Raw genomic sequence first — 57671 nt, 5'->3', positions numbered from 1 at the left:
CCGGGCGCGCGGCATCCTCTCGGCAGGGGCCGAAGAGCCGAACGCGCTGATCGACGTCGCCCGCAACAAGGCGCGCAAGCAGCCGAACGTGCGCGCCACGGTGCAGGAAATCTTCGACGGCATGATCGTCCAGTCGCAGAACCGCTGGCCCTCGCTGGCCTACGATGTCGGTGCGGTCAACAATCTGATGTCGCCGTTCTTCGCTGCCGGCTTCTACTACAAGACCTTCATGTGGCCGCGCGCGGCCTGGAAACACGTCTACGAGCCGTTCATTCGCCGCGCTGCCGGTCTCGGCGTCGCGCCGACGGAGGAGGATCCGGACCATTATGCCAGCCGCTACGCCCATTGCGACGTGCTGGTGGTCGGCGCCGGTGTTGCCGGGCTTTCGGCGGCGCTGGCCGCGGCCGAGACCGGAGCGAAGGTGATCCTTTGCGACGAGCAGGCGGAAGCCGGCGGTGCGCTGCGCTACGATGCCGGCGTCAGGATCGACGGACAGGATGGTTACGCCTGGGCGCAGAAAACCGTGGCGCGGCTGAAGGCAATGGACAATGTCGAGGTGCTCATCCGCACGACCGCCTTCGGCTACTACAACCATAATTTCGTCGGCCTCGCCGAACGCGTCACCGATCATATCGCCAAACCATCGAGCGATCTGCCGCGCGAGCGGCTGTGGCAGGTCCGGGCCAAGCGGGTGATCCTCGCCACCGGCGCGATCGAGCGGCATATGGTATTTCCGAACAACGACCGGCCCGGCATCATGCTGGCGTCGGCGGGGCGGATGTATCTCAATCATTACGGCGTTGCCGTCGGAAGCAATGTCGGCATCTACACGGCGCATGACTCCGCCTATGAGGCGGCTTTCGATCTGAAACGGGCCGGCGTTTCGATCGCCGCAATCGTCGATTGCAGGCAGGCGCCGGGAGCGGCGGTGCTGGCAGAGGCGCGTTCGCTCGGCATCGATGTTCTCACAGGCCAGTCGGTCGTCAACACGGCAGGGCGGCTGCGCATCTCATCGATGACGGTGGCACGCAACGGCGGCGGTTCGGCGCGCAAGATCGCGGTCGATGCGCTTCTGGTTTCGGCCGGCTGGACGCCATCCGTGCACCTGTTCTCGCAGTCGCGCGGCAAGGTGGCCTTCGAAGCGGAAAGTCAGCGCTTCCTGCCCGGCACCTATGCGCAGGATTGCCTGTCGGTCGGCGCCTGCAACGGCACCGACGACTTGCAGCGGACGGTCGAGGAATCGCTTGCTGCCGGCGAACTGATGGCGCAGGCCGCCGGCAAGAGCGGCGGCGGGAAAATCACGATCTCGGCCGAGCAGCCCTATGACTGGACGGGCGGGATGATCGGCGCCGCCGAAGGCGCTGGGCCGAAGACGAACGCCAAGGCCTTCATCGATTTCCAGCACGATGTCTGCGCCAAGGATATCCGCCTTGCCGTGCGCGAAGGCATGCACTCGATCGAGCATATCAAGCGGTTCACGACCAATGGCATGGCCTCGGACCAGGGCAAGCTTTCCAACATGCATGGCCTGGCGATTGCTGCGGAAATGCTCGGCAAGGAAATCCCGCGGGTCGGTCTCACCACCTTCCGCGCGCCCTACACGCCGGTGACCTATGGTACGCTGATCGGCCATTCGCGCGGAAAGCTGTTCGATCCGACGCGCAAGACGCCGCTGCACAGCTGGGAAGAAGCCCATGGCGCTGTTTTCGAAGATGTCGGCAACTGGAAGCGCGCCTGGTTCTATCCGCGCTCGGGCGAGACCATGCATCAGGCGGTTGCGCGCGAGTGCCGGACGGCCCGCGAGTCGGCAGGCATCTTCGACGCCTCGACGCTCGGCAAGATCGAGGTGGTAGGCCCGGATGCGGCGAAATTCCTCAATCTTATCTACACCAATGCCTGGGACACGCTGAAGCCCGGCAAGGCGCGCTACGGCATCATGACGCGTGAGGACGGCTTCGTTTATGACGACGGCGTCGTCGGCCGCCTGGCGGAGGACCGTTTCCATGTGACGACGACGACAGGCGGAGCGCCGCGTGTTCTCCATCACATGGAAGATTACCTGCAGACGGAATTCCCGGATCTGAAGGTGTGGCTGACCTCGGTGACCGAACAATGGGCTGTCATCGCCGTACAGGGACCGAAGGCGCGTGAGATCGTCGAGCCTCTCGTCGAAGGGGTCGATCTTTCGAACGAGGCCTTCCCGCATATGAGCGTTGCCGAGTGCACGGTCTGCGGCGTACCCGCGCGGCTCTTCCGCGTTTCCTTCACCGGTGAAATCGGTTTCGAAATCAACGTGCCGGCCGATTACGGCCAGTCGGTGCTCGAGGCGGTCTGGGCCAATGCCGAACCGCTCGGCGCCTGCGTCTACGGTACGGAGACGATGCACGTTCTTCGCGCCGAGAAGGGCTATATCATCGTCGGCCAGGATACCGACGGGACCGTGACCCCCGATGACGCGGGCGTCGCCTGGGCCGTTTCGAAGAAGAAGAAGGACTTCGTCGGTATTCGCGGGCTGCAGCGGCCGGACCTCGTCAAGGAGGGGCGCAAGCAGCTCGTCGGCCTCGTCACCAAGGATCCGAAGCTGGTGCTCGAAGAAGGCGCGCAGGTGGTCGCGAGCCCGAACGAGCCGAAGCCGATGACGATGCTCGGCCACGTCACATCGGCCTATTGGTCGGAAAATTGCGGCAGGTCGATCGCCTTCGCGCTGGTCGCCGGCGGCCGGGCGCGAATGGGCGAGACGCTTTATGTGCCGATGCCGGACCGCACGATCGCCGTCGAAGTGACGGATCTGGTGTTCTTTGACAAGGAAGGAGGCCGCATCCATGGCTGATGTCGCAATTCGCAAGCCGGCGCTGGCCGGCCGTCTCGGCGGCTCCGCCACAGTGCGCCTGGCCGTCGCACCGCCCGCGAGCCGCGTGGCGCTGCGCGCGCCGGCAGGGTCGCTCAAAGCACTTTCTTTGGCTCTCGGCCTGTCTGTGCCGACCGCTCCGAAAACGTCCGGTCGCGCCGGTGCGCGCTCGGCGCTCTGGATCGGGCCGGACGAGTGGTTGTTGATCGACGAAGCGGGCGGCGATCTGATGGCGGCATGTTCCAGCGCCGGCGCGCTGCATTCCGCGACAGACGTCTCCCACCGCAACGTGGCGGTCATCGTTTCCGGGCCGGGTGCGGAGGCCACGCTTGCGGCCGGCTGCCCGCAGGATCTGTCGCTGTCGTCCTTTCCGGTCGGCGCCGCCTCGCGCACGGTCTTCGGCAAGGCGGAGATCATACTTTTCCGCACGGAAGAAGACACGTTTCGGGTGGAGTGCTGGCGGTCGTTTTCCGATTACGTCTTCGGCCTCTTGGCCGAGGCGGCGGAAGATGTCGGGCATTGAGGCTTTGAAGGCCGGTTGCTTAAAGATCAGATGAAATTTCAGGGCCGCAACTGACCGTTGCGGCCCATTTCGTACCAATGTGGGATCCGTGATGGATGCGGGGAAGCCGTCATCAATCCGAGCGGGTAGGAAAGCTGCTCTTGCCTACGCGTCTTCCGGGCGGTCCTTCGGATCAAACTGGATGATGGTGATCCATCTTGCCGTCAGCGCCGGCTTCTTCTCGTTTTCGATTTCGATCGTCACGTCGTAGGTGGTCATCAGCATGCCGCCGCCGCGGAAGCGGGCGTCGCAGAGCAGGAAGCGGCCGCGCACGCGGGCGCCGCTCTTGACCGGCGTCATGAAGCGGACGCGGTCGAAGCCGTAGTTGATGCCCATGGTCTGCTCGCGCACTTTCGGCAGGCAATTGTAGTTCATCGCCGACAGCAGGGACAGCGTCAGGAAACCATGGGCAATTGTGCCGCCGAAGGGGCTTTCGGCTGCCGCGCGCTCGGGATCGACATGAATGAACTGATGGTCGTCGGTCGCCCCCGCAAAGGCGTCGATCATTGTCTGGTCGACGGTGATCCAATCCGAAAGACCCGTTTCCATGCCGATCAATCCCCGCACGTCGGAGAGTGAAATTTCCGTGACCATGAATTCCTCGTGAGAAAAGCCGCCGGGCAAAGCCTTATCGTGCATTTATGACGATTGCGACAAGGATTTGCGTGAGTGGGGGAAGGCGGTCATTTTTCTACGAAAAAGGCGACCGAGCGTGGCTCGACGGTCACGCGGGCGTCGGCCTTCTTCGCTCCCTCCGGCGTTAGCTGGCGCCAGCCCGGCTCGTTTTCCGACGGAAGCGTAAAGAGCTGGCGACTCTCCGAGCGATTGAAAAGCACGGCAAGCCGGGTTTTTCTGCCGCGCGAGGAGCGGTCGCCGGTGGCGAGCAGCATGCCGAGGGTCGAGAGCGATGGCGTCTCCCATTCGGCAACGGTCATCGGTTCGCCGGAGAGCGAGATCCATTCGACATCGCCATTGCCGGAGAGGAAGTCGGTTTCGGAAAAAATCGTAAAGCGGCGGCGCAGCCCCGCGACGAACGCGGTATGGGCGATAAGATCCTCGTTCAGCGCCTTCCAATCCAGCCAGGTGATCTCATTGTCCTGGCAATAGGCGTTGTTGTTGCCGTGCTGGCTGCGGCCGCCCTCGTCACCCGCCGTCAGCATGACGCTGCCACGGGTGGCAAAGAGCGTTGATATCAGCGCCATCACGTCATTGATCCGGCGCTTGCGAATGGTGGGATAGAGGGTCTCGCCTTCGACGCCATTGTTCCAGGAATGGTTCTCGTTGTGGCCGTCCCGGTTATGCTCGCCATTGGCGTCATTGTGCTTGCCGGCATAGGAGACGAGGTCGATCAGCGTGAAGCCGTCATGGGCGGCGAGGAAATTGACGCTGCGCGTCCCTTTGCCGTCATTGCGGGAGAAGATGTCGGAGGAACCGGCAAGCGCCGTTGCGAGCGAGCCGGTCTTCCATTGGTCGCCACGCCAGTAACAGCGCAGATCGTCGCGAACCCTGTCGTTCCATTCGAGAAAGGGGCTGGGGAAATTGCCGAGCTGGTAACCACCCGGGCCGATATCCCACGGTTCGGCGATCATGATGCGGTCGGCAAGCACGCTGTCCGCCAAGATCGCGGCGAGCGTTCCCCCATCGCGCTCGAAGCCGCTCGCGGTGCGGCCCAGCACCGGGGCGAGATCGAAGCGGAAACCGTCGACGCCGGCTTTGAGTACGAAATGGCGCAGGCTGTCGATGACGAGGCGCCTGACCTCGGGATGATCGCAGGCGATCGTGTTGCCGGTGCCGGTATCATTGATGAGTTCGCCGGGGCTGTTCGGGGCGTGGCGATAATAATGCAGGTTGTCGAGGCCGCGCAGCGACAGCGTCGCGCCATAACGATCGCTCTCGCCGGTATGGTTGAAGACGAGATCGAGGATGACGGCGATGCCTTCGGCATGGAGGGCGGCAATGGTCTTGCGCAGCTCGGCCATGCCGCCGGGGACAATTCGCGGATCGAGCGCCATCAAACCGACGGGGTTGTAGCCCCAGCCGTTGGTGAGACCGAGCGGCGGCAAGTGGCGCTCATCGATCCAGGCGGTGATCGGCATCAGTTCGACGGCATCGACCCCGATCCGCTTCAGATGCGCGATCACCGATGGATGGGCAAGGGCTGCGACGGTACCGCGCTCGGCCTCCGGCACATCGGGGTGAAGAATGGTGAAGGGCCGCACCGCCACTTCATAGATAAAACCGCCCGGTTTGAAGAGCGGCTTGCCGATTGCGGCTGGGGTATCGGTGGTGACGATCGCCTTCGGCATCAGATCCTGGCTGTCCTCGCCGTAGAGGCCGAGGCGGGGATCGTAGCGGAACGGCCGGTCGATTTCCCTGGCGTAGGGATCGATCAGCAGTTTGGACGGGTCGAACCAGAGGCCGTTGTCGGGCGCATAGATGCCGTCGGCGCGATAGCCGTAGCGGGCGCCCTGCCCGAGGCCGTCGACGAACAGGCGATGGGTATGGTTGCCATCGCGGGCCATCGGCAGGCGCGCGAATTCCCTGTTGCCGTCATTTTCGAAGAGGCAGAGTTCGATCTGCGCGGCATGATGCGACCACACGGCAAATTCGACGCCGGTCTCGAAGACGATCGCGCCCCGCGCCGAATTGCTGTCCCGCATGTCCCCCCCGGATCAGGTGATCACGGTTGGCTCATCGCGTCCCGTGCGCTCACGAATGCTGGCAATGCTTTCGGCGGCCGCGATTAGATCGGCAAGCGCTTCCTGCGTTTCGATGTTGTGACGAGTCGAATCCGGCTCGTAGCGCTCGATATAGACGCGCAAGGTTGCGCCAGACGTGCCGGTGCCCGACAGGCGGAAGACGACGCGGGAGCCGCCTTCGAAGAGCACACGGATGCCCTGATGCTCGCTGACCGATTTGTCGATCGGATCATGATAGGCGAAATCATCGGCCTTCTCGACCTTCAAGCTGCCGAAGCTCTTGCCGGGCAGGGTGGAGAGCTGGCTGCGGAGATTGTCCATCAGGTCGTTCGCCGCGCCGGTGTCCAGGCCTTCATAGTCGTGGCGCGAGTAATAGTTGCGGCCGTAGGTCTGCCAGTGCTGAGTGACGATGTCGGCGACGCTCTCGCCGCGCACGGCAAGGATGTTCAGCCACAGCAGCACGGCCCAGAGGCCATCCTTCTCACGGACATGATTGGAGCCGGTGCCGGAGCTTTCTTCACCGCAGATCGTCGCCATGCCGGCATCGAGCAGGTTGCCGAAGAACTTCCAGCCGGTCGGCGTCTCATACATGCCGATGCCGCGTTTTTCGGCAACGCGGTCGGCCGCGCCCGATGTCGGCATCGACCGGGCGATGCCGGCGAGGCCGCCGGAATAGCCGGGGGCGAGATTGGCGTTGGCGGCAAGGATCGCCAGACTATCGGAGGGGGTGACGAAGATGCCGCGGCCGATAATGAGGTTGCGGTCGCCGTCACCGTCGGACGCGGCGCCGAAATCGGGCGCGTCCTCTCCCATCATCTCATCGAAGAGTTCCTTGCAGTGAACCGGGTTCGGATCGGGATGATGACCGCCGAAATCCGGCAGCGGCATGAAGTTGCGAACCGAACCCAAGGGAGCGCCGAGACGATTTTCGAAGATTTCCTTGGCGTAGGGGCCGGTGACGGCGCTCATGCCATCGAAAGCGATGCGGAAACCGAGGCTGATCAGATTGCGGATGGCGCCGAAATCGAACAGTTCTTCCATCAGCGCGGCATAGTCCTCGACCGGGTCGATGACCGAGAGGATCATGCCGCCGGTAAGCTCGTCCTTGCCTATGCGGTCGAGATTGACGTCGGCGAAATCGGCGATCTTGTAGCTGTCGATCGTCTTGGAGCGCGCATAGATCGCGTCGGTGATCTTCTCCGGCGCCGGGCCGCCATTGTTAATGTTGTATTTGATGCCGAAATCTTCGGTCGGCCCGCCGGGATTGTGGCTGGCCGACAGAATGATGCCGCCGAAGGCCTTGTACTTGCGGATGATGTGGGACGCGGCCGGCGTCGACAGAATGCCGCCCTTGCCGACCATGACCTTGCCGAAGCCGTTGGCGGCGGCCATCTTGATCGCCTTCTGGATGACTTCGCGATTGTAGTAACGTCCGTCGCCGCCGATGACGAGGCACTTGCCCTGATAGCCTTCCAGCGAATCGAAGATCGACTGGATGAAATTCTCCGCATAGTTCGGCTGCTGGAAGACCGGAACCTTCTTGCGCAGACCCGACGTGCCGGGTTTCTGGTCCAGATAGGGCGTGGTGGGTACGGACTTGATCATTTTAGGTCACATGCCTTTCGAGACGAGGCTTGAATAGAGGGCAGCGTAGCGTTCGGCGCTCTTCTCCCAGGAGACATCCGATTTCATGCCTTGCTTTTGCAATTGGGTCCAGAGTTTTCGGTCCGCGTAAAAATGCATCGCACGGCGGATTGCCTGTAGCATGCCCGTTTCGGTCACGGGTGAGAATTGTATGCCGGTTGCCACTTTCGCCGCAAGTGCGGCGTGATTGGCGTCGATGACGGTGTCGTTCAATCCGCCGGTGCGGGCGACGATCGGCACGCAGCCATAACGTAGGCCGTAAAGCTGGGTGAGGCCGCAGGGTTCGAAGCGCGAGGGGATGATGATGGCGTCGCAGCCGGCCTGCATCAGGTGCGACATCGGTTCGTTATAGCCGATCGAGACGCCGATGCGGCCAGGATTCCGGCTGGCCGATGCCAGCAGCGCGCCTTCCAGCGCAGCCTCACCTGAACCGAGCACGACGAGCTTGCCGCCCATGGCGACGATCCGGTCGGCAACGTTGGCGACGATATCCATGCCCTTCTGCCAGGTAAGACGGCTGATGACGCAGAAAATCGGAGCATCGTCATTGTCGAGATGGAAGAACTCGGCGATCGAGCGGCGGTTTTCCTCGCGGTTCTTCAGCGTCGTCGGTCCGTAATGGGTGTGGACAACGGGATCGGTTGCCGGATTCCAGACATCGGTGTCGATGCCGTTGACGATGCCATGCAGATCATCGATGCGGGTGGCGATGACGCCTTCGAGGCCCATGCCGAATTCCGGCGTCAGGATCTCATCGGCATAGGTCGGGCTGACCGTCGTGATCGCATGTGCGGTTTGCAGGCCGCCCTTGAGAAAGCCGGTCGTGCCGTAATATTCGACGCCGTCGATGGCGAAGGCATGATCGGGCAGGCGCAGGCCGGGAAAAATCTTGGGACCGAACTGGCCCTGGAAGGCAATGTTGTGAATGGTCAGCACGCTCGGCAGTTCCGGCGTTGGATAATAGCGCATGTAGACGGATGTCAGCGCCGCCTGCCAATCGTGCGTGTGGACGAGATCCGGCCGCCAGCCGGGCAGCAGACCGGCGGCGATCTCGGAAGCGGCGAGCGACAGGGCGGCGAAACGGCGCCAATTGTCGGGATAATCCTTGCCAAGCGGATCAAGATAGGGACCGCCCGGCCGGTCGTAATAAGCGGGCGCGTCGAGGACGAGCAGATCGAGGCCCTCGTGTTCAACCTCGAGCACGGTCGCTCGCTCACCGAGCAGGTCCGGGAATTCAAGCCTGACGACAGGGTCGCGAATGACCTTCATGACGGCGGGATAGCCGGGCAGGAGGGTCTTGGTCTCGACCCCGAAGTCTTTCAGAGTAATGGGCAGGGCGCCGGACACATCGGCCAGGCCCCCTGTCTTGATCAAGGGGAAGACTTCGGACGAAACCGAAAGAACTTTCATAAGTCAAATATCCAGCTTGTCGATCATCGGCTGAGTGATCAGGCAGATGCCGCTTTCCGTCCGTCGGAAGCGCTTGGTGTCGAGCTCGGGATCCTCGCCGACCACAAGACCCTCCGGAATGACGACGCCATGGTCGATCACCACGTTCTTGAGCTGGGCGCGCCGTCCGATCTTCACATTCGGCAGGATGACCGCTCCCTCCAGCTTGGAAAAGGAATTGGCCCTGACGCCGGTGAAGAGCAGGCTCTTGTTGAGGCTGGCGCCTGAGATGATGCAGTCGCCCGAGACGACGGAGGACGTCGCCGATCCGCGGCGGTCGTCGTCGTCATGGACGAATTTCGCCGGCGGGGTGATCTCGGCATAGGTCCAGATCGGCCAGGACTTATCGTAGATATCGAGTTCCGGGACGATGGCCGTCAGGTCGATATTGGCCTGCCAGTAGGCGTCGATCGTGCCGACGTCGCGCCAGTAGGGCTCGTGCTCGAAATCGGAACGGACGCAGGATTTGGCGAAGCGGTGGGCGACCGCCTTTCCGTTTTTGACGATATAGGGGATGATATCCTTGCCGAAATCGCGGCTCGAGGTCGGGTCGGCGGCGTCGCGGCGCAGCGCATCGAGCAGGAACTTGGTGTGGAAGACGTAGATGCCCATCGAGGCGAGCGCGAAATCCGGCTTGTCGGGAATGCCGGGCGGATCGGCCGGCTTTTCGATGAAAGCGAAGATCTCATCCTTTTCGTTGACATGCATGACGCCGAAGCCGGTTGCTTCCATGCGCGGCACTTCCAGGCAGCCGATCGTCACGTCCGCGCCGGAATCGACATGCTGCTGGAGCATGTATTCATAGTCCATCTTGTAAACATGGTCGCCGGCGAGAATGACCATGTACTCGACGCCGTAATCCTCGATAATATCGATGTTCTGATAAACGGCGTCGGCAGTGCCTTCATACCACTGCGTTTCGGAAACGCGCTGCGAGGCAGGCAGGATGTCGAAACTTTCGTTTCTTTCCGGGCGGAAGAAGTTCCAGCCGCGTTGCATGTGACGGATCAGCGAATGCGCCTTGTACTGCGTCGCAACGCCGATGCGGCGAATGCCTGAATTCAGCGCGTTCGACAGGGCGAAATCGATGATGCGGGCCTTGCCGCCGAAATAAACAGCGGGCTTGGCGCGTCGGTCGGTGAGTTCCTTGAGACGGCTCCCCCTGCCGCCCGCCAGAACATAGGCCATTGCATCGCGGGCAAGTGGCTGAATACGCTTCTCTACCATTTTCTCCTCCCACCAGTCTTAATTTTCAGGTTCAAGCATGATTGTCGCCAAGGGCGGCAGCGTGATCGAGCAGGTGATATTGCCGCCGGCATCGACGGCCTGCACGCGCCCGCCATTGCCCTTGCCGCTGCCGCCATAGATGTCGGCATCGGTATTCAGAATCTCGCGCCAGCGGCCTGCGGAAGGCAGGCGTAACAAGTAGTTCTCGCGGTAGACGGGCGTAAAGTTGGTGATGACGACGATCGGCTTCTGGCCCGGCGCCTTGCGCTGCCAGGCGAAGACGGAATTCTCGCCGTCGTCGGCAATCAGCCATTCGAAGCCTTCGCCCTCGCAGTCACGCTCATGCAGGGCGGGTTTGCTGCGATAGGTGAAGTTGAGGTCGCGCACCAGGCGCCGCATGCCCTCGTGCATACGGTATTGCAGCAGGTTCCAGTCGAGCGACCGATCCTCGCTCCATTCGCTCCACTGGGCGAATTCCTGGCCCATGAACAACAGCTTCTTGCCGGGATAGCCCCACATATAAGCGTAATAGGCGCGCAGATTGGCGAACTTCTGCCAGTCGTCGCCCGGCATCTTGGCGATCAGCGAGCCCTTTCCGTGGACGACCTCGTCGTGCGACAGCGGCAGGACGAAATTTTCCGAATAGGCGTAGAGGAGACCGAAGGTGAGCTCATTATGGTGGTGCTTGCGGTGCACCGGGTCGCGCTTCATGTAGCTCAGCGTGTCGTGCATGAAGCCCATGTTCCATTTGAAGCCGAAGCCGAGGCCGCCTTCATGCACGGGTTGCGAGACTTTCGGCCAGGAGGTCGATTCCTCGGCAATGGTCATGACGTTGGAATGCTGGCCGTAGATGCGGATGTTGAGGTCCTGCAGAAAGCGGACGGCTTCGAGATTCTCGTTGCCGCCATATTCGTTCGGGATCCATTCGCCATGCTTGCGGGAATAATCGAGATAGAGCATCGAGGCGACGGCATCGACGCGCAGGCCGTCAAGATGGAACTTCTCGGCCCAATAGAGGGCGTTGTTGACCAGATAGGAAACCACTTCAGTGCGGCCGAAATTATAGATTGCCGTGTTCCAGTCCGGATGGAAGCCCTTGCGCGGGTCTTCGTGCTCGTAGAGCGCCGTGCCGTCAAACCAGCCGAGGCCGTGTTCGTCGGTGGGGAAATGTGCCGGCACCCAGTCGAGAATGACGCCAATACCGACCTTGTGGCAGCCGTTGACGAAACGGGCGAAGCCTTCCGGCTCGCCGAAGCGGGCGGTCGGCGCGTAAAGGCCGGTCGTCTGATAGCCCCAGGAAGGGTCGTAGGGATGCTCTGTGATCGGCAGGAATTCGATATGAGTGAAACCCATGTCGACGCAGTAGGGGATGAGACTGGAGGCGAGCTCGTCCCAGGACAGCATGGTGCCGTCCTGCCGGCGCTGCCAGGAGCCGGCATGCACCTCATAGATCGAGATCGGCTGACGGCGCTTGTCGGTTTCGCGCCAGTGCTTCAGATGGGCCTCGTCCTCCCAGACCTGCTCCAGTTCGGCAGCGGCGATCGAGGCGGTCTTGGGTCTGAGCTCGCTGCGGCGGGCGAAGGGATCGGCCTTCAGCGGCAGCAACACGCCGTCGTGGCCGCGAATCTCGAACTTGTAGGCGACGCCGAGCGGCACATCGGGAGCGAAGATTTCCCAGATGCCGCTGTCGGCGCGGAAGCGCATGACATGGCGGCGGCCGTCCCAGCCGTTGAAATCGCCAACCACGGAGACGCGCTGGGCGTTCGGCGCCCAGACCGCGAAGTGGATGCCCTGCGCGCCGTCATGCTTGATGAGATGGGCGCCCATCTTGTCGAACAGGCGCAGATGCGAACCTTCGCGGGCGAAATAATCGTCCATCGGCCCGAGCACCGGCCCGAAGCTGTAGGGGTCGGTGACCGCCCATTCGGCGTCGCCGCGCCGGGCGCGGTAACGCACCGGCTGCAGTTTGGCGAGTGAAACCGGCCCGGCGAAGAGGCCATCGGCGTGGAGTTGGTTCAATTCGCCGACAATCCCGCCATCGAGGGTCATGGCGGTCACTTCCTCCGCACCCGGGATGAAGCACCGGGCAACGAAAGCCTCGCCGGCCTGGTGCACACCTAGGACGGCAAAGGGATTGGAATGCGAGCCGGCAAGGATCGCCGTGATTTCATCTGCCGAAATTTCCCAGGAAAGCTTTACTTCAGGGACGGTTTTCGGCGTTTTCATCCGGCTCTCCAGATTTCGTCTGCATATTGCCTGATCGTGCGATCGGAGGAGAACCAGCCCATCCGTGCCGTATTGTTGATCGTCTTCGTGTACCAGGCGGACTGGTTGGTCCAGATCTGATCGACGTCGCGCTGGGCCTGGGCATAAGCGTCGAAATCGGCGGCGACCATGAACCAGTCATGCGAATAGATCCCGTCGATCAGCGCCGTGTAGCGATTGCGGTCGTCGGGCGAGAAGACGCCGGAGCCGATGGCTGAAAGCGCCTGGGAGAGTTCGCGGGACCCTTCGATAATAGCGCGTGGATTGTGGCCGTCGCTGCGGACTTTGGCGACCTCATCAGCTCTGAGGCCGAAGATGACGATGTTATCTTCGCCGACATTGTCGCGCATTTCGACATTGGCGCCGTCGAGCGTGCCGATCGTCAGTGCGCCATTGAGACCGAACTTCATGTTGCCGGTGCCGGATGCTTCCATGCCGGCGGTCGAGATCTGCTCGGAAAGGTCGGCCGCCGGAACCATGACTTCGGCGAGCGAGACATTGTAGTTGGGCACGAAGACGACCTTCAGCAGCCCGCGCACCGCCGGATCGTTGTTGATCGTGCGGGCGACGTCATTGATCAGCTTGATGATCAGCTTGGCATTGTAATAGCTCGGCGCCGCCTTGCCGGCGAAGAGTTTCACGCGCGGCACCCAGTCCAGCTCCGGATGCGAGCGGATCTGGTCGTAGAGGGCGACGGCTTCGATGATGTTCAGAAGCTGGCGCTTGTATTCGTGGATGCGCTTGATCTGGATGTCGAACATCGCCGACGGGTCGAGCTTCACGCCCATGCGGCTGGCGACGAGATTGGAAAGCGCTACCTTGTTGGCCCGCTTCACCGCCGCGAACTTCTGCTGGAAGGTCGGATCGGAAGCATGTGCCTCGAGCGGGCGAAGCTTTTCGGCATCATCGAGGAACGCATCGCCGATCGCCTCGCGGATCAGACCGGTGAGGCCGGGATTGCACTGCTGCAGCCAGCGGCGCGGCGTGATGCCGTTGGTCTTGTTGTTGATGCGGTCGGGATAGAGCTTGTGCAGGTCGGCAAAGACCGTGACCTTCATCAGGTCGGTGTGCAGCGCCGAGACGCCGTTGATCGAGTGCGAACCGATGAAGGCGAGATTGCCCATGCGCACGCGGCGGTCGCCGCTTTCCTCGATCAGCGAGATCGAGCGGATTTCGCTGTCGGAGAAGTTCTTACCCTTGCGGGCTTCGAGCAGGATCTTGGCATTGATCGCGTAGACGATCTGCATGTGGCGCGGCAGCAGGCGCTCGAACAGCGGAACCGGCCAGCTTTCCAATGCTTCCGGCAGAAGCGTGTGGTTGGTGTAGGAAAAGGTGCGGCGGGTGATATCCCAGGCTTGGTCGAAATCCATGCCGTGCACGTCGCAGAGCAGACGCACCAGTTCAGCGACCGAGACGGCCGGATGGGTGTCGTTCAGCTGAATGGCCACCTTGTCCGGCAGCGAGGTAAAGTCGTCATATTGCTGCAGGTGGCGGCGCAGAATGTCCTGCAGCGAGGCCGACGAGAAGAAGAATTCCTGGCGTAGCCGCAATTCCTGACCGGCAGGGGTTGCATCGGCAGGATAGAGGACGCGGGTCAGGCTTTCGGCCTTGTTGCTTTCGCGCAGCGCGCCGATGTGGTCACCGGCGTTGAAGGCATCGAGCAGGATCGGATCGATCGGCTGCGCCGACCAGAGGCGCAGCGTGTTGACGCGTTTTCCCCGCCAGCCGACCACCGGCGTGTCGAAGGCGGCAGCGATGACGCGCTCGGCCGGCTTCCAGACGTAGCGCGGCTGGTCGTCATGGGTGGTGATGAATTCGACGGCGCCGCCGAAACCGATTTCATAGGCGCTCTCGCGGCGCTCGAATTCCCAAGGGTTGCCGTGGGCGAGCCAATTTTCCGGCAGTTCCACCTGCCAGCCGTCGGCCATCTGCTGACGGAAGAGGCCGTGGACGTAGCGGATGCCATAGCCATAGGCCGGAACATCGACCGTCGCCATGCTTTCCATGAAACAGGCGGCGAGACGCCCGAGGCCGCCATTGCCGAGCGCGGCGTCCGGCTCCAGGCCGGCGATGACGTTGACGTCGACGCCGAGGGAGCTAAGAGCATCGCGCACCTCTTCCATCAGGCCGAGGTTCGAGACGGCATCGCGCATCAGGCGGCCGATCAGGAACTCGAGAGATAGATAATAGACGCGCTTGGCTCCGGTCGCATAGACCTCACGGGTGGAGGCCATCCACTTGTCGATGATGCGGTCGCGCACCACCAGGATCGTCGCCGTCAGCCAGTCATGCGGCTTTGCCACCTTGGCGTCCTTACCGATGCGGTAGGTCAGGCGTTCGATGATTTCTTCAGCGAGAATTTCCGGCCTTGAGCTGCGGGGAGCGGGAGAGGGGATAACCGGCTTGGAAACGGTATTCATGGTCAGATCTCGCCAATTTTAATTTGGTATCAGGGTGTTATGCCCGATTTAATCGATTTGTCGCCTGCGCTTGCGACAGTTTATGCATCGTTAGGAAGCACTTGCAACAAAGGATTTGGACAAACGAAAAATTTGCGAAACCTTCATATTCACATTGACCGGGAGGATTGATTTCAATCGCCTTTCCCGATCTGAAGGCCGGCAGCAACAGCGAAAAGCCGCGCCGGTTTGTTCCGGCGCGGCTTTTCCTTTGCCCTTTGTCGCGGCTGTTGCTCAGTTCGTCAGACGTGTCAACTGAGCGGAGGCCTTCGCACCGATCGCCTGAAAGGCGGCAAGGAGGTCTTCCATTTTTTCAGCCTGGAAATAATGGGAGTCGTCGGAGGCGCAATAATGCAGCAGCGCCTGCCCGCCTGCGGGTGCCATAAAGGCAATCGTATAGATTTCGATGCCTTTCGCTTTCGCGTCGTCGCATGTCTTCTTCGTTGCAGTGTCGTAGGAACGGCCGCCGCTGCTATCATTGTTGTTGTCGCCGTCCGTCATGAAGACGATGTACTTCTTGGGCACTTGCCCGGTTTTTTGCTGATGGGCGGCGTTTTCGACGTCATTCCCGGCAGCGTTCTTAGCTGTCAGAGACAAATAGGCCGTGTTCATTGCGCCGCTGGAGTTCGTGCCGCCTCCTGACTGAAGCGCGTTGACGTAGTTTGAGGCAGCGGCGGTCCCCCAGGCGAGACTGCTGGCGGGGTATTCAACGATATCGTAGGATACCGCGCCTGTGCGTACATATTCGGCATTGGGATCCGCGCTATTGAGCTGACCGAAGAGATTGCCGGCGGCGAGCTTCAGCGCTTCTATCTTTGTGTAGTAACGCGTACGCGTGCCGGTGCAGGTGTCGTAGACTGTCCTGCCGCCATTGTTCAGATGAGGATTGCACTTGTAGGTGAAGGATTCCGTCGTGACAGTGGTGGTCGGATCTCCCATCGACCCCGATTTGTCGAGGGCGAGGAACATGGAGATCGAGCCTTGGGTCTCTGAATGACCACCGACCGTCGTGCCGGTGGTCGAGAGATGCTGCGTGCTGAAGCCGACTGCCTGCATGAGCGGATTGACCGTGAGGTCGTAACTCGGCGAAACCGTTACTTGGTAGGATGTCGATTTGCCCGATGTCGTTGTTTGGACATTCACGCTCGTCGTGCTCTTGATGTCGGTACCGCTCTGCAGATAATTCGCCATCTGCCCGGCGACGAAATTCCGGGCGAAGGCTTCGGCCTCAGAGGTTTGGATCGTGCCATTCGCCAGTGCGGTGGCGGTCGCAAGCGCCGCCGAATCGGCTGCTTCCTGCAATTGCTGTTTCGAGAGCAGCATATCACCGACCTGGATCGCCATGCCGGCAGCGCCGAGAAGAACCGGCGCCAAAATCGCCGTCATGATACCGAAATTACCGCCTCGATCGCTGAACATGCGACGCAGGCAGGGACGCAAAAACGAGGTGCTCATCATGTTCACCCAACTGGAAACCCTGTGAGGTGATTTACGCACGCTGCCTCTTTACGCAGTCCTTACTGCGTCAATAGAATTTTAACGAATCGGCTAATTTTTCCAGTTTTGGGATTATTTCAGCGGGATGACATCGACCGCCTGAACGGCGCGCTGGCCGCCATAGCTTTTCAATACGCCGATGACGGGGACGACATCGGAATAGTCCCGTCCATAGGCGACGACGATATGGTCCATACCGGCGGGAATGTTGTTGGTCGGGTCGAGCTCGATCCAGCCGATCGTCTCGCCGCACCAGACCCGCACCCAGGCATGCATGGCGTCTGCCCCTTCCAGACGTTCCTTGCCGGGGGGCGGAATGGTGCGCAGGAAACCGGAGACGTAGCCGGCCGGAATGCCGAGGCTTCTGAGCGCCAGGATCATGATGTGGGTGAAATCCTGGCAGACGCCGTGTTTCAGCCTGAACGCCTCGAGCGGGGTCGTGTCCACTGTCGTCGCGTCGGAATCGTAGGTGAAATCCTTATGGATGCGGGCGCAGAGCGCATGAGCGATCTGCATGGCTGTCAGCTGGGGCGTGACGCAGCTTCGTGCATAATCGCCAATCTCGCGCGCCTGCGTCAGGCGCGGGCTGTCGCCGAGAAAGTGATGCGGCGAATCCGGCGCCAGCGACCAGACGTCTGATATTTCTTCCGGCAGGTCGGCAAGCAGCGGAGAGAAATCGGCGGCGATCGGCTGGCTTTCGACCTGCACACGGGCCTGCATGCGAATGTCGAGCGTCTCGTGCGGCGTCCGCAGCATGAAAGAGGTGGCGGGATGTTGAAAGAAATCGACGAAATGCGACTGCTCGTCCGGTGTCGGCGAGACGGTGATCGAGCCGGCGACCAGGCGTTGGCGGTTGCTCAGCGACAGCGGCATCAGTCGCATGATATGGCGAGCGCCGGAGGCCGGCACGTCGTAGCTGTAACTCATGCGGAGCGAGAGATCGTAAAGCACGCCGTCACCCGAGATAGGTCTGGGCGAGCAGATCGGAAAGCTGCTCCAATTCGCGTTCGAGCCGCTGGTAGACCTCGACTCCCATGCCCTCCGGCGTCATCACCGCCAGACCGGAATGAAGCCGCATCGCCTCCCGGTAGAAGGGCGACATCTGCCCATTGATCAGGGCGTTCGGCAATTGCTCGACCTCATGGTGGATCTCGTTCACCTGGAAGAGGACCGAGCGAGGATTGAGGGGATCGAGCGCCAACAGGTCGGTGACGGTCAGCCGCGCGGTATTGACGTTGTAGCGGCGACGGTGGGTCATGACGCTGTCGCCGATCTCGAGCAGCATGTCGAGCGCGCCGTCGGGCGCTTCCGGGCCGGACATGTGGCCGAGCAGGCGCGTCATGTGCAGGCCACGCTCGATATAGCGACCGAGCGAGAGGAAGCGCCAGCCCATGAAGCGGTACATGTTTTCGTGCACGAGGCCGGCAAAGCCCGCCAGCTTGCGCAGGAGGATCGTCATCGCATGGCTGGCGTCATCGCCGGCCGTGACGGTGGTGTGAAACCGCCGGGCGGTCTTGGCGAGATCGTTGAGGGCGAGCCAACCATCGGGCGAGAAGCGGTCGCGGATGTTGCTGGCCGAATAGACGGCGCTGTCGATGTTGCGCAGGAGCCTCTCGGGCACGGGCTCGGCGGTATCGATATCGACGGCCGCGAGATAGGCTGAGACATCGGCGAGCAGCGGCTGGCTCGGATCGGCAGCTTCGGCAAAACGCGCATGCCAGGCGCGCAGGATGCGCAACGCTCCTTCGGCGCGTTCGATGTAGCGGCCGAGCCAGAACAGATTGTCGGCCGCCCGGCTCGGCAGGCTGCCCGGCATGTTGCGGGTGAAGCTGCCTTCCGCCGGCAGCAGGGTGTGACGCTCGACCGGCTTGTCGCTGACGATCCAGACGTCGGCGGCCGCTCCGCCGGACTGCATGGCGATCGCCGAGACGTCGGCGCCGGAGCCGATGCGGGCAAAACCGCCGGGCATGATCTGCCAGCCGTTTGCCGTGCGGGCGGCGAAGACACGCAGCGACATCGGCCGCGGCACGAGCTTGCCGTTCACCCAGGCGGGCGTCGTCGATAGCGTGACGACCTCCTGTCCCACAAGTTTCGGGCCGTCCGAGTTCAGCCAGTCGGCAATGGAGTCCTTGGCGGTCGCCCGCAGCGACGAGCCGAGGACAGATTCGCCGTTGTCATCGAAGAAGGGGGCGCGGGAATAGGCCGGGCCGATCACCATTTTCTCGATATTCTTGGCGACCTGCTCGCGCTCTTCCTTCTGGCCGCACCACCAGGTGGCGATCGACGGCAGTTTCAGATCCTGCCCGAGCAGATGCCGGCAGATGGTCGGCATGAAGGCCAGAAGCGCCCGGGTTTCGAGAATGCCGGTGCCGAGCGCATTGACGATGGTGACGCTTTCGGCGCGCAGCGCCTCCACCAGACCAGGCGTGCCGATATGCGAATTCTGGTTCAGCTCCAGCGGGTCGGCAAAGGCCGAATCGAGGCGGCGCCAGAGCACGCCGATCGGCTTCAGGCCAGCGACGGTGCGCACCATGACGCGGCCCTTGACGACGGCGAGATCCTCACCCTCGAGCAGCATGAAGCCGAGATAGCGGGCGATGTAGGCGTGTTCGTAATAGGTCTCGTTGGCGGGACCTGGCGTGAGGACGGCGATGCGGTCGTCGCCCGAATGTTTCATGTCCTGCAGCGCATCGCGGAAGGCGCCGAAGAAGGAGGCGAGGCGGTGGACGGGCGTTTCGGCGTAGATATCCGAGAAGGCTCGTGTCGTCGCGACGCGGTTTTCAAGCGCAAAGCCGGCGCCGGAGGGAGCCTGGGTGCGGTCTGCCAGCACCCACCAATTGCCGTCAGGCCCGCGGCCGATCTCGAAGGCGCAGAAGTGAAGATAGTGGCCGGATGCCGGCCGGATGCCGGCCAGCGGGCGCTGAAATTCGGGATTGGCGGCGATCAGCGCCGGCGGCAGGAATCCTTCCTCCACCAGCCGGTTCTCGCCGTAGATATCGGCAATGATCGCCTCCAGCAGGTCGGCGCGCTGGACGAGGCCTGCCGACAGCGCCTGCCATTCGCGCTCATCGATCAACACCGGGATATGCGAGATCGGCCAGGCGCGTTCGCCGGTACCCTTGCTGCCATAGGCACGGTAGAAGACGCCGGCGTCTCTGAGGTACCGGTCGGCGCGGGCGAAGCGCTCCGCGAGATCCTTTTCCGGCATTGCGCCGAGATGCGAGAGGAAACGCTGCCAGACGGGGCGGACCCCGCCTTTATTGTCCACCATTTCGTCGGCGGTGCCGGGAAGCGGCGCATAGCCGAAGGCCGCATCCTTGCCGATGCTGCTCTCCGCCTCTTCCCTGCGCTCCACTGCCGGTCTCTTACCCATCAAACCCCAACTTCAACCCTCGGCCTCTAGCCCCGGTCCTCAAATGCCGGCGGGCCGCCTCAGATCCAGCGTCAGCGGGAATTCCGGCGAACCCGTCTCGGCGCGCGGGATAAAACCGCCCGCCGTATGCCCCCACGGCTCGAAGCGGGCGAGCCGCCTTGCTTCCGCCTCGTTGCCGTTGACCGGGAAGGTGTCATAGGTCCGGCCGCCCGGATGGGCAACATGATAGATGCAGCCGCCAATCGAACGTTTCGACCATGTATCATAAATATCAAAAGTCAAAGGTGTGTTGACCGGCAACACCGGATGCAAGCCAGAGGCCGGTTGCCATGCCTTGTAGCGGACGCCGGCGACCGATACGCCCGACGTGCCGGTCGGCGTCAGCGGCAGGACGCGGCCGTTGCAGGTGACGGTGTAGCGCGCGGTATTGCTTGTTTCGAAGCGTAGCTGCAGGCGTTCGACGGACGAATCGACATAGCGCACCGTGCCGCCGATCGCGCCTTGCTCACCCATGACGTGCCAGGGTTCCAGCGCCTGGCGCAGTTCCAGCTTCGATCCTTCATATTCGACCTCGCCGCAGAAGGGGAAGCGGAATTCGAGCTGGGCTTTGAACCATTCAGGGCTGAGATCGAAGCCGTTTTCGCGCAAGTCCGCCAGCACATCGAGGAAGTCGGCCCAGACATAATGCGGCAGCATGAAGCGGTCGTGCAGCGAGGTTCCCCAGCGCACGAACTTGCCGTCGGCCGGGTTCATCCAGAAGCGGGCGATCAGCGCACGCACCAGCAGCTGCTGGGCCAGCGACATGCGGGCATTCGGCGGCATCTCGAAGCCCCGGAATTCCACGAGACCGAGGCGACCTGTCGGGCCATCGGGCGAGAAGAGCTTGTCGATGCAGATTTCGGCGCGGTGGGTATTGCCGGTCACGTCGATCAGCAGGTTGCGGAACAGGCGATCTACGAGCCAGGGCAGCGGCGGTTGGCCGCGGCCGGGCGCGGGGATCTGCGCCAGTGCGATTTCCAGCTCGTAGAGGCTGTCGTGACGGGCCTCATCGATGCGCGGCGCCTGGCTGGTTGGGCCGATGAACAGGCCGGAGAAGAGGTAGGACAGCGACGGATGGCGTTGCCAGTGCAGCACCAGGCTCTTCAGAAGGTCGGGGCGGCGCAGGAAAGGACTGTTGTTGGGGTTGCTGCCGCCGACGACGACATGGTTGCCGCCGCCGGTGCCGGTGTGGCGGCCGTCGATCATGAACTTGTCGGCGCCGAGACGGCTCTGGCGAGCCTCCTCGTAGATGGCAGTGGTGATGTCGACCGTCTCTTTCCATGTCGAGGACGGATGAATGTTGACCTCGATGACGCCGGGATCCGGGGCGACGCGGATGACGTTGATGCGCTCGTCCTGCGGCGGCGGATAGCCTTCGATGTGAACGGCGAGGCCGAGGGCGGCTGCCGCTCGTTCGGTGGAGGCAATGAGATCGAGATAATCTTCGAGCGTTTCTGTGGGCGGCATGAAGACGCAGAGGCGGCCGTCGCGCGGCTCGACGGAAAGCGCGGTGCGGACGTGGCCGCCGATCTCGTTCAACGATTGGGGTGCCGCCGGCTGCTGGTCGGTGAAGGGCTGGAAGTGCGCGGCTTGCAGCGGACGCCCGCTATCCTCGTCGAAATCCGGCAGTTCCGGGCGTTGCACAAACGGATCCAGCGGGTTGATATAGGGATATTGCGAGGGCGGGATATAGGCGAGCGAATTGAGCGGCAGACGATAGCCTACGGGACTGTCGCCCGGCACGAGGAAGATGCGGCCGCGCCGCGTCGACCACTTCTCGCTCGTCCATGTGCGGCCGCTGGCCCGCGCGTTCCAGGCCTGAACAGGCAGGACATAACCGGTCGCGCGGGTCAGTCCGCGATCGAAGACACGGGCGATACGGCTGCGCTCCTCGGCGTCCTTGAGCTTGGAATTCGCCGGATCGACATTCTCCGGCAGGTTCGCTTCCTTGGTGAGCCATTCGGCGGGATCCTCGAAGGCCGGCGCGATATATTCGGGGGAAACATCCAGCTCGCCGGCAATCGCCGTCAGCAGCCGGCCGGCGTCATCCTCCGTGACCTCATAATTGCGGCCCTCGGTGGCGACGAGATTGTCATCGGACCAGATCGGCAAGCCATCCTTGCGCCAGTAGAGCGAGAAGGTCCAGCGTGGCAGGCTTTCGCCCGGATACCATTTGCCCTGGCCGTAATGCAGGAAACCGTTCGGGGCGAAGCGGGTCCGAAGCCGGCGGATGAGCGCGTCCGCCTTTTCGCGCTTGGTCGGGCCGACGGCCTCGGTGTTCCATTCGGCGGATTGAAAATCGTCGATCGAGACGAAGGTCGGCTCGCCGCCCATGGTGAGGCGCACATCCTCGGCTTCGAGGATGCGATCGACCTTCTCGCCGAGTTCGTTGAGTTCGTTCCAGCTGTCATCGGAGAAGGGCTTGGTGATGCGCGGATGCTCGGCAACGCGCGAGACCTTCATATCGAAGGCGAATTCGGTTTCGGCCTCGCCGAAATAACCGCCGGAAATCGGAGCGGCGTTGCGATAGTGCGGCGTTGCTGCAAGCGGGATATGGCTTTCGCCGGTCAGAAGGCCGGAGGTCGGATCGAGGCCAACCCAGCCGGCACCGGGCAGATAGACCTCGGCCCAGGCATGCAGGTCGGTGAAATCGACTTCGGTCCCGGAGGGGCCGTCGAGCGCCTTCAGGTCAGGCGTCAGCTGGATGAGGTAGCCGGAGACGAAGCGGGCGGCAAGGCCGAGGTGGCGCAGGATCTGGACGAGCAGCCAGCTGGTGTCGCGGCAGGAGCCTTTGGCGTTTTCCAGCGTCTCTTCCGGCGTCTGCACACCGGCTTCCATGCGGATGACATAGCCGATCTGCCGCTGCAGGCGGGCATTCAGGCCGACGACCATATCGATCGTCGGCTGGCCCGGCGACCAATCGAGCGTCGGCAGCAGCGCCTTGAGACGCGGGCCGGCCGGCTCCGGCGTCATGTAGATCGACAGATCCTCCCGGATGGTTTCAGGATAATCGAACGGCCACTTGGTCGCCTCCTCCTCGACGAAGAAATCGAAGGGATTATAGACCGTCATGTCGGCGACGAGGTCGACCTCAATCTTAAATTCCGTCACCGGGTCCGGGAAGACGAAGCGGGCGAGGTAATTGCCGTAAGGGTCCTGCTGCAGATTGACGAAGTGGTTGGAGGGGGTGACCTTCAACGAGTGGCTGAGCACCCGCGTCTTCGAATGCGAGGCCGGTTTCAACCGGATGATCTGTGGGCCGAGCCGGACCGGTTTGTCATAGGTATAGTGCGTCAGGTGATAGATGCTGGCTTTGATCGACATATTTCTCTTTTTTATCCGGCGCGCATCATTGTGCGGCTTGCTGTTCCCGAAGCCAGTGTGTGCAATGCAGCGAAAGAAAGCAAGGGCGGAAGGCCGAGGACCCGGCGGCTTTTACGCCGCCTTGGTGAAGGTGACCCCCGCCTTCAGGCCCTTGCCGCCCGCGCCTGGCTCCAGCGTCAAGACGGCGTTGAAAAGATTGGCGATTTCTTCGACGATCGGCAGGCCGAGGCCAGCGCCGGGCGCGCCGGAATCATTGCCGCGCGAAAAGCGCCTGCGGACTGCCTCCAGCTTCTCGCTGGGAATACCGGGACCATTGTCCTCGACTTCGAGGCGAACCGTGTCGGCGGCTGCGATGATGCGGACGGTGACCTCAGCCCCCTTGCCGGCATAGGCGATGGCGTTGCCGGCGAGGTTGCGCAGCATCTCCCCGATCAGCAGGGGCTCGGCGCGGATCATGGCCGGGCTTTCGCCCTCGAAGCCGAGATCGATCCCGGCGACGGCGGCCGCCGGGATCTGCTCGCCGGTGATTTCCTGAGCGATTGCCGCAAGGTCGATGGCGGAGGCGGTCAGCGCCTCCTTGGCCGTGGCGGCGTCGATCTTCGCCATCAGGAGAAGCTGGGCAAGGATGCGTTCGGCGTGCGCCACGGCCTGGTCTCCCTTCAGCGCTGCCGCCTGGGCTTCATCAAGCGTGCCGGCGCGGGCCGAAAGGGCGAGCTGGGTACGGATGATCGCTAGCGGCGTGCGTAGCTGATGGCTGGCATTGCCGGTGAAATTGCGCAGCGCATCGAGGGCCGACTGCAGGCGGACCATGAAAGAGTTCACCGTATCGACTAGCGGCTCGACCTCGCTCGGCACGGTTTGTTCGATCGGATGCAGATCGTCAGGACTGCGTTCGCCGATGGCGTCGCCGAGCTTGTAGAGCGGGCGGAGCGCCACCGTGACCGATATCCAGACGATGACCGCCGCGCCCAGGATCATGAAGGCGAGACGCAGCGCCGAACGCACGAGAATCGCCTGCGTCAATTGCCGGCGGGCGATGGTGGTTTCGGCGACCGTCACGACGAAGGGCACGGAGCGGATGCCGGTCGAAGCCGAACGCTCGAGGGTGGCGATGCGGATCGGCTCGCCGCGAAAGCTGTCGTCGGCAAAGGCCGCGGCATTGCCGGGCGTCTTCTTCAGGACCGGCAGGGATTGATAGCCGGTGATGAATTGGCCGGGAGGACCGTCAACACGGTAGAAGACCCGGTCCTGCGCCGCCGAGGTCAGCATTTCAAGGGCGACATAGGGAATGTCGACCTGCAATGTCCCGTCTTCGGCGACGACGACGCGTTCGGCAATTGCCAGAGCAGAGCCGGCGAGCACGCGGTCGGAGACGATATTCGACGTCTGGACCGCCTCACGATAGGTATCGGCGAGTGCCACCGTGCCGATGACGGCGGTCGAGATGAGCAGCCAGAAGAGCAGCCGGCGCCTGAGGGAGTAGGCGACTTTCATGAGGCCTCGGGCAGCTTGTCGAGATAGTAGCCGATGCCGCGGGCAGTCTTGACCGTCAGGCCGTACGGCGAGAGGCGCTTTCTCAGCCGGCTGACATATTGCTCGATCGCGTTTGCGGAAATGTCGTCGTCAAAGGCCGTCAGCGACTGGATGATCGCCTCCTTGGCCACGACCTTGCCAGCCCGCATGAAGAGGATTTCGAGCAAGCCGAGTTCGCGGGCGGGAATATCAAGCGGGGTGTCGCCCGATGAAAAGGTGCGGGAATTGAGGTCGAAAGAAATGCCGCCGAAACCGACGGTCGCCGAACGCAGCCCGGCCTGGCGGCGCAGCAGCACGCGTACGCGGGCCTCGAACTCGGCGATATCGAAGGGTTTGATCAGATAATCGTCGGCGCCGAGATCGAGACCCTTCACCCGTTCTTCCGGCGTGCCGCGCGCCGTCAGGATCAGGACGGCTGCCTGGTTCTGCCGGGCGCGCATGGCGCGCAGCACGTCGAGCCCGTCCATCTCGGGCAGGTTGAGGTCGAGAATGACAAGATCGAAGTTTTCGGCGGCGATCACTGCATTGGCGGATGCGCCGTCATGGACGACGTCGACGGCATGGCCCGTGCCGCGCAAGATCGCCGACAGGCCGTCGGCCAGCGCGATATTGTCTTCTGTGAGCAGGATGCGCACGGATGTTCCCTCTGTTTTCAAAGGAGATTACAGAGGTGGCGGAGCGATGTCATAGCGATTTTCAAAATTCGGTGAATGGCCGAGAACGGGATTTCAGCTCCCGGTCCTCTCGATCCGCTCACGTTCCGTCATTGCGGTCGCCAACAATTTCCGGAAGCGAGGATCGTCGCGGATGTTGTCGAGGTCGGAATCATTGTTGAACCATTTGATGTGATAGACGGAGCTGTGCGGCAGCAGCTTCTCGAGCAGGTCGATTGCTCGGTCGGTATCGCCGAGGACGGAATAGACGCAGGCAAGATTATACTGGGCGACGATGTCGTCGGGATCGATGGCAATCGCGCGGGCGGCCCAGTCGCGTGCCCGCGTTGCATCGCCGAGATGGGCAAGCGCCAGCGCGCCGCGATGGGCCGGTCCGGAGTTTTCGGGATTGAGGTTCAGCGCACGTTCGGCGCGCAGCAGGCCGAGTCGCGCCCAGTTTTCCGTATCCACCGGACGGCCGAGCGAGCGGTAGGCCGACATCAGATGGATCGGCGAGACGTAGTCGTCAGGGCGGATTTCGGCGGCGCGGGTGAAATATTGAACGGATTCGGCAAAGTTGCCGCGCATGAAGAAGAACCGGGCGTAATGGAAATTCGCCTCGAAGAGGTTCGGGTCGAGCGTGAGGGCACGTTCGAAGGCGGCCGCCGCCCGATCATCGAGGCCGCTTTGATGCAGCGCCAAGCCATGCGAGGCATGAGCTTCGGGAAGATCGGGATCGAGCTGAAGCGCCCGGGCGCTCATGTCGAGGATGCGCCTCAGCGGCACATCGTCAGGCGCCCAGTCGCGGATCGCAGCGTCGCAATCGGCGATGCCGGCATAGGCCCGGGCATAATCAGGGTCGAGTTCCACCGCCTTGCAGAACATGCGCCTTGCGAGCTGCAGGTAGGATTTCGTCCAACTGTGGGAGAGCTGGCGGCCCCTGAGATAATAGGTGTAGGCCTCGACATTGGCCGTCGGTTCGTTGGCGATCGCCTTCTTCTCCTCCGGCAGCAGGCGCACCTTCAGCTGGCTGACGATCGCCTGTGTGATCTCGTCCTGAATCGCAAAGATGTCAGTGAGATCGCGGTCGTAACGCTCGGCCCAGAGATGGTCGCCATTGGCAGTGTCGATCAGCTGGCCGGAGATGCGTACGCGCTTGTCGAAGATGCGCACGCTTCCTTCGAGCACATAACGCACTCCGAGTTCCTGGGCGAGGCGCTTCAACTTCACCGATATGCCCTTGTAGGTAAAGATGGTGTTGCGCGGCACGACGTGCAGGCTCGAGATCTTCGAGAGATCGGTGATGATATCTTCGGTGATGCCGTCGGAAAAATAATCCTGATCGGCGTCGCCGCTCATATTTGTGAAGGGCAGCACGGCAATGAAGCAGGTATTGCGGTTCTGTGCCACCAGTCGGGTGGATGAGGGCGGCGCCAAGGTGACGGTGTAGACGTGAACGGGCTGCCTGATATTCTTCAGCATGTGCTCGCCGATGAATTCGAAGCCGAGATTGAGGCGCGAGCCGACCTGGTCGCGCACGGAGGCCGACACGGCGATGCCGCCCGGTGCTGCGATACGCTCGAGCCTTGCGGCAAGATTGACGCCGTCACCGAATATGTCGCCGTTCTCGACGACGACATCGCCTAGATTGATGCCGATGCGGAATTCAACGCGCTCGTCCTTCGGCACGTTCTCGTTGCGGGCGGACATGCTGCGCTGTATTTCGGCGGCGCAGGCGACGGCATTCACCACGCTCTGGAATTCGGCAAGGATGCCATCGCCGGTGAGTTTGACGATCCGGCCCTTGTAGTCCGAAATACGAACGTCAACCAGCTCGCAGCGATGACGGTTCAGCGCCTGCAAGGTGCCTGACTCATCAATGCCCATCAATCGGCTGTAGCCGACGACATCCGCAGCGAGAATAGCGCTCAGTCGTCGTTCCATGACCCCTCCCATGGGTCTTCCCAGAATAGTCTAGCTTTTTTAGAGTTTTTTGTCGCGTATAGTCGTCTCCCGAAGAAGTAAATTCGGGCGGCTTCGACGTTTTGACGCGGCAGCGCACCCTATATCGTCTCCAATCTTCATCAATACTCAAAACGGGTGAAGGATGACGGGGAATCATAATCATTTATGGTCAAAGGGGTGTCGGACCGACACGTTGGCTGCTGCGGTTCCGTCGCAATACTGGCGACGCTCGCTGCAGGTCCGATCACGCCCTTGCTCCTCTCTGTATGCTCAGGCATTGTTGCTGCATGAGGAGAATTTTCATCTTGCTGCTGGCATTCTGGCCGGGTTGCGTGCTCGCCGACCAAGCCTTCTATCCGGCGAAGTCGGGCAATACAGCCGCACCGGTGCTGACGGTCTATTCTTCGCTCGACGAGCCCTTGGCACAGCCGATGATCCGGGGGTTCCAGGAGGCCAATCCTGATGTCGCGGTCAGATATGAGGATATGCTGACCGGTGAAATCTACGACCGGATCGTCAGGGAAACGGATGCCGGCGGCAAAACGGCGGATTTTGCCTTTTCCTCGGCGATGGACCTGCAGGTGAAGCTTTCCAACGACGGCTATGCGCAGATCAGCAACCTGCCGATGAGTGCTGCCTGGCCGAAATGGGCGAATTGGCGCAATACCGCCTATGCGCTGACCTTCGAACCGGCGGTGTTCGTCTATCACAAGCCGAGCTTCGCGCACGAGCCGGTGCCGAGCTCGCGGGCGGAACTCGTCGACTATCTGAAGCGTAAGGGCAATGCGGTCTATGGCCGGATCAGCACTTACGATATCGAGCGCTCCGGTGTCGGCTTTCTCTTCATGGCGCGCGACCAGGAGCAATTCGGCGACATCTGGTCGGTGATCGGCGCGATGGGCGCGGCCGGCGTCAAACTTTACTCGACGAGCTCTGCGATCCTCGAACGCGTGGCCGACGGGCGCTTCGTGCTCGGCTATAATATTCTCGGTTCCTACGCCGCTGACTGGGCTTCGCGGTACCCCGATGTCGGCATCGTGCTGCCGAAGGACTATACGGTGGTGATGTCGCGCATCGGGCTGGTGCCGCAGGCTGCGGCCGAGCCGGAACTCGGGCGCCGCTACCTTGCCTTTTTCATGTCGAAGGTGGGCCAGACAATCATGGCGCGCGAGCTGCAGATCCCGGCCGTCAGCCCAGAGGTGGCGGGGGAAAACACTGCCAATACGCTGCAGGAGCTGCTCGGCGCCCAACTTCGACCGGTGCCGGTCAGTCCCGGGCTGATGGTCTATCTCGACCAGGTAAAGCGTGCGCGGCTGATCGCGCACTGGAACGAGGTTCTGCGGGCGCAGTGAAGAAGGCCAGCTTTCGGCCGGTTCATGATCTCAAGATCTGTTACACCTCGGCGGGCTGCTGGCCCAATTACGGCAAAAAAGTGGCTTCTCCTTCTGGATATCTTGCCGATGTCAGCTAGATGACAGGTTGTTGTGGTGGCTTTGGCTACTTCTTCTCCGTGGAGGCGGAGAATTGAAGCCTTGGGAGGCATTCCGCTCGTCATTCAGGACAACTGCGTCCGCTGGCCGGCCACCCTCCCGATTCACTCGAGAATAATAGGCGGTTCGCTCAGCCGCCCACGGAGGACACATCGTGAAGCATACGTTCATCGCAACCATTCTCGCAGCCGCCATCGCGCTGCCGGCCTATGCGGCCGACTACACCATCATCGCGCCGGCCGCTCCCGGCGGCGGCTGGGACCAGACGGCCCGTTCGCTGCAGGCCGCGCTGCAGCAGGAGAAGATCGCCGGCAACGTGCAGGTCCAGAACGTTCCCGGCGCCGGCGGCACCATCGGCCTTGCGCAGTTCAGCAGCCAGGCTGCCGGCAATCCGAATTCACTGATCGTCGGCGGCTACGTCATGGTCGGCGCCATCCTCACCAACAAGTCGCCGGTGACGCTGAAGGACGTGACGCCGATCGCCCGTCTGACCGGCGAATATGAGGCCGTTGTCGTTCCCGCCTCGTCCGATATCAAGACGATGGCCGATCTGGTCGCGGCGCTGAAGAAGGATCCGGGTTCGGTTTCCTGGGGCGGCGGCTCGGCCGGCGGCACAGACCACATCACCGCAGGCCTGATCGCCAAGGCTTCCGGGGTCGACCCGACGAAGATCAACTACGTCGCCTTCTCCGGCGGCGGTGAAGCGCTGGCCGCCATTCTCGGCAACCAGGTCACAGCAGGCATTTCGAGCTACAGCGAGTTCGAATCGCAGGTAAAGGCAGGCATGCTCCGTCTCCTCGCCGTCTCCAGCGACAAGCGTATCGACGGCGTCGATGCCCCGACGCTGAAGGAAGCCGGCACCGACGTCAGCATCCAGAACTGGCGCATGGTCGCCGCAGCCCCCGGCCTGTCGGACGACGAGGTCGCCAAGATCACCGCCGATTTCGAGAAGCTGCACAGCTCCGCCACCTGGCAGGAGACCCTGAAGACCAAGGGCTGGGCCGACACCTATCTGTCCGGCGATGCCTTCAAGGCGCAGCTCGAAAAGGACGTCTCCGCCACCGAGGGCATTCTTAAAGAGATCGGACTTGTTCAATGAGCGAGGATAACACCTCCTCGGCAACCGAGCGCCGCCCTGATCGGGCGGCGTTCATCATTGCCGTTTTCCTCTTCGTCATCGCGGGTGTGATGGCCTGGGATGCAACGCATCTGAAAACGATCGCACAGTATGCCCGCATCGGTCCGGCAACCGTGCCGGAGGTGGTGGCGTTCGGGCTTTTCTGTCTTGGCGTCTGGACGGTCGCCGAAGCCTGGCGCGGCGAGTTTCCGGAACGCGATCGGCAGGAAGTGGCGCCGGTCATCTGGATCGTTGCCGGCCTTGTCGGACAGATGCTGCTTCTGCGCCTTGCCGGCTTCTCGATCGCCACCGGTGTGCTGTTTGCATTCACGGCACGCGGCTTCGGCAAACGCAAGCTCTGGATCTCGCTGCCGTTCGGCATCGTCTTCAGCTTCGTCGTCTGGGCGATCTTCTCGCAGCTGCTGCAGCTGACGCTGCCGGCCGGCCCGCTCGAACGCCTGTTCTTCTGACAGCGCGCGGGACGCGCTGTCAGCTCTTTTGATTTTTCGCGGCGACCGATTGCGAAGGCACGGACGGGAACGCCGCCTGGGACACCAAGATGAGCACATTCGAATTCCTATGGCAGGGGATCCTGGTTGCGATGCAGCCGATGAACCTGGTTTATGCGCTGGTCGGCGTGACACTCGGCACTGCCGTCGGCGTGCTGCCCGGCATTGGCCCTGCGCTCACCGTGGCGCTGCTGTTGCCGGCCACCTACAAGCTCGATCCGGGCGGCTCGCTGATCATGTTCGCCGGCATCTATTACGGCGGCATGTATGGCGGTTCGACGACGTCGATCCTGCTCAACACGCCGGGTGAAAGCGCCTCGATCGTCACCGCGCTCGAGGGCAACAAGATGGCGCGCGCCGGGCGCGGCGGACCGGCGCTGGCGACGGCGGCGATCGGCTCCTTCGTCGCCGGGCTCATAGCGACGCTCGGGCTCGCCTTCATCGCGCCCTATATCGTCAAGCTGGCGCTGGTCTTCGGGCCGCGTGAATATTTCGCGCTGATGGTGCTCGCCTTCGTTACCGTCTCCTCCGCCTTTGGGGATTCGGCGCTGCGAGGCCTGACCGCGCTGTTCATCGGTTTCGCGCTTGCCATGGTCGGCATCGACCAGCAGACGGGGCAGGCCAGGCTTTCCTTCGGCATCCCCGACCTGCTCGACGGCGTCGAGGTGACGACGCTTGCCGTGGCGATGTTCGCGATCGGCGAGACGCTCTATATCGCAGCGCAGGGCAACCGGGCCGCGGAGCAGGTAGAGGCGGTCAAGGGTTCGCTCTGGATGAACGCGCAGGACTGGTCACGCTCCTGGAAGCCCTGGCTTCGCGGCACGCTGATCGGCTTCCCGATCGGCGCGATGCCGGCCGGCGGCGCTGAAATCGGCACGTTCCTGTCCTACTCGACCGAAAAGCGGCTGGCGAAGAACCCGGAAGAGTTCGGCCATGGCGCGATCGAAGGCGTGGCCGGACCGGAGGCGGCGAACAATGCGTCCGCCGCCGGCACGCTGGTGCCCCTCCTGACCCTCGGCCTGCCGACGACGGCGACGGCGGCAATCATGCTCGCCGGCTTCCAGCAATACGGATTGCAGCCGGGGCCGCTCCTGTTTGCCACCAATCCGCAGCTCGTCTGGGGGCTGATCGCCAGCCTGCTCATCGCCAATGCGATGCTGCTCGTCCTGAACCTGCCGATGATCGGGCTCTGGGTGCGGCTGCTGACGATACCGAAGCCGTGGCTCTATGCCGGCATCCTGCTGTTTGCGACGCTCGGAACGATCGGCGCCAATCCTTCCGTGTTCGAGCTCGGCATGCTGCTCGCCTTCGGCCTGCTCGGCTATGTGATGCGGCTCTTCGGCTATCCGATCGCGCCTGCCGTCGTCGGCCTCATCCTCGGGCCGCTGGCCGAGCAGCAGCTGCGCCGCGCGCTGGCGATCAGCCAGGGCGACGTGACGACGCTGGTGATGTCGCCGATCGCGGCAGGCCTGCTCATCGTTGCGGCGGCCGCTTTCCTGATCCCGCTGATCCTGCGCATCCGCGGTCGGGGCCAGGTGCTGTCGCAACTGGCGGCAAACGAAGACTAGAAGAAAAAGACAACCTTACCCCTGCCTCAAGGCCGGCCTGGAAACATGCGCCGGCCTCTTCTTTTTGCATGGCTGCGGTGATTTTACGTGCATTGTCGATGCGACAGCGCACTGCCATCTATGAGTGGTCAATTATAGAGTAAGAGGAACAGGACAATGTCCGCCATCCGCAATTCAGTCCACGCCGGTTTCCTGGGCCGCGCATTTGCTGCGCTGAGCGCCGCCAACGCCGTCAGCGCTGCTGTCGAAGCCGGTCGCCGTCCGCGCGCCCGCGACCTCAAGGAGCTTGGCATCGATCCGGCTTCCTTCGGTCAGGTCATCCGCTAAGCCGTTCAAGCCATGCAGGAATGAAACAGCCCGCAACCGGATGGTCGCGGGCCTTATTTTTGTCCGAGTGACAGCCGCGACGCTGAGGCGCGTCGCGACCTTCAATTGTCTGCCACGTCAGGCATGTAGTTCTTCCCGCCGGTCGGCGTGATCTTCCGCCCGCTCGCGCTTGTTGTGGCGGATCGACGACCAGAGCGACAGGCCGATCAGAGCCGCGCCCCCGAGACCGGTGATTACCTCGGGAATGTGCACCAGGGTCTGCGCATACATGATCACTGCGAGGATCAGGATGGCGTAGAAGGCGCCATGTTCGAGATAGCGGTATTCGGCAAGCGTTCCCTTCTCCACCAGCATGATCGTCATCGAGCGCACGTACATGGCGCCGATGCCGAGGCCGATCGCGATGACGAAGAGATTCTGCGTCAAGGCGAAGGCGCCGATGACGCCGTCGAAGGAGAAGCTGGCATCCAGCACCTCCAGATAGATGAAGGCGCCGAGACCGCCCTTGGCGGCAGCGCTCATCGTCTGCTGCGACGCATCGAGCAACTCGCCGACGACCTCGACCGCGAGAAAGGTCAGCAGGCCGTAGATGGCGCAATGGACGAAGACGCTGGCCTCCTCCTCGCCAATCAGCCAGGAGAAGACAAGCATCAGCGCCAGCACGAAGGCGATCTCGATGCCCCTGATGGTCGCAGAGCGCGCCATCACCTTCTCCAGGCCGCGAAGCCAGTGGATCTTCTTCTCATGGTCGAAGAAATAGCTGAGGCCGACCATCATCAGGAAGGTGCCGCCGAAGGCTGCGATCGGCAGATGCGCATCATTCATGATGCGGGCATATTCCTCGGGTTCGCGGGCGGCCAGCACCAAGGCATCCCAGGGGCCGATGCGCGCGGCTATCGCGACGATCGCCAGAGGGAAGACGATGCGCATGCCGAAAACGGCAATGATGATGCCCCAGGTGAGGAATCGTTTTTGCCAGATCGGGGTCATCTCCTTCAGCTTGTTGGCGTTGACAATGGCGTTGTCGAAGGAGAGCGAGATCTCCAGCACCGCAAGCACGGCACAGATGAAGAAGACGGTCGCCATGCCGCCGATCGTGCCGGTTGTCTGCCAACCAAGCACAGCGCCGAGAACAAGGCCGATAGCCGTGACGATGAAGGCCCAGCGGAAATAGCCGAGCGAGGATTTGGTGGTCTGGGACTGGTTCATGGCCGCACCTCGCAGCAAGGCTTGCTGGAGAGGGTAGAAATAGTGGAAAAACGCGGCATGCCACAACGGGCATGCTGACGAGGCATGGTGAGCTTTTTCATCGATGAAAAATCCGCCGGCTGAGTTGCAGGCGGTACCGACATCACGAGAGCGCCGTAAAAACTCTCGCCAGAGGGGCCCGGCACCAATGTTCCCCGTAGCCGATGTCTGGAAGGCTGCGGGATAGGCCTTAGGTAATCTACTTCCCAAACCAGTCAAGGCCAAACGCCCCACGTAAAGCCGCATAATTTCGGGAACCATCTGCCCCCCCGCTCGTTAAACCCTGGTTGAGCTGAAAAGGATGCGGATGATGCACACTTCGACCCATATTCCCGATAAACGTACAGAGGCATCCGACCGCATGAAGCGGGCAAAGCCAAACCGCATGCAGAAGGCACAGGTGCTGCCGCCGCATCACGTCGACCTGACGCTGACCCCTGGCGTCTACCACGACATTCACGTGCCGGCACATGTGAGCGGTGCGGACCTCTCCAAGGGTGGTCCCGACATCAAAGGCCATGCGAAAACCAAGAAATAACGGCTATTCCGGAGGCCGCTTCGGCGTGCTGATGGTCGATTCGAAACAGGGTGAAAAACATATGACAATGAACTTTGTGCCCCGAGATATTGTTATTCGGCACGAAAATGAATGGCAGGCCATCCGCGAGGGGGCCGACAAGCGCATCGAGATCGGCAAACGCAAACAGCCGATAGGTTCGCCGATCAGCGGCGCGGCATCGGCCGGAAAAAACGAGCCTTCGGCCGTCAATCCGGAATAAGCGGAAGATAGTTTTGGAGAGATAGGCGCCCGGCGATGCCGGGCGTTTCGCTGTCTAGCGAATCGACACGCCGTCAAAGATAACCGGCTCACGCCAACCTTTCGGAAAGGATTGGGCAGCGATAATCCCGGCCTCACGGGATTCGAACAGATGGCCAAGACAGCGACACGCGGCCGCCGGAAGGCGCCGGCGAGAGGAAAGAGCAGAGCGCGCAGCCGCGGCGGATTGCTGCCCTGGGCAGTGATCGGCATTGCCGCGATCGGCGGCATCGTCGCTCACGACAATTGGAAGAGCCTTCGGCCTATGCTTGAACGGCAGTCGGCGCCGATCGCACGGGAAATGGCGGAGCCGAGACCTGTCGCCAGGAAGGATGTGCCGCCGAAGCAGGTGGCGCTTGCCGCACCGACTCCGAGAGCCGCGCTGCAGCCGCTGCCGCCGGCCGCAATCCCGACGCCGGCCATCCAGCCGGTCAAGGCGGTGCCGGCCCCGGCCTCTCCCGGGGCTCAGCAGACGGCGACGGGCGCCTTCGGCTATTGCGGGCAGGGCGCGCACATCAATTGCGTCGGCGACGGCGGCGTCTTCTGGTACAAGGGCGAAAAGATCGTCATTGCCGATATGGCAAGCCCGGTGGCCGACCAGGCGCGCTGCGATGACGAACGCAGGGTGGCCTTTGCCGCGAAGCTGCGCCTACTGGCGCTTCTGAACGCCGGCCCCTTCACCATCGATGCCGCCGGAAAGACCGAGGCCTCAGGCGCGCCGCGGATCGTTTCGCGCGACGGGCGCTCTTTTGGCGTGCAGCTGATCAAGGAAGGGCTGGCGCGCCAGCCGGGGGGCGGCGGCGCGTGGTGCGCCGCCTGAGCTATTTCCCCTTTTTCACCAGCTTGCCGCCGGTGCGGAAGCTGCCGGTGAAGGAGGAGTCCTTGCTTTCGGCGGTGCATTCGATCGCGATCGGCTCGCCGGCGTAGGGATTGCCGAAGGTGCAGAAGCCGGCGACCTTGACCTGGCCGGTCATCTTGTTGCCGACGCCCGTCGTGACGAGGCTCAACGGCAGGCGAGCATTGCCGTTGGAGGCTGGCTTGATGCCGCTGCCATCGCCCTGGAAGCCGAGCGCCTTTCCATCTGAAGTGAAGATGAAGGTCACCGAACCGTTGGCCAGCGTGACGCTGGCAAGCTCGTTTTTGCAGCCCTTGGTGGCGTCAAACTTGGCGACGACCAGTCTGGCGCATTTGCCGGAAAGCGTAATGACGCCAGGAGCGCCGGGAAATGTCTCAGGCGGGGAGGCCGGCGCGGCGGAGGCTGGCAAGGCGAGGACGGCGGCAACAAAGCCGGCGGCAACAAGCGCGGATAACTTCATTTCGATCTCAAGTCCCATGTCCTGGCGAGGCGAATCACCGCTTCACCTTCGATTCGCCATGGCATGGCTCTGTGTCCGAAATTTGGTTCCGTGCAGCATAAAGATGCCGCCGATCGCCGACGGGCCGAACGTCGGCTGAGCTTGCTGGCTAAAAGGTCCAGCAACGGCATAATTTGCGGGACATCAGCAAGGGAGCGATGTGACGTCCAATAATGGCGGCGCTCATCGAGCGCCTGCCGTCTTGGACTTCGGGTCAAGGGGAAATGGGCCCAGGCAGGGAAGTCCAGGCCCATTCTTTCCCGATCGGAGGTCAGTCAGATCAGGAATGAATAGCTGCCGGTCTGACCGGCAGTCCTATTAGAACGAACGCTGCAGGCGGAAGTAGCCCGAGGTGGAGTCGTCGCCATCTTCCGGATCGAGGTACTGAACCGAAGCCTTGGCGTAGAAGTTGTCGACGATCTGGTAATCAACCGTCAGGCCAACCTTCCAGGCATCTCCGTCGTTGAATTCGCCAGCGGTGACACCGTAGTCGCTGTAGTACTGGACGCCGGGGGTGATCTTGAGCTTGTCGGTTGCCTTGATGGCGTATTCGGCAGCGATCGCCCATTCAGCCTTGTTGTAATAGGCGTTGGGATTTGATGCATAGACAACTGCGAGGCCGAGCGTGCCCGGACCAACAGCAACCGTACCCATGGCGCGGACGGCGCCTTCTTCGTTGTCGGTGTCGTAACCGGCAGTGATCTGGTAGCTGAAGATACCGGCCTTGCCGCCGAGACCGACGGCAATGCCGACGTTGTTGGCGGTTTCGTCGTTGTAGAACGGGCCGTCTTCCAGCTCGTCGACGCTGATGCCAGCGTAGAAGGCGTCGGTTTCGTACTGATAACGGATGGAGTTATGCAGCGTGACCGGAGAACCGATATCGTCGGTTTCGCCCGAGAGACCGTCGTCCCACCAGCTGTAGAACAGACCAGCGCGGAAGCCTGCGATGTCGAGGTAAGCGGAGTCGAGCTTGGCGCCCTGATCCGATGCGTTGTCAGCATTGAACTGCATGACGATGACGCCGGTCAGCGGACCATATTCGGTGTCGCTCTTGGCTGTGAACTGAACCTGACCGCGGGTACGGGCATCCCAGTCGCTGTCGTTGCTGTCGGAGCCGTTGAGCGGCTGATCAGCAACGTCAACCTGAAAACGGATGTAGCCGTTGATCTTCAGGCAGGTTTCGGTGCCAGGGATGTAGAAGTAGCCGGTGCCGTAAGCGTCGCAGACGCGAACATATTCAACCGGTTCCGGTTCTGCGGCGACGATAGCGTCAGCGGCCTGAGGGCCGGATACTGCTGCGAGAGCAGCAGCGGAGCCGAGAAGAAGGCTCTTGATGTTCATGGAATAACCTCCAGTTCAGATGCGAGAGGATGAAGACCGTTGCCATCGGCAGTCCCTACGTGTCTTCACCCCGTGTGATCGAAGCGGCACCTTTTTAGCTCGGTGTCTGCCTCGCCGCGGAAGTTACATAAGGGTTGTTGCACCGCAACGTGATTGTCGATCATGACAACACGCTGCATCGCTATGTTGCTGAAATCACACGCGTTTTGTCACAAACTCGTCATCTGTTTGTTACAAAAATCATACTTTTGAACTCCGAGCAACGAGGGGCTGAGCACTCAGCAATGGTATGCAATTGATGCTGGCGTGAGCACATCCTTATATGCGGGCGCGCCGCAGCCGCCATCTGCATGACTCGGGTAAAATCGGACAGTTGCTTGCCTTTTCCACCGGTCGCTATGGTGAAGATGGAAGTCCGGCCGCAGTGGGGTGACGGCTTGCAAGTTCGTTCGTGCAGCACTTCGTGGGCGCAGGTGCCGTGGAAGCCGGCGAGGCGAGGGGCGGAAAAACTGCGGCGCTGCCGGTCGAGAATTAATCCCTGCCTTTGATCCCACCCGCTTGCGAGAGGCGAATGCCCCATACGCCGGATCGGCAAAAATTCACATGGTTTAGTGACCGAATTTGGCTTGGCCACTCTCAGGAGGTGCATCCCTGTGGGGCAAGGACAGTGGTCAACCATCCATACCCTGCAAATCACTCCAGAATAGCTTCCTTGCGCGCCACATTGCCGCTCACATCGATGTCGCTGCCCAGCATCGCGCTGCCGGTCAGATCAACACCGTAGTCCAGGAGGTTTTGCCGCGTCAGATGGAGCATCACCCGGCCAGCCTGCTCGACCGGCCTGCCTCGCAGGTGAGATACGACATATTCGGCAGTGACGGGGTAGCGTCCCTGGGGAAGGCTGACACCTTTTGCCAGCGAAATCTTGTCGTTGGACACCACGAGAGTTTTGCGTCGTTTAATGACCTGCGCCACGCTGAGAACTCCTATTGGCAGGTTTATCGAACCTGCGGGCCACTATGTAAAAAGGCCTCTCGATTTCTCGAAAGGCCTTTGCTTTTCAGCGAATTAGGATGGTGGGCGTGACAGGGATTGAACCTGTGACCCCTACGATGTCAACGTAGTGCTCTCCCGCTGAGCTACACGCCCATCCGATGGCGGCGCATAGATCACAAAACCTTCAGAGCCGTCAATAGGCTTTTTTCAGTTTTGTGACGCGCCGCCCGACAAGCCTTACGCGGCAAGCATTTTATTGACCTCGTCGACGAGGTCGCGCAGGTGGAAAGGCTTGGAAAGGACCTTGGCATCCTTCGGCGCCTTCGAATCGGGGTTGAGCGCCACGGCGGCAAAACCGGTGATGAACATCACCTTCAGATCGGGATCGAGTTCGGTGGCGCGGCGCGCCAGCTCGATGCCGTCCATTTCGGGCATGACGATATCGGTCAGCAGCAGGGAAAACGGCTCCTCGCGCAGCCGGTCGTAGGCGCTGGCGCCATTGTCGTAAGAAAGGACCTTGTAGCCGGCCTTTTCGAGCGCTTTCACCAGGAAACGGCGCATATCATTGTCGTCTTCGGCGAGAAGTATCTTCTGAGTCATCAATCCAGACCGCTAATCAATAGGTTTTGGGTGGGCTGCCAGCCGTCTACACTAGTCTTTGCCCGGTAAACAACCGGTGAATTGCCTGTGCGTGATGGTCATCCCTTCTACATAGTATGGACTTGAGGGCGGGCAACTGGCAACATGAACGAAGCAGTCAGTTCAGGACATGGTAAAGAGGGCCGAAAGTGCCGGAAATCCGCGAATACGAGCTTTTTGAGGTTCATGAGCCCGTGTCGCAGACCATTCCCTTCGTCTACAACTCCCCGCATAGCGGCCGCATTTATCCACCGGAATTCATCGCGCAATCGAGGCTCGAAGGCATCGCCATCCGCCGTTCCGAGGATCATTACGTCGATGAGCTGTTCGGCTCGGCTGTCGAACTGGGCGCGCCACTGCTCGCCGCCAACTTTCCGCGCGCCTATCTCGACGTCAACCGCGAGCCCTACGAGCTCGATCCCAGGATGTTCGACGGGCTGCTGCCGCCCTATGCCAATGTCAATTCGCTGAGGGTCGCCGGCGGGCTCGGCACCATTCCGCGCATCGTTGCCGAGAATATGGAGATCTATGCGCGGCGCCTGCCGGTGCAGGAGGGGCTGGATCGGGTCGAAGCGGTCTACAAGCCTTACCATGCGGCGCTGCGCCGACTGATTGCCCGCACCCATGTGCAGTTCGGCTTCGGCGTGCTGATCGATTGCCATTCGATGCCCGGCAATGTGCGGGTCGCCGGCTGCACCGGACGGCCCGATTTCATTATCGGCGATCGCTACGGCACCAGCGCTTCGGCCGAACTTTCGCGCGCCGCCATCGCTATCCTTGAGGAAATGGGCTTTGCGGCGATCCGCAACAAGCCCTATGCCGGCGGTTTCATCACCGAACATTACGGCCGCCCCTCGCGCGGCCTGCATGCATTGCAGATCGAGGTGAACCGGGCGATCTATGTCGACGAGGTGACGCTGGAGAAGCGCGAGGATTTTGCCGCGGTGGCCGAGGCCGTCACGGCCTTCATGCAGCAGATGGCGGATTACGTCGAAAAGTTCGCCGGTGACCGGGCGCTGGCCGCCGAGTAAATCTGCAATTTCCTGATTCTCCGCTTGCCTCCCCAGGCCAAAAAAAACCGCGCTTGTCAGCGCGGCTAAGTCTAGGGAGGAAACACCCAAGGAGGGTATTTACAGTCAGAAGACTGTAATGATGACGCTACTATTGCGTTGCACAAATGTCAAGCAATATATTGCGCTGCGATATCTTTGGGCAATTCGCCTGAAGTTGCCCGCTTCGTTTGCATTCCCGCTCGTTTTCGCTATGAAAGCGCATTCCCGCCAGCCAAACGGTGTCACCATGCTTCCTGACCGTTCATTCTTCAATCGTCTGGCAGAGGTCGCCCGCGCCGAGACGCTGCCCCGCTTCCGATCCGGCCTCGACGTCACGAACAAACTTTCTTCCGGCTTCGATCCGGTGACGGAGGGCGATCGGGCGGCCGAGCTCGCCATCCGCGCGCTGATCGAGGAGAATTTCCCCGACCACGGCATTCTCGGCGAGGAGCACGGCGATGTCGGGCTCGACCGGGACTATGTCTGGGTGATCGATCCGATCGACGGCACGCGCGCCTTCATATCGGGCGTGCCGGTCTGGGGAACGCTGATCGGTCTGCAGAAGGAAGGCCGGGCGATCATGGGCATGATCGAGCAGCCCTTTACCGGCGAACGTTATTTCGCCGACGAGAACGGCTCGATCTATACCGGCCCGGAGGGTGAAAGGCGGCTGGTGACCCGCCAGTGCGAGGCGCTTTCGAGCGCCATTCTGTTCACGACCTCGCCACATCTCTTCGCCGGCGGGGAGATGGAGAAATACCGCGAGATCGAGGATCAGGTGCGGCTCTTCCGCTATGGATGCGACTGCTATGCCTATGCGCTGCTTGCCGCCGGCCATATCGATCTCGTCATCGAAAACGGACTGAAACCCTATGACGTCGGCGGCATCATTCCCGTCATCGAGGGGGCGGGCGGCATCATCACCACCTGGGACGGCGGACGCCCTGAAAACGGCGGCTCGATCATCGCCGCCGGCAGCCGCGCGGTCTACGAGCAGGCAATCGCCATCCTGCAGCGCTGAACCCGGGCTCGGCAAAGCCGATGCCCCGGGTCGGCAAGGCCGATTCTGCTGGCGGCTCGGTTGATCCGGCTCAGGTGCCGAGGGCGGCGACATCATGGTTTTCCTCGGCATCGCTGCCGGGAATGAAGGCGTGGAACGCCGCCAGCGCCGCGGCACGATAGATATCCCGTTCCTGGAGGATCTCATGGCGGGCGCCGTTGATCGGCACCAGCTGGCCGGCGCGGAAATAACGCGAGAGCCGCTCCTGTGCCGTGTAGGGCACCACGCCGTCACGTGTCGGGGCGATGACGATGGTCGGGATGGTGATCGAGAAGAGGTGGTTGGGCGAGGTGACCCGGTCCATGGTCCGGAAGGCTTCACTCAGCCAGCGGGCCGTCGGCGGCCCGAGCGTCAGTTCCGGATGGGCCTTCATCATCGCAACATTGCGCTCGAAGCGGGTTTCGTCCGAGGTCAACGGATTGTCGCGGAAATCCGGCTCCTTCAGCTTCGAGGTCAGCGGCATGAAGCCGAGGCCGGCGGCCGTCAGCGCGCCGGCGAGGGTGCGGATGACGCGGGGCGAGGCCGACTGGCCGGTCAGGCCGATGAAGGGAGCCGATAGCACCATGCGGTCGATGCGGGTGGTGAGATAGGGGGCGGCCGACAGCGCAATCAGGCCGCCGGTGGAATGACCGAGCAGGTAGAAGGGCAGTCGGGTGTCCGGCAGCACTATCTTTTCGAGGAAGGTGTCGAGGTCGCGCTCGTAATCGGAAAAGCGGCGGATATGGCCGTGATTGCGGCGCTTGAGGAGCCGCGACGAACCGCCCTGACCACGCAGGTCGAAGGTCGCGACCCAGAGGCCCTTGCTTGTCAGGTCTCGGATCGTCTCGAAATATTTTTCGATATATTCGTTGCGGCCATGGATGATGACGACCGTGCCCTTGGCGACCTGGGCGCCAGAACGGAAAACGGCGTAACGCAGCCGGTGGCCGTCATGGGTTTCGAAGAACCCTTCGGTGCGGTTTTCCGGGGCAGGATTGTCGGGCGTCGAATAGAGAACCTGATCCATGACTTGCCAATGCGCCGCTGCTGAATGCTTCCCTATCAGGGATAGCGCATGGCGCCCGGCTTGGAAAGCGGGGGAAAAAGGGCCGGCGGAAGCGTGAGGGCGCTCGCGGCCGGCCCAAGTTTAGACTGAAGAAGAAGGGACGATGCACTTCAGCCATCGGGGCCAGTGTCACCCGACATCGTCATTTCTAGGCAGGCATGTCTGAACGCCTACCGAACCGGCCGTTCACGCGCGGTTCACGGCCGGTCGAGGGGATTTCGAAAGGTCTTGAACTCCCCGAATCGCATCACCATCTCCATCCTGCGGGTGCCAAAAGGGCCCGCGCAACCGTCCCGAGACCGCCAAGATGGGGTTTCAGGGCATTTTATCGCAACACGTCGCTTCCCTAGGAGGACATCATGCGTCACGTAGACTTCTCTCCCCTTTATCGTTCGACGGTCGGTTTCGACCGGCTCTTCACCATGCTCGACAGCCTTGCTCAGCCGGAGCAGGCGCAGACCTATCCGCCCTATAATATCGAGCGCACCGGTGAAAACACCTATCGCATCACCATGGCGGTCGCCGGTTTCGACGAGACCGAACTTTCGATCGAAGCCCATGCCCATGTGCTGTCCGTGAAGGGTGAAAAGAACGAGGATACCGCCGAAGGGGGCGAATTCCTCTATCGCGGCATTGCCAAGCGCGCCTTCGAGCGCCGCTTCCAGCTCGCCGACCATGTCGAGGTGAACGCAGCTTCGCTGAAGAACGGCCTGCTTCACATCGATCTTCTGCGCAACATTCCCGAGGCTATGAAGCCCCGCAAGATCACGATTGCCGCCGAGCCGGTCGAGGCTCCGAAGGCAATCGAGGCGCAGGTCATCAACGATTAACAGCTATTCCTCAGGGACAATGGACGGCGCTCCGATCGGGGCGCCGTTTTTTATTGCCGTTCATCTTATTGTTCAGGCCGGGCTGGCGGCATCCTTCATCTGCTGTTCCGTTACGCGCCGGGCTGCCGCTGCGGCATATTTCTGAGCGATGACGGCGCAGACCATCAGCTGAATCTGGTGGAAGAGCATCAGGGGAAGCACGATCGCACCAATCGATTGGCCGGCGAAGATGACGTTTGCCATCGGCACGCCGCTTGCCAGGCTCTTCTTCGAGCCGCAGAAGGTGATGGTGATCTCGTCAGACTTGTCGAAGCCCAGCCAGCGGCTGCCGAACATCGTCAAAACAAGCACAAACGCCAGAAGCACGACGTCGGCGACGACGACAACGGCAATGTCGGCAATCGAGAAAGTGTGCCACAGTCCTTCGACGATCGCCGTCGAGAAGGCGAGATAGACCACCATTAGGATCGAACCGCGGTCGACCGGCATCAGAATTTTCTTCTTGGCGCGAATCCAATCGCCGATCCAGGGCTGCAGGATCTGGCCAACGATAAAGGGGGCAAGCAGCTGCAGCAGGATCTGCTGAAGCGCGTCGAAGGAGAAGCCGCCATGGCCGCCGACGGAAAAGAGCAGGCCGACCAGCAGTGGCGTCAGGAACATGCCGAAAATGTTCGAGGCTGAGGCCGAGCAGATCGCGGCGGGCACGTTGCCGCCGGCCATCGAGGTGAAGGCGATCGACGACTGCACCGTCGACGGCAGCACGCAGAGGAAGAGAATGCCGAGATAAAGCGGCCGTGGCAGGATCGCGTCGGGGATGAAGCCGAGCCCGAGCCCGAGCAGCGGGAAGATGCCGAAGGTCGTCAGCAGGATGATCAGATGCAGCCGCCAGTGCAGCAGACCAGCAATGACGACGTCACGAGAAAGGCGCGCGCCGTGCAGGAAAAACAAAGCCGCGATGGCAATATCGGTGGCGATGCCGAAATAATCCGCAAAACTGCCGCTCGCCGGAAACAGGGAGGCGAGGATGACGGTGCAGACGAGCAGGATCGTGAACGTATCTGGCAGAAAGCGGCGCATGACGGTCTCGCAGCAATAAGGCAACCATTGTTCTGTCGTCCATTATGATCCAGGATGCAAGAAATAACAGTTATCAAGACACTGGATTTTCTATGCTGGACCTCTCGCAGTTGCGCAGTTTCGTCGCCGTCGAACAGATGGGTAGCTTCACGCTTGCCGCGGAAAGGCTGGGCCTCGGGCAATCGACGGTCAGCCAGCATATTCAGCGGCTGGAGGCGGCGCTCGAACGCAAGCTGCTCGCGCGCGACACGCATAAGGTGACGCTCACCGGTGACGGCGAGGCGCTGCTTTCGCATGCGCGCGCCATGCTTTCGATCGAGGGGCAAGTGCAGGCGCTGTTCAAGAGCAACAGCCTGCGCGGCAGCCTCCGGCTCGGCGTGTCGGAGGATTTCGTCACCAGCCAGCTGCCGGCGGTGCTGGAGGATTTCGTTCGCTCGCATCCGTCCGTCGACCTGGAACTGACGGTGGCGCTTTCAGGCGTGCTTTATGAGATGCAGGACAATGGCGAAATCGATCTGGTGCTCGCCAAGCGCCGGCTTGGCGATGCGCGCGGAAAGCTTGTCTATGGCGAGCCGCTCGTCTGGCTGGCGCGCGATCCTGAACGAGTGCTCGCCTCCGGCCCATTGCCACTGATCGCTTTTCCACCGCCGAGCGTGACGCGGGCGATCGCCCTGGAAGCACTTGGGCGCAATGGGGTGCCGTGGCGGATCGTCTGCACTTGCGGCAGCCTGAGCGGACTGACGGCGGCGGCGCGGGCCGGAATGGGCGTGCTGGTGCAGCCGCGCAGTATGGCTCCCTCCGGACTGAAAGAAATTGCTGCGGGAAAATTGCCGGTGCTCGAGGATGTGGAATTCGTATTGGTGCCGCGCAAGGGTGCGGATCAGGCGCTGGTCTCGGCACTCTCCGACGATATTCTGCAAAAGGTGAGGCGGCTGAGGTCGGCATGACCATCGCCGTCACGGAGGAGCCGGCTGGAAATCCTTCTGGTCAGCGATCAGGCGGTCAGGCACCTCAGGAAACCATCCACGTCGGCCACCGTCGTCGCGAAGCTGGTGACGAGGCGGATCAGGGTTTCGCTTTCGGAAACGAGTTCCGACGTTGCCGCAGGCACCGGCCATTCGTAGAATTTTGCGCCCTTTTCCTCTGCAGTTCTTGCAGCACTCTTGCTGATGACGGCAAAGACCTCGTTGGTCGCGGTCCACCAGGCGAGGCGCCCGGCGCTACTGGCGGCAATACCGGCGCGCAGCCGGTCTGCCATGGCGTTCGAATGGCGGGCGAGATCGAGCCAGAGGCCATTTTCGAAATAGGCGTCGAACTGGGCGGCGATGAAACGCGACTTGGAGAAGAGCTGGGCGGCGCGCTTGCGGATGAAGGGCATCTCCCGAGCCCGCTCCGGATCGAAAAAGATGATCGCCTCCGCGCACCAGCAGCCGTTCTTGGTGCCGCCGAAGGACAGCATGTCGACGCCGCGCTTCCAGGTCATCTCCGCCGGGGTGGCATCGAGTGCGATCAGCGCATTGGTGAAGCGGGCGCCATCCATGTGGAGCGGCAGATTGCGCTTTCTCGATATGGCGGCGATCTCGCCGATCTCCGGCAGTGAGTAGACGGTGCCGATCTCGGTCGACTGGGTGATGGTCACAGCGCTGGCGCGGCCATGACGGAGGGCGTCCTCGGGGAAGTGGGCGATCTTTGCCGAAAGTCTGGCCGGATCAATCTTGCCGGATTCGCCGTCGACGGCAACGAGGCGGGCGGCGCCGGAGAAGAATTCCGGCGCGCCGCATTCATCTTCGATTACATGGGCCTCGGAATGGCAGAAAGTAATGCCGCCCGGGCGCTGGACGCTTGCCAGGGACAGGGAATTGGCGGCCGTGCCGGTGGCGACGAAGAAGACGGACACCTCCCGTTCGAAGATTTCGCAGAAGCGGGCCTCGACTTTTTTATCGAGATCGCCGGCACCATAAGCCGGAGCAAAACCGGCCGATTCCTTCAGCAGGCGTTCGGCGATGGATCTGTGGGCGCCGGCCCAATTATCGGAAGCAAAGAACATAGCGCGGACCGTGGGGAGCGAAACAGGTTGGAAGGTTCGCAGCGGACATTACGGCAATCTTTTACGGGATCAAGGCTATTGCCCATAATCCATCACGAAAATTGAACGGCGCAATCAATTAATAAAATGTCCCTCCTTCGCGTAATTTTATTTCGTGGTTGCGATCGATTTGGTAATCTTCCTTCGCAAAATGACGATTTTTGCCGTGGCGCACTTGCGAAGCCAAAGGCTTTCTGGCATAGAACAGATGAATTAGGACAGTGTTGCTGTCCTATTTTGGCCTTTGCGGCCGAAGAAGCGCCGAAAGCCCTGGAACAGGCCCGCTTTCACGCTATAGTTCTTCCGAGCGCCAAGCCCCAGGACGGGCGGCGCGCGGAGGCGAATGGCAGGCGCGGGACGCGACGGTTTGCTTTCCTTTGAAGCAGATGTCTGCGGCGATCTTCACAATGCAACAGCGCTGTCATGCGCCGAACCTATCTTCGGGTTGCGGCGCGCGACGAAAAAGCCGCCCGCGGCCCCGCGGGTTTCGACAGGAGGAAAGACGATGACGAAGACGCCATCCATGGAATTTGACCGATTTGCCGCTGCTAAGACGCGCGCGACGGCCAATATGTCCAAATCCGCCTCCGGCCTGCCGAAGAAGCAGGGCCTTTATGATCCCCGCAACGAGCATGATGCCTGCGGCGTCGGTTTTGTCGCGCATATGAAGGGCGAGAAGTCGCACCAGATCGTCAAGGACGGCTTGTTCATTCTTGAGAACCTGACGCACCGCGGCGCCGTCGGCGCCGATCCGCTGATGGGTGACGGCGCCGGTATCCTGGTGCAGATTCCCGACCGCTTCTTCCGTGAGGAGATGGCCGGGCAGGGGATCACCCTGCCGCCTGCCGGCGAATATGGCGTCGGTCACATCTTCATGCCGCGTAATGAAAAGCAGATCGAGCACTTCAAGAAGGTGATCAAGGACGTCATTGAAGAGGAAGGCCAGGTCCTGATCGGCTTTCGCGACGTGCCGGTCGACAATTCCTCTCTGTCAAAGGCACCCGATATCGCCGCGACCGAGCCGCATCACGTGCAGGTCTTCATCGGCGCCGGTGAGGATGCCGAGAACAATGACGAGTTCGAGCGCCGGCTATTCACGCTGCGCAAGGTGATCTCCAACCGCATCTATGACGAGTTCGAAGGCGAAGAGAGCAATTTCTATCCGGTGTCCCTGTCGTCGGCGACGGTGGTCTACAAGGGCATGTTCCTGGCCTATCAGGTCGGCGCCTATTATAAGGACCTGTCGGACCCGCGTTTCGAAAGCGCGGTCGCCCTCGTGCACCAGCGTTTCTCGACCAACACCTTCCCGTCGTGGAAGCTCGCTCATCCCTATCGCATGGTCGCCCATAACGGCGAGATCAACACGCTGCGCGGCAACGTCAACTGGATGGCGGCGCGACAGGCCTCGGTGTCTTCGCCGCTGTTCGGCGAAGATATTTCCAAGCTCTGGCCGATTTCCTACGAGGGGCAGTCGGACACGGCCTGTTTCGACAATGCGCTGGAATTCCTGGTGCGCGGCGGCTACTCGCTGGCGCATGCCGTGATGATGCTGATCCCGGAGGCCTGGGCCGGCAACCAGTCGATGGCGGCCGAACGCAAGGCCTTCTACGAATATCATGCGGCGCTGATGGAGCCGTGGGACGGGCCGGCTGCGGTCGCCTTCACCGACGGCAGGCAGATCGGCGCGACGCTCGACCGCAACGGCCTCAGGCCGGCGCGTTACCTCGTGACCGATGACGACCGCGTCATCATGGCGTCCGAGGCTGGCGTTCTGCCGGTTCCGGAGGAGAAGATCATTCAGAAGTGGCGCCTGCAGCCGGGCAAGATGCTGCTGATCGACATGGAGGAAGGCCGTATCATCTCCGATGACGAGGTGAAGTCGCAGCTTGCGACGGCGCATCCCTATCGCAGCTGGCTCGACCGCACCCAGCTCATCCTCGAAGACCTGAAGCCGGTGGAGCCGCGGGCGCTGCGCCGCGACGTATCGTTGCTCGATCGCCAGCAGGCCTTTGGCTACACGACCGAGGACACCAAGATCCTGATGTCGCCGATGGCGACGACCGGTCAGGAAGCGATCGGTTCGATGGGCACCGATACGCCGATCTCGGCGATGTCGGAAAAGCCGAAGCTGCTCTACACCTATTTCAAGCAGAACTTCGCGCAGGTGACGAACCCGCCGATCGATCCGATCCGCGAAGAGCTCGTCATGAGCCTCGTCTCGTTCATCGGCCCGCGTCCGAACATTCTCGACCATGAAGGCATGGCGAATGCCAAGCGTCTCGAAGTGCGTCAGCCGATCCTGACCAATGGCGATCTCGAAAAGATCCGCTCGATCGGCCATACGGAAGACCGTTTCGATACCAAGACGCTCGATTTCACCTATGACATCGAGCGCGGCGCTGCCGGCATGCCTGAGATGCTCGACCGACTCTGCGAACGCGCGGAAGCGGCCGTCAAGGGCGGCTACAACATCATCGTGCTCTCCGATCGCCAGATCGGACCTGATAGAATTGCCATTCCGGCGCTGCTCGCAACGGCTGCCGTCCATCATCACCTGATCCGCAAGGGGCTTCGCACCTCGGTCGGCCTCGTCGTCGAAACCGGCGAACCGCGCGAAGTGCATCATTTCTGCCTGCTCGCCGGCTACGGCGCCGAGGCGATCAATCCCTATCTCGCCTTCGACACGCTGCTCGACATGCATGCCAAGGGCGAGTTCCCGAAGGAAGTGGATGCCTCGGAAATCGTCTACCGCTACATCAAGGCAGTCGGCAAAGGTATCCTCAAGGTCATGTCGAAGATGGGCATCTCGACCTACCAGTCCTATTGCGGTGCGCAGATCTTCGATGCGATCGGCCTGTCATCCGACCTGGTCGACAAGTATTTCTTCGGAACCGCGACGATGATTGAAGGCATCGGCCTCGAAGCGATCGCCGAAGAGACCGTCGCCCGACATACTGCCGCTTTCGGCAAGGATCCGCTGCTGGCGACGACGCTGGATATCGGCGGCGAATATGCCTATCGCATGCGCGGCGAAAGCCATGCCTGGACACCGGATGCGGTCGCAGCTCTTCAGCATGCCGTGCGCGGCAATGCCGAGGATCGCTACCGCGAATTCGCCGAGATGGTGAACAATTCGGCGCTGCGCATGAACACGATCCGTGGGCTCTTCAACATCAAGAGCGCCGAGGCGCTCGGCCGCAAGCCGGTATCGATCGACGAGGTCGAGCCGGCCGCCGATATCGTCAGGCGGTTCTCGACGGGAGCGATGTCCTTCGGCTCGATCTCCCGCGAGGCGCATACGACGCTGGCGATCGCCATGAACCGGATCGGCGGCAAGTCGAACACCGGCGAAGGCGGCGAGGAATCCGACCGCTATATGCCGCTCTCGGATGGTTCGATGAACCCGGAACGTTCGGCGATCAAGCAGATCGCGTCGGGCCGCTTCGGCGTCACGACTGAATATCTGGTCAATGCCGATGTGCTGCAGATCAAGGTGGCGCAGGGCGCCAAGCCCGGCGAAGGCGGCCAGCTGCCCGGTCACAAGGTCGATGCGACGGTCGCCAAGACCCGTCACTCGACGCCGGGTGTCGGCCTGATCTCGCCGCCGCCGCACCACGACATCTATTCGATCGAGGATCTGGCGCAGCTGATCTACGATCTGAAGAACGTCAACCCGACCTCCGACGTCTCGGTCAAGCTCGTCTCCGAAGTCGGCGTCGGCACGGTTGCCGCGGGCGTTGCCAAGGCGCGCGCCGATCATATCACCGTCGCCGGCTTCGACGGCGGCACGGGTGCGTCGCCGCTGACCTCGCTCAAGCATGCCGGCAGCCCGTGGGAAATCGGTCTTGCCGAGACCCAGCAGACACTGGTGCTGAACGGTCTGCGTTCGCGTGTTGCACTGCAGGTGGACGGCGGCCTCAAGACCGGCCGCGACGTCATCGTCGGGGCGCTGCTCGGCGCCGACGAGTTCGGTTTCGCCACCGCGCCGCTGATTGCCGCCGGCTGCATCATGATGCGCAAGTGCCATCTCAACACCTGTCCGGTCGGCGTGGCGACGCAGGATCCGGTGCTGCGCAAGCGCTTCAAGGGCACGCCGGAGCATGTCATCAACTACTTCTTCTTCGTCGCCAACGAAGTGCGCGAAATTCTCGCCTCGCTCGGCTTTACCCGGCTCGACGAGATCATCGGCGCTTCGGAACTGCTGGAGAAGGACGAGATGCTGGCGCATTGGAAGGCCAGGGGTCTCGACTTCAGCCGCATCTTCCACAAGGTCGATGCCGCCAAGGAGGAAACCTTCTGGACGAGCCGGCAGCAGCACCCGATCGATGACATTCTCGACCGCGTGCTGATCGAGCAGGCACAACCGGCGCTGACGGACAAGACGCCTGTCGCCTTCGAGGTCGGCATCAAGAACGTCGACCGTTCGGCGGGAGCGATGCTCTCCGGCGAAGTCGCCAAGCGCTTCCGCCATCGCGGGCTGAAGGAAGACACGATCAATGTTACCCTTCGCGGCACGGCAGGTCAGAGCTTCGGCGCCTTCCTGGCACGCGGCGTCACCTTCAACCTGATTGGTGACGGCAACGACTATGTCGGCAAGGGGCTCTCGGGCGGCAAGATCATCATTCGGCCGCCGGAAAATTCGCGGATTGTCGCCGAAAACTCGATCATCGTCGGCAACACCGTGCTTTACGGTGCGACCGAGGGCGAGTGCTACTTCCGCGGCGTGGCGGGCGAACGTTTCGCCGTGCGCAATTCGGGTGCGATCGCCATTGTCGAGGGCGTCGGCGACCATGGCTGCGAATATATGACCGGCGGTGTCGTCGTCGTGCTCGGCGCCACCGGCCGCAATTTCGCGGCAGGCATGTCGGGCGGCGTCGCCTATGTGCTCGATGAAGCCGGCGATTTCGCCAGCCGCTGCAACATGGCGATGGTCGAACTCGAGCCGGTGCCGGAGGAGGACGATATGCTGGAGAAGCTGCATCATCATGGCGGCGACCTCATGCACAAGGGACGTGTAGACGTCTCTGGCGACATGACGCGCCACGACGAGGAGCGCCTCTATCAGCTGATCTCCAACCATCTGCACTATACGGGCTCGGCCCGCGCCAAGCAGATTCTCGACAGCTGGGCCGACTACCGTCCGAAGTTCCGCAAGGTCATGCCTGTGGAATACCGCCGTGCGCTCGAGGAAATGGAGCGTAGCAGGATGGGCATCGCCGCGGAATGATTTGAACCGGAGCATCCGCCACCTGCCGATTGCAGATGGCGGATGACGGAAACATCTCGACGACCCGTAGCGATGACGACGGCGAAAGGCCGTCGGGATCGCGCGTTGTCCTTCAGGAGATCTGTTCCAATGACGGTCAAGACAAGCAACCCGCCCGGGACTCCGGGGACTGACGACACACAACTGGCCGCGGTGAGGCGGTCATGAGGGTAAGGGACGAAGACATGGGTAAGGTTACAGGATTTCTGGAAATCGACCGGCAGGTGGCGAAGTATCAGCCGGCGTCGGATCGCATCCGTCATTTCCGCGAGTTCACGATCCCGATGTCGGACCCGGAAGTGCAGAAACAGGCCGCGCGCTGCATGGACTGTGGCATTCCCTATTGTCACGGCCCGACCGGCTGCCCGGTTCACAATCAGATTCCGGACTGGAACGACCTCGTCTACAACAACAACTGGGAAGCGGCGATCCAGAACCTGCATTCGACCAACAACTTCCCGGAGTTCACCGGCCGCGTTTGCCCCGCCCCCTGCGAGGAAGCCTGCACTTTGAATCTCGAGGATGCGCCCGTCGCCATCAAGACGGTCGAGCAGGCGATTGCCGACAAGGCCTATGAACTCGGTTTCATCCGGCCGCAGCCGGCGACGGTCCATACCGGCAAGAAGGTCGCGGTCATCGGCTCCGGCCCCGCTGGCATGGCGGCCGCCCAGCAGCTCGGCCGCGCCGGCCACGAGGTGCATGTCTATGAGCGCGAGACCAAGCCGGGCGGCTTGCTGCGCTACGGCATTCCGGATTTCAAGATGGAGAAGAACTTCATCGACCGCCGCGTCGAGCAGATGAAGGGCGAGGGCGTCACCTTCCATTGCGGCGTCAATGTCGGCGTCGACCTCAAGATCGAACAATTGCTGGCCGACCACGACGCCGTCCTTTACTGCGGCGGCTCCGAAACGCCGCGCGAGGCGGGCATTCCGGGTACCGACCTTGCCGGCGTGCATGATGCCATGCCCTATCTGGTGCAGCAGAACCGTCGCGTCGGACGCGAGAATATCGACAGCGTCGGCTGGCCCTCGGATCCGATCCTGGCCGGCGCCAAACATGTGGTCGTCGTCGGCGGCGGCGATACGGCTTCGGACTGTGTCGGCACAGCCTTCCGCCAGGGCGCCGTCAAGGTCACCCAGCTCGACATCCGGCCGCAGCCGCCCGAGAAGGAAGACAAGCTCGCCGTCTGGCCCTTCTGGGCGACGAAGATGCGCACCTCCTCCTCGCAGGCCGAAGGTGCCGTCCGCGAATTCCAGGTGGCGACGCTCGAATTCATCGGCGAAGACGGTGTGCTGACAGGCGTCAAATGCTGTGAGGTCGATGAGCGCCGGCGGCCGGTTGCGGGCACGGAATTTGTCATCCGCGCCGATCTCGCCTTCATCGCCATCGGTTTCCGCGGCCCGTTCACGACAAGCGTGCTGAAGGAACTCGAAGGCAAGCTGACGCTCAACACCGACAAGCGCGGCTCGACCAACGTCGTCGCCAACGACCGCGACTACAAGACCTCGGTCGACAAGCTCTGGACGGCGGGCGACGTGCGCCGCGGCCAGTCGCTGGTGGTCTGGGCGATCCGCGAAGGCCGCCAGGCAGCGCGCGCCATCGACGAGGCGTTGATGGGCTCGACCGTCCTGCCGAACTGATCGCATCTCATAGAGGCTGACGAAGACACGAACTCCGCCTTTCCGGCGGAGTTTTTTATTGCTTCTTTTTGCCGGTGCGACCGCTTGACGCGCCTGGGTGGGACGCAAGCCTCAAGCAATGCCGGGCGGTGAGGCTTATGCCTGACGCGGGCTCAGGAGGAGCCGCCGCGAATGATCGACAAGGATTATTCAAATGGTTTCTGCACTCGATAATACCAGGATGGTTTCGGCCCAATACGCCTTGAAGAATCTTCGTAGCTCCGACGAAAGCTCGGAGGATACGCAGAGTTCGTCGGCGGCAAGCATTCTGAGCAGCTACGGACTCGATTCGAGTTCCCCGTCGCTTCTCTCCAATCAGGCGCTGTCGGGGCTGCTCGACACGCTTTCGTCCAAGGACGACACCTCAGACGAAACCGACACGACTGGCGAAAGCGCCGATGTGACCAGCGCCTCCTTCATGTCGATGCTGAAGCAGCAGTTGCAGGAAGCGGCCGCGGCCGAAGGCGAAAGCGGCAAGGCTCACGACATGCTGGCTGCTCTCGAAGCAGGCACGCTCATCATCTCCGATCCGACGCAGGGCGTGTCGATCCCCGCCTGGGACGTCGATGATCCGGATGAGGCCGACACGGAAAGCAAAGCCGGCGAGGCGATCGATATCAGCGGCTGGAGCGATTTCCTCGATGCGCATCTGGAGCGCGGCTCCGACGGCGCCTTTGTCAAGGAGAACGGCAGCTATGTCGACCAGACGAACGACAGCAATGCCTTCTTCGGGCTGATCGGCTCGAACTACTATTATCTGAGCTGGCCACAGGCGGCGTAAGAAGGCCGCCTCGCGTAGCCTTTTTCATTTCACCGAGACTTCGGCCGGCGTCTTGGCTGCCGGCATGCGGTAGTCGTCGACGCGACCGACAGGTGCCGGCGGCATCTCGCCCTGCTCGACCAGGAGGTCGCGCGGTGATTTCGCCAGCGTCACCGGTGGCGGCCTTGCGCCAAGGAGCTCGGCGCCGCCGTCGAGATTGGGATCGGAGAGGCTGATCGGCACGGTGTGCTCGACCGGATTGGTGGGAAGGCCGAGACCTGGCAAATTGCTTTCATCGAGGCGCACCAGATCGGGGCTTGCCTGGGTGCCGAGAATCCGGCGGGCGGGCTTTTCCACATAGAAGGCAAGCTTGCGCCGGCCGGCCTGCGTAAGGTTGATGCCGTCGGAGGTGCGCAGGCGCACCTGCTGGCCGTTCACGTCGGAACCGGTGACGATGAAGGTGCCGTTTTCGTCGACGAACCCATCCCAGATATCGACGAATTCGCCGCCGATGCTCTCGACCTGCTTGCGATAGAGCTGGTTCATCTGGACAGCATCGGCCGTCATCTGATCGGATTCGAAGGCGGGAAGACCGACCCAGAGCAGCGGTATCTTGCGGCTGGTGACTTCCTTGCCGAAAGAAAGGACACGGCTGCGATATTCGGCAAACCAGCCATCGGTGCGGAACTTCTCCTTTGCGGTGTCGGTCACCATCTGCTGGCGGTCATTGGCGCCGATCATGACGACGACCATTGCCGGCTTCAGCTCGTCGATCATCTTCGGCAACTGTTCCGGCCAGTCGTAATAGTCGTCGCGGACAAGGCCCGAGGAAATGTTGCCGCGGGCGTCGACGATGACGCCCGGCGAGGTTTCGAAGGCGGCGGTAAGCCCGTCGCCGAGGCCGCTGGCAAGGAAATCGCCGACGATCAGGATTTTCCGGGCGTCGCCAAGCTTCTGCACGACCGGCTCTTCCTGCACGGGCGGCCGCACAGGCGATGCGGTGCGGGTATTGATCACGGCTTTCTGCGCCGGCGGGCGCTTGCGCTGCTGGCGTCTCGGCTGCTGGACATCAGGGGCCTGCGGTTCGTCGTCGAGATAACGCCGGCCCAGGAAGAAATCGAGAATCGAGCGACGCTGATAGCGCTGCTCCTGGGCTTCGGCGACACGAACGGGTGCAAGCGCGCCGAAGCATAGCGCAGCCGTCGTCAAGGCGAGCGCGAGCCGGCGGATTGGAGTTCGATCAGTTTTCGTCATAGGCAGTTCCGCATCTGCCGGCATCTTGCACGCAGGGCAGGCCAGCGTCCACTCCGCTTACTATTTAGGTCGCGGTTCTGCCGCTTCCAATCAGATTATTGTCCGGCGTCCGCGCCTAGCGGCGAAGTGCGTTCAAAAGCGGCAGCGAGGGCTCGCCGTCCGGCTGCATGCCGATGCGCTCCTGCACGGCCGATATCGCCGCTTTCGAACCCGAGCCGAAATTGCCGTCAACCTCGCCATTGTAATAGCCGAGCGTCTTGAGACGAGTTTGCAGCTCGAATTTCTCGGTGATGTCGAGCGCGCCGTCGGGACGCGGCCAGCGCTGCTGCATGCCGCCATAGCCGGCGATCTGGTCGGCCAGCAGGCCGACGGCAAGCGCGTAGCTGTCCGACGCATTGTAGTTCTTGATGGTGAAGAAGTTTGCCGTCATCAGAAAGCCGGGGCCGCCGGCTCCGGCCGGCATTTTCAGCACGGCTTTGGTGCCGCCGTCGCGGAAGGCCTTGCCGTTCGACCGTTTCAGGCCGAGCTCCGCCCATTGGGCGAGCGTATGGGTCTTGCCGGCCTGCTTGGCGGCTGCGGCGGGAACGACGACCTCGTAGCCCCAGGTCTTGCCGGTATCCCAGCCGTTCTTCATCAGCAGATTGGCCGAGGTCGCAAGCGCGTCCGGCACCGAATTCCAGATATCGCGATGGCCGTTGCCGTCGGCATCGACAGCGTAGAGCAGGTAGCTTGTCGGGATGAACTGAGTGTGGCCCATGGCGCCCGCCCAGGAGCCGGTCATCTGACGTGCCGGCACATCGCCGCTCTGCAGGATTTTCAGCGCCGCAACCAACTGCTTCTTGGCGAATTTGGCCCGGCTCGGATCGGCGTAGGCAAGGGTTGCCAGTGCGCGCGGCACATAGTGCAGCCGGTCGTCCTTGTCGAGGATCGCGCCGTAATTCGATTCCATCGACCAGATCGCGAGCAGAATCGTCTTGTCGACGCCGAAGCGTTGCTCGATCGCATTGAGCGTCCGCGCATGCTTGACGGCCATTTCGCGGCCGATCCTGACGGTGTAGGGATTAACGCGGGAATCAATGTAATCCCAGATCTTCGAGGTGAATTCCGGTTGATAGGCCGCCTTTTCGAGCACGGTCGGGTCGGGTTCGCTCACACCGGAAAAGGCCTTTTGATAGGTTGCCTTACTGATGCCACTCTCAGCGGCTGTTTGGTAAAAATCCGCGATCCATTTCTGGAACCGGGAATCGGCTTTCGCGTTGTCGGGGGCCAGCCCTACCTGGGTGGCGACAACGAGGGCGAGAGCAAGACCACGAAGGGAGTTTTTGTGATTCTGGATCATCGACAGTCGTATCCGTCATCTTCAGTTTTTGGGTGCAGCAGGGGCATCATGTCCGCCCAGACCCGAGACTACAGGAACGGAGTCAACAAATTCTTTACCATGGCGGCCCGCGGCGGTCACCATTGCAAAACAGTCGCAATTCTATACTAGTCAGACGTGAACGGCTTTATTTAAAAGGCGATTTAGTCAAAGCAGGAGGCCTGTGTGGCGCATCACAATAAAGTTCGTAAGGCAGTTTTTCCGGTGGCAGGGTTGGGAACGCGTTTCCTGCCGGCAACGAAGGCTGTTCCGAAGGAAATGTTGACCGTTGTCGACAAGCCTATCATTCAATATGTCGTCGATGAGGCGCTGGAAGCAGGAATCGAGCATCTGGTCTTCGTCACCGGACGCAACAAGCATGTCATCGAAGATTATTTCGATATTCATTTCGAGCTGGAACAGACGCTGCGCGAACGCGCCAAGAAGGCCGAGATAACCCTTCTTGCCCAGCAATTGCCGAAGGCCGGCACGGTGAGCTTCACCCGCCAGCAGGAACCGCTCGGCCTCGGTCACGCCGTATGGTGCGCCCGCGAGATCGTCGGCGACGAACCTTTTGCGCTGCTGCTGCCGGATATGATCATGAAGGGCGACAAGGGCTGCATGAAGGGGATGATCGACCTCTACGGCCAGAGCGGCGGCAATATCATCGCCGTCGAGGAATGTGCCCCCGATCAGGCTCATAAATACGGTATCGTCGGCGTCGGCGAAGCGATCGGCGAAGGCTTCCGCATCACCGGCATGGTGGAAAAGCCTGCCAAGGGAACAGCGCCCTCGAATTTCTTCATCAACGGCCGCTACATCCTGCAGCCTGAGATCTTCAGGATCCTCGAAACCCAGGAGCGCGGCGCCGGCAACGAAATCCAGCTTACCGACGGCATGCTGAAGCTGCTGAAGGAACAGGATTTCGCCGGCTACCATTTCCGTGGCACGACCTACGACTGCGGCGCCAAGGATGGCTTCATCCTGGCCAATGTCGCCTACGCCCTCGAACGCGCCGATATCCGTCCGTCGGTCGAAGGCGGCTTCAAGGAATTGCTTGCCGGCCTGAATTAAGGTTTGCGAACAGCTATGAATGATCGAGCGCCGCGCCTCCCACCGGAGGCGCGGCGTTTATCTTTTCAGCTTGAGGCCGATGCCGGCGCGGAATTGCTGCGAGTTGTCGCCGTCCTTGCGCGTGGCCAGCTCGTAGCCGAGCGTGCTGGTGAGATCGAGATAGCGGTTGATGTTCCAGGTCAGGCCG

General features: G+C 61.9%; 43 protein-coding genes and 1 tRNA gene (2 of these 44 only partly in view). 18 read left to right on the top strand and 26 right to left on the bottom strand.

The genetic code is table 11. The features are described from left to right. Positions 1-2830: the 3' portion of a sarcosine oxidase subunit alpha gene (locus AMK02_RS18245; RefSeq protein ID WP_064804968.1), read on the top strand. 164 nt of this gene lie to the left of the window's left edge; only the last 2830 of its 2994 coding nucleotides appear in the window; the start codon falls outside the window, past its left edge; the stop codon is at positions 2828-2830. Continuing rightward, positions 2823-3371 (top strand): sarcosine oxidase subunit gamma, encoded by a 549-nt coding sequence (locus AMK02_RS18240; RefSeq protein WP_064804966.1) that lies wholly within the window; start codon positions 2823-2825, stop codon positions 3369-3371. Before AMK02_RS18245 ends, AMK02_RS18240 begins: the two co-directional genes overlap by 8 nt. Before the next feature lie 144 nt (positions 3372-3515). Here AMK02_RS18240 and AMK02_RS18235 read toward each other — a convergent pair whose 3' ends face one another. The 14 genes from AMK02_RS18235 to AMK02_RS18170 form a co-directional block, all read right to left on the bottom strand. Continuing rightward, positions 3516-4004: a MaoC family dehydratase gene (locus AMK02_RS18235; RefSeq protein WP_064806340.1), complete on the bottom strand. Its 489-nt coding sequence runs from the start codon at positions 4002-4004 to the stop codon at positions 3516-3518. An 89-nt stretch (positions 4005-4093) separates the two neighbouring features. Then, the gene (glgX, locus tag AMK02_RS18230) at positions 4094-6070 is read right to left on the bottom strand and encodes a glycogen debranching protein GlgX (protein ID WP_064804965.1); all 1977 of its coding nucleotides are present in this window, start codon (positions 6068-6070) and stop codon (positions 4094-4096) included. Between the two features lie 12 nt (positions 6071-6082). Beyond that, a complete protein-coding gene (locus AMK02_RS18225; RefSeq protein ID WP_064804963.1) occupies positions 6083-7714 on the bottom strand; it encodes an alpha-D-glucose phosphate-specific phosphoglucomutase in 1632 nt (543 codons plus the stop codon). Positions 7715-7720: 6 nt separating this feature from the next. After that, a complete protein-coding gene (gene glgA / locus AMK02_RS18220; protein ID WP_064804962.1) occupies positions 7721-9163 on the bottom strand; it encodes a glycogen synthase GlgA in 1443 nt (480 codons plus the stop codon). Between the two features lie 3 nt (positions 9164-9166). Continuing rightward, on the bottom strand, positions 9167-10429 hold the full coding sequence (gene glgC / locus AMK02_RS18215; RefSeq protein ID WP_064804961.1) for a glucose-1-phosphate adenylyltransferase: 1263 nt from the start codon (positions 10427-10429) through the stop codon (positions 9167-9169). A gap of 18 nt (positions 10430-10447) precedes the next feature. Continuing rightward, positions 10448-12655 (bottom strand): 1,4-alpha-glucan branching protein GlgB, encoded by a 2208-nt coding sequence (glgB, locus tag AMK02_RS18210; protein WP_064804960.1) that lies wholly within the window; start codon positions 12653-12655, stop codon positions 10448-10450. Then, positions 12652-15114, bottom strand: coding sequence for a glycogen/starch/alpha-glucan phosphorylase (locus AMK02_RS18205; protein ID WP_064804959.1), 2463 nt, complete (start codon positions 15112-15114; stop codon positions 12652-12654). The genes glgB and AMK02_RS18205 overlap by 4 nt, the downstream gene beginning before the upstream one ends. A gap of 273 nt (positions 15115-15387) precedes the next feature. Then, positions 15388-16608, bottom strand: a complete 1221-nt coding sequence (locus AMK02_RS18200) for a TadE/TadG family type IV pilus assembly protein (protein WP_064804957.1) — start codon at positions 16606-16608, stop codon at positions 15388-15390. Between the two features lie 114 nt (positions 16609-16722). Then, a complete protein-coding gene (locus tag AMK02_RS18195; RefSeq protein ID WP_064804955.1) occupies positions 16723-17601 on the bottom strand; it encodes a transglutaminase family protein in 879 nt (292 codons plus the stop codon). 4 nt (positions 17602-17605) lie between these two features. After that, a complete protein-coding gene (locus tag AMK02_RS18190; RefSeq protein WP_064804953.1) occupies positions 17606-20023 on the bottom strand; it encodes a circularly permuted type 2 ATP-grasp protein in 2418 nt (805 codons plus the stop codon). A gap of 39 nt (positions 20024-20062) precedes the next feature. After that, positions 20063-23386 carry a transglutaminase family protein gene (locus tag AMK02_RS18185; RefSeq protein WP_064804952.1) on the bottom strand — a complete coding sequence of 1108 codons (3324 nt, stop codon included), beginning with the start codon at positions 23384-23386 and terminating at the stop codon, positions 20063-20065. 111 nt (positions 23387-23497) lie between these two features. Continuing rightward, the gene (locus AMK02_RS18180) at positions 23498-24880 is read right to left on the bottom strand and encodes a sensor histidine kinase (RefSeq protein ID WP_064804950.1); all 1383 of its coding nucleotides are present in this window, start codon (positions 24878-24880) and stop codon (positions 23498-23500) included. Beyond that, positions 24877-25554 carry a response regulator gene (locus tag AMK02_RS18175; protein WP_064694315.1) on the bottom strand — a complete coding sequence of 226 codons (678 nt, stop codon included), beginning with the start codon at positions 25552-25554 and terminating at the stop codon, positions 24877-24879. Before AMK02_RS18175 ends, AMK02_RS18180 begins: the two co-directional genes overlap by 4 nt. A gap of 93 nt (positions 25555-25647) precedes the next feature. Continuing rightward, entirely contained in the window at positions 25648-27516 is a 1869-nt protein-coding gene (locus tag AMK02_RS18170) for an adenylate/guanylate cyclase domain-containing protein (protein WP_064804948.1), read from the bottom strand. 326 nt (positions 27517-27842) lie between these two features. On the opposite strand from AMK02_RS18170, the gene AMK02_RS18165 reads away from it, so the two are divergent. From AMK02_RS18165 to AMK02_RS31790, 5 genes are all read left to right on the top strand, one after another. Beyond that, entirely contained in the window at positions 27843-28889 is a 1047-nt protein-coding gene (locus tag AMK02_RS18165) for an ABC transporter substrate-binding protein (protein ID WP_064804947.1), read from the top strand. Between the two features lie 292 nt (positions 28890-29181). Continuing rightward, the gene (locus AMK02_RS18160) at positions 29182-30126 is read left to right on the top strand and encodes a Bug family tripartite tricarboxylate transporter substrate binding protein (RefSeq protein ID WP_064804945.1); all 945 of its coding nucleotides are present in this window, start codon (positions 29182-29184) and stop codon (positions 30124-30126) included. Beyond that, positions 30123-30614 carry a tripartite tricarboxylate transporter TctB family protein gene (locus tag AMK02_RS18155; RefSeq protein ID WP_064804943.1) on the top strand — a complete coding sequence of 164 codons (492 nt, stop codon included), beginning with the start codon at positions 30123-30125 and terminating at the stop codon, positions 30612-30614. The genes AMK02_RS18160 and AMK02_RS18155 overlap by 4 nt, the downstream gene beginning before the upstream one ends. Before the next feature lie 89 nt (positions 30615-30703). Continuing rightward, positions 30704-32221 carry a tripartite tricarboxylate transporter permease gene (locus AMK02_RS18150; protein WP_064804942.1) on the top strand — a complete coding sequence of 506 codons (1518 nt, stop codon included), beginning with the start codon at positions 30704-30706 and terminating at the stop codon, positions 32219-32221. Between the two features lie 156 nt (positions 32222-32377). After that, a complete protein-coding gene (locus AMK02_RS31790) occupies positions 32378-32548 on the top strand; it encodes a hypothetical protein (protein ID WP_094299101.1) in 171 nt (56 codons plus the stop codon). Positions 32549-32665: 117 nt separating this feature from the next. On the opposite strand, the gene AMK02_RS18145 is transcribed toward AMK02_RS31790, so the two are convergent. Next, positions 32666-33757, bottom strand: coding sequence for a DUF475 domain-containing protein (locus AMK02_RS18145; protein ID WP_064806339.1), 1092 nt, complete (start codon positions 33755-33757; stop codon positions 32666-32668). Positions 33758-34103: 346 nt separating this feature from the next. On the opposite strand from AMK02_RS18145, the gene AMK02_RS18140 reads away from it, so the two are divergent. The 3 genes from AMK02_RS18140 to AMK02_RS18130 all read left to right on the top strand — a co-directional run bounded on the left by AMK02_RS18140 (position 34104) and on the right by AMK02_RS18130 (position 35433). Further along, positions 34104-34334: a hypothetical protein gene (locus AMK02_RS18140; protein WP_020922260.1), complete on the top strand. Its 231-nt coding sequence runs from the start codon at positions 34104-34106 to the stop codon at positions 34332-34334. A gap of 61 nt (positions 34335-34395) precedes the next feature. Then, positions 34396-34575 carry a hypothetical protein gene (locus AMK02_RS18135; protein WP_064806337.1) on the top strand — a complete coding sequence of 60 codons (180 nt, stop codon included), beginning with the start codon at positions 34396-34398 and terminating at the stop codon, positions 34573-34575. A 150-nt stretch (positions 34576-34725) separates the two neighbouring features. After that, positions 34726-35433, top strand: a complete 708-nt coding sequence (locus tag AMK02_RS18130) for a hypothetical protein (RefSeq protein WP_064806335.1) — start codon at positions 34726-34728, stop codon at positions 35431-35433. Between the two features lies 1 nt (position 35434). On the opposite strand, the gene AMK02_RS18125 is transcribed toward AMK02_RS18130, so the two are convergent. The 5 genes from AMK02_RS18125 to cpdR1 form a co-directional block, all read right to left on the bottom strand. Continuing rightward, positions 35435-35929: a hypothetical protein gene (locus tag AMK02_RS18125; protein ID WP_088396255.1), complete on the bottom strand. Its 495-nt coding sequence runs from the start codon at positions 35927-35929 to the stop codon at positions 35435-35437. A gap of 357 nt (positions 35930-36286) precedes the next feature. After that, positions 36287-37309 (bottom strand): porin, encoded by a 1023-nt coding sequence (locus tag AMK02_RS18120; RefSeq protein ID WP_064804939.1) that lies wholly within the window; start codon positions 37307-37309, stop codon positions 36287-36289. Between the two features lie 693 nt (positions 37310-38002). Beyond that, entirely contained in the window at positions 38003-38284 is a 282-nt protein-coding gene (locus tag AMK02_RS18115) for a hypothetical protein (protein WP_237350418.1), read from the bottom strand. A 99-nt stretch (positions 38285-38383) separates the two neighbouring features. Next, positions 38384-38458: transfer RNA gene (locus tag AMK02_RS18110), tRNA-Val, on the bottom strand. Between the two features lie 84 nt (positions 38459-38542). After that, positions 38543-38905 (bottom strand): response regulator CpdR1, encoded by a 363-nt coding sequence (cpdR1, locus tag AMK02_RS18105; protein ID WP_003542883.1) that lies wholly within the window; start codon positions 38903-38905, stop codon positions 38543-38545. A gap of 188 nt (positions 38906-39093) precedes the next feature. Between cpdR1 and AMK02_RS18100 the strand changes: the two genes are divergently transcribed. Both AMK02_RS18100 and hisN read left to right on the top strand, forming a co-directional pair. Beyond that, on the top strand, positions 39094-39975 hold the full coding sequence (locus AMK02_RS18100; protein WP_064804936.1) for an N-formylglutamate amidohydrolase: 882 nt from the start codon (positions 39094-39096) through the stop codon (positions 39973-39975). A 268-nt stretch (positions 39976-40243) separates the two neighbouring features. Then, on the top strand, positions 40244-41017 hold the full coding sequence (gene hisN / locus AMK02_RS18095) for a histidinol-phosphatase (protein WP_064806333.1): 774 nt from the start codon (positions 40244-40246) through the stop codon (positions 41015-41017). 70 nt (positions 41018-41087) lie between these two features. On the opposite strand, the gene AMK02_RS18090 is transcribed toward hisN, so the two are convergent. After that, positions 41088-42062 carry an alpha/beta fold hydrolase gene (locus AMK02_RS18090; protein ID WP_064804934.1) on the bottom strand — a complete coding sequence of 325 codons (975 nt, stop codon included), beginning with the start codon at positions 42060-42062 and terminating at the stop codon, positions 41088-41090. 398 nt (positions 42063-42460) lie between these two features. Between AMK02_RS18090 and AMK02_RS18085 the strand changes: the two genes are divergently transcribed. Continuing rightward, positions 42461-42931: an Hsp20 family protein gene (locus AMK02_RS18085; RefSeq protein ID WP_064804933.1), complete on the top strand. Its 471-nt coding sequence runs from the start codon at positions 42461-42463 to the stop codon at positions 42929-42931. A gap of 72 nt (positions 42932-43003) precedes the next feature. On the opposite strand, the gene AMK02_RS18080 is transcribed toward AMK02_RS18085, so the two are convergent. Continuing rightward, positions 43004-44008: a bile acid:sodium symporter family protein gene (locus AMK02_RS18080; RefSeq protein ID WP_064804931.1), complete on the bottom strand. Its 1005-nt coding sequence runs from the start codon at positions 44006-44008 to the stop codon at positions 43004-43006. Positions 44009-44100: 92 nt separating this feature from the next. Here AMK02_RS18080 and AMK02_RS18075 point away from each other — a divergent pair, with 92 nt between their 5' ends. Then, complete coding sequence (locus AMK02_RS18075) at positions 44101-44955, top strand: LysR substrate-binding domain-containing protein (RefSeq protein ID WP_064804929.1); 855 nt, start codon at positions 44101-44103, stop codon at positions 44953-44955. Between the two features lie 47 nt (positions 44956-45002). Here AMK02_RS18075 and AMK02_RS18070 read toward each other — a convergent pair whose 3' ends face one another. Beyond that, positions 45003-46055 (bottom strand): threonine aldolase family protein, encoded by a 1053-nt coding sequence (locus AMK02_RS18070; protein WP_064804927.1) that lies wholly within the window; start codon positions 46053-46055, stop codon positions 45003-45005. 544 nt (positions 46056-46599) lie between these two features. Between AMK02_RS18070 and gltB the strand changes: the two genes are divergently transcribed. The 3 genes from gltB to AMK02_RS18055 all read left to right on the top strand — a co-directional run bounded on the left by gltB (position 46600) and on the right by AMK02_RS18055 (position 53820). Then, a complete protein-coding gene (gene gltB / locus AMK02_RS18065) occupies positions 46600-51321 on the top strand; it encodes a glutamate synthase large subunit (RefSeq protein ID WP_064806331.1) in 4722 nt (1573 codons plus the stop codon). A gap of 224 nt (positions 51322-51545) precedes the next feature. After that, positions 51546-53000 carry a glutamate synthase subunit beta gene (locus AMK02_RS18060; protein WP_064804925.1) on the top strand — a complete coding sequence of 485 codons (1455 nt, stop codon included), beginning with the start codon at positions 51546-51548 and terminating at the stop codon, positions 52998-53000. A 193-nt stretch (positions 53001-53193) separates the two neighbouring features. After that, complete coding sequence (locus AMK02_RS18055; RefSeq protein ID WP_064804924.1) at positions 53194-53820, top strand: hypothetical protein; 627 nt, start codon at positions 53194-53196, stop codon at positions 53818-53820. A gap of 24 nt (positions 53821-53844) precedes the next feature. Here AMK02_RS18055 and AMK02_RS18050 read toward each other — a convergent pair whose 3' ends face one another. Both AMK02_RS18050 and AMK02_RS18045 read right to left on the bottom strand, forming a co-directional pair. Further along, entirely contained in the window at positions 53845-55077 is a 1233-nt protein-coding gene (locus AMK02_RS18050; protein ID WP_082929683.1) for an SGNH/GDSL hydrolase family protein, read from the bottom strand. Between the two features lie 91 nt (positions 55078-55168). Then, a complete protein-coding gene (locus tag AMK02_RS18045) occupies positions 55169-56392 on the bottom strand; it encodes a lytic murein transglycosylase (RefSeq protein WP_064804920.1) in 1224 nt (407 codons plus the stop codon). Between the two features lie 204 nt (positions 56393-56596). Between AMK02_RS18045 and galU the strand changes: the two genes are divergently transcribed. After that, on the top strand, positions 56597-57484 hold the full coding sequence (galU, locus tag AMK02_RS18040) for a UTP--glucose-1-phosphate uridylyltransferase GalU (RefSeq protein WP_064804918.1): 888 nt from the start codon (positions 56597-56599) through the stop codon (positions 57482-57484). A 57-nt stretch (positions 57485-57541) separates the two neighbouring features. Here the strand turns inward: galU and AMK02_RS18035 are convergent, their stop codons facing one another. Further along, positions 57542-57671 carry the end of an outer membrane beta-barrel protein gene (locus tag AMK02_RS18035; protein ID WP_064804916.1) on the bottom strand. 1409 nt of this gene lie beyond the right edge of the window, so the window shows 130 of its 1539 coding nt (coding positions 1410-1539); its start codon lies beyond the right edge, outside the window; its stop codon occupies positions 57542-57544.

It is taken from the genome of Rhizobium sp. N731 (genome assembly GCF_001664145.1).
In the GTDB taxonomy this organism is placed as follows: Bacteria; Pseudomonadota; Alphaproteobacteria; order Rhizobiales; family Rhizobiaceae; genus Rhizobium; species Rhizobium esperanzae.
Note: the sequence above shows the minus strand (reverse complement) of the source record. Positions and strands in the feature narration are given on the sequence as shown.

Coding starts and splice junctions, on each gene's coding strand:
- AMK02_RS18240 (WP_064804966.1), top strand. CDS start 2,823: ATGGCTGATGTCGCAATTCGCAAGCCGGCGCTGGCCGGCCGTCTCGGC.
- AMK02_RS18235 (WP_064806340.1), bottom strand. CDS start 4,004: ATGGTCACGGAAATTTCACTCTCCGACGTGCGGGGATTGATCGGCATG.
- glgX (WP_064804965.1), bottom strand. CDS start 6,070: ATGCGGGACAGCAATTCGGCGCGGGGCGCGATCGTCTTCGAGACCGGC.
- AMK02_RS18225 (WP_064804963.1), bottom strand. CDS start 7,714: ATGATCAAGTCCGTACCCACCACGCCCTATCTGGACCAGAAACCCGGC.
- glgA (WP_064804962.1), bottom strand. CDS start 9,163: ATGAAAGTTCTTTCGGTTTCGTCCGAAGTCTTCCCCTTGATCAAGACA.
- glgC (WP_064804961.1), bottom strand. CDS start 10,429: ATGGTAGAGAAGCGTATTCAGCCACTTGCCCGCGATGCAATGGCCTAT.
- glgB (WP_064804960.1), bottom strand. CDS start 12,655: ATGAAAACGCCGAAAACCGTCCCTGAAGTAAAGCTTTCCTGGGAAATT.
- AMK02_RS18205 (WP_064804959.1), bottom strand. CDS start 15,114: ATGAATACCGTTTCCAAGCCGGTTATCCCCTCTCCCGCTCCCCGCAGC.
- AMK02_RS18200 (WP_064804957.1), bottom strand. CDS start 16,608: ATGAGCACCTCGTTTTTGCGTCCCTGCCTGCGTCGCATGTTCAGCGAT.
- AMK02_RS18190 (WP_064804953.1), bottom strand. CDS start 20,023: ATGGGTAAGAGACCGGCAGTGGAGCGCAGGGAAGAGGCGGAGAGCAGC.
- AMK02_RS18185 (WP_064804952.1), bottom strand. CDS start 23,386: ATGTCGATCAAAGCCAGCATCTATCACCTGACGCACTATACCTATGAC.
- AMK02_RS18180 (WP_064804950.1), bottom strand. CDS start 24,880: ATGAAAGTCGCCTACTCCCTCAGGCGCCGGCTGCTCTTCTGGCTGCTC.
- AMK02_RS18170 (WP_064804948.1), bottom strand. CDS start 27,516: ATGGAACGACGACTGAGCGCTATTCTCGCTGCGGATGTCGTCGGCTAC.
- AMK02_RS18155 (WP_064804943.1), top strand. CDS start 30,123: ATGAGCGAGGATAACACCTCCTCGGCAACCGAGCGCCGCCCTGATCGG.
- AMK02_RS18150 (WP_064804942.1), top strand. CDS start 30,704: ATGAGCACATTCGAATTCCTATGGCAGGGGATCCTGGTTGCGATGCAG.
- AMK02_RS31790 (WP_094299101.1), top strand. CDS start 32,378: ATGTCCGCCATCCGCAATTCAGTCCACGCCGGTTTCCTGGGCCGCGCA.
- AMK02_RS18145 (WP_064806339.1), bottom strand. CDS start 33,757: ATGAACCAGTCCCAGACCACCAAATCCTCGCTCGGCTATTTCCGCTGG.
- AMK02_RS18140 (WP_020922260.1), top strand. CDS start 34,104: ATGATGCACACTTCGACCCATATTCCCGATAAACGTACAGAGGCATCC.
- AMK02_RS18135 (WP_064806337.1), top strand. CDS start 34,396: ATGACAATGAACTTTGTGCCCCGAGATATTGTTATTCGGCACGAAAAT.
- AMK02_RS18130 (WP_064806335.1), top strand. CDS start 34,726: ATGGCCAAGACAGCGACACGCGGCCGCCGGAAGGCGCCGGCGAGAGGA.
- AMK02_RS18125 (WP_088396255.1), bottom strand. CDS start 35,929: ATGAAGTTATCCGCGCTTGTTGCCGCCGGCTTTGTTGCCGCCGTCCTC.
- AMK02_RS18120 (WP_064804939.1), bottom strand. CDS start 37,309: ATGAACATCAAGAGCCTTCTTCTCGGCTCCGCTGCTGCTCTCGCAGCA.
- cpdR1 (WP_003542883.1), bottom strand. CDS start 38,905: ATGACTCAGAAGATACTTCTCGCCGAAGACGACAATGATATGCGCCGT.
- hisN (WP_064806333.1), top strand. CDS start 40,244: ATGCTTCCTGACCGTTCATTCTTCAATCGTCTGGCAGAGGTCGCCCGC.
- AMK02_RS18090 (WP_064804934.1), bottom strand. CDS start 42,062: ATGGATCAGGTTCTCTATTCGACGCCCGACAATCCTGCCCCGGAAAAC.
- AMK02_RS18085 (WP_064804933.1), top strand. CDS start 42,461: ATGCGTCACGTAGACTTCTCTCCCCTTTATCGTTCGACGGTCGGTTTC.
- AMK02_RS18080 (WP_064804931.1), bottom strand. CDS start 44,008: ATGCGCCGCTTTCTGCCAGATACGTTCACGATCCTGCTCGTCTGCACC.
- AMK02_RS18075 (WP_064804929.1), top strand. CDS start 44,101: ATGCTGGACCTCTCGCAGTTGCGCAGTTTCGTCGCCGTCGAACAGATG.
- AMK02_RS18070 (WP_064804927.1), bottom strand. CDS start 46,055: ATGTTCTTTGCTTCCGATAATTGGGCCGGCGCCCACAGATCCATCGCC.
- gltB (WP_064806331.1), top strand. CDS start 46,600: ATGACGAAGACGCCATCCATGGAATTTGACCGATTTGCCGCTGCTAAG.
- AMK02_RS18060 (WP_064804925.1), top strand. CDS start 51,546: ATGGGTAAGGTTACAGGATTTCTGGAAATCGACCGGCAGGTGGCGAAG.
- AMK02_RS18055 (WP_064804924.1), top strand. CDS start 53,194: ATGGTTTCTGCACTCGATAATACCAGGATGGTTTCGGCCCAATACGCC.
- AMK02_RS18050 (WP_082929683.1), bottom strand. CDS start 55,077: ATGCCGGCAGATGCGGAACTGCCTATGACGAAAACTGATCGAACTCCA.
- AMK02_RS18045 (WP_064804920.1), bottom strand. CDS start 56,392: ATGATCCAGAATCACAAAAACTCCCTTCGTGGTCTTGCTCTCGCCCTC.